This window comes from Bradyrhizobium sp. CB1717, assembly GCF_029714325.1.
Lineage (GTDB): Bacteria > Pseudomonadota > Alphaproteobacteria > Rhizobiales > Xanthobacteraceae > Bradyrhizobium.
This window is the reverse complement of sequence record NZ_CP121666.1, coordinates 115014-169897: the sequence shown is the minus strand read 5'-3', so window position 1 is coordinate 169897 and position 54884 is coordinate 115014. Positions and strand designations below refer to the sequence as shown.

Sequence of the window (54884 nt, the reverse complement as noted above, 5' to 3'; positions counted from 1 at the left end):
CGGCCTGATCTCGCTGATCGAGGGCGTCGAGCTCACCGAGCGCTCGCTGCTCAACGCGCTGGAAAAGCACGGCGTGAAGAAGCTCGATCCGCAGGGCCAGAAGTTCGACCCGAACTTCCACCAGGCGATGTACGAGGTGCCTGATCCGTCGGTGCCGTCGGGCACCGTGGTGCAGATCATGCAGGCCGGCTACACCATCGGCGACCGCGTGCTGCGTCCGGCCTTGGTCGGTGTCGCCAAGGGCGGCGCGAAGGCCGCGCCTGCGGCGAACAACAACGAGTCGAGCGGCGCGACGAACTGAGTCTCGGGCCCTCATGGTGAGGAGCCGCGCGCGAAGAAGCGCGCTCCTCTGGATAAGGGTCTTGCAGTGTTGCGCGCTGCCTTACGCGCTCACCGCGATATCCGCGGACTGAATCCGCTTCACGCCGGCCTTGGCCATGTCGGCCCAGGCCTTTGCCAGCGAGCCCTGGGTGTCGATGCCGCGGCAGGCGTCCTCCACGACGTAGACCTCGAAGCCCGCCTTGCGCGCGTCCAGCGCGGTCCAGGCGACGCAGAAGTCCGTCGCAAGGCCGGCGACGAAGACGCGCTTGATCTTGCGGCCCTTCAGGTAGCCGGCGAGCCCGGTCGAGGTCTTGCCGTCGGCTTCGAGGAACGCCGAGTAGCTGTCGACGTCCTTGTGAAAACCCTTGCGGATGATGAGCTCGGCGTGCGGGATCGACAGGTCCTTCGACAGCGAAGCGCCATCGGTGCCCTGCACGCAATGGTCCGGCCACAGCACCTGCTTGCCGTAAGGAAGATCGATGGTCTCGAACGGCTTCTTGCCGGAATGGACCGACGCAAACGACACGTGGCCGGGCGTGTGCCAGTCCTGCGTCATCACCACGTTCGAAAACGCTTTCGCCATTTTGTTGATGACCGGCACCACCTGTTCGCCTTCCTTCACGGCGAGACTGCCGCCGGGCAGGAAGCAGTTCTGCACGTCGATCACCAGCAGCGCGGACGCATCGTCCGGCTTGATCGATGCCGCTGCGAACAGCGCCGTTGGCGCGAGGGTCGCCAGCGCCGTCGTTCCAAGCGCCGCGAGGATTTGTCGTCGATCAAGCATCGTTCGCCTCCCTCCAGGATGATCCAACGGGGGAAGCCTAGTTCCGTTCGTATACGAACAGAAGCCCGAAAATGCAGCCGGTATTGGTGAGGGGTTGGGCTGCTAGCCCCAAACTCACTGTCGTCCCGGCCTAGCGCGCAATTGCGCGCGGGGGCCGGGACGACACCGAGTGTGTTGGAGCGCCTCGGGCCTACCCCTTCGGCTGAATCCCGTCGCGCACGGCACGGAAGCGGGTGAAGGCGGCTTGCCACTGGTCGCGCGGGGCGCTGGCGATGATGCGCAGCGAGGCGCCGCCGCTGGAGAAGCGGATCCACTGCACCACGGTCACCGGCGTCTTGTCCTTGCCGCTGACGCCGTCGATCCGGGTCTCAAAGCCCTGCTGGCCGTTGATGCGGATCGGCTCGGACATGGTGACGCGGGATTCGCGCACGCCGGGGATCTGCAGCGCGGCCTCCTGGGCGAAGCGGGCGCGATCGTCGGCCTGCTGCGGGGTGGCGCCGATCAGGCCGAGGATCATGAACGGCTTCGACTCATAGCCTGCACTCTCGTTGCCGTCGGCCAGGATGATGCTCGAGCCCGGCGCCAGCGTGCGGATGTCCTTGAAGTCGGCGAGATCGGTGATCTTGAACGGCATCAACGCGATCTGCTCTTCGGCCGAGACCTGCTTGCGGGTCGTGGCGCTCGCAAACATCTGCCGCACCGCCTCGTCGGTGTAGATCTTGGTCGCATTCTCCGGGATCTGCACGGCGACATAGCCGGAGAAGCCGGCGCCCGGCACGATCATCGAGTAGCGCTTCACCGGGGTCTCGCCGGCCTTGCCGCTCTCGGTGGTGAAATAGGCAAGGCCCGCTGGCGTCTCGATCTTGTCCTGCTTGACGCCGCCAGGGCCGGCCGGATTGGAATTGAAGGCGCTCACGACCTCGCCATAGGCTGCCGGCGGCAGCTCGGTGATCAGCACCTTGACGCTGCCGTCCTCGCTCTCGAAGCCCGGGAAGGTTTTTGCCGTGCTGAGGCCGACCAGCGGCACCATGCCGAGGCGCAGGCCGGGCGGGAAGACGGCGTCGGCAGCCAGGGCCGGAAGCGCGGAGGCGATGAGAAAGGCGAGCGCGGCGAGGGGGCGGATCAGCTTCATGGGCACTCTGATTGGTTCACATTGAGGCCGTTCGATGGTCTTCCACCGGGCCGCATTGTCGCGCGAAGCCGCCTTGCGCGGCTGTCGGCCGGCCCGCCTTTTAGCGGGTTTGGCCCCGCCGTAACAGGGTGTGGCGGGTTGCCGGGGCGGCGTAGCGGATCGCGGGACCTGTTAATATTTCCTCACCCGCAAGGGCGGTTGAGCCCGGATATCAGCTCCTAAAACCCAATGTTTTCACGGCCGAAACGTTGCTTCGGTCCTTGCGGCCCCCTCCCCCCCTCCTATATGAGCCTCAATCATCGCAATATCGCGGATGTTTGATCTTAGGGGGTTTCGGTTCGGGTGCCTTCTGGGCCCAGCCAACCTGCCGCAAAAAGAAGGATATCAGGACCATGGGAAAGGTCATTGGGATCGACCTCGGCACCACGAACTCGTGCGTCGCCGTGATGGATGGCAAAAACGCCAAAGTTATCGAGAATTCCGAAGGCATGCGCACGACGCCTTCGATCGTCGCCGTGACGGACGACGGTGAGCGCCTCGTCGGCCAGCCTGCCAAGCGCCAGGCCGTTACCAATCCAGAGCGTACGTTCTTCGCAGTGAAGCGCCTGATCGGCCGCCGCTACGACGACCCGATGGTCGAGAAGGACAAGAAGCTCGTTCCGTACAAGATCGTGAAGGCTTCCAACGGCGACGCCTGGGTCGAGGCCGACGGCCAGACCTACTCGCCCTCGCAGGTCTCCGCTTTCATCCTGCAGAAGATGAAGGAGACCGCGGAAGCCCATCTCGGCCAGAAGGTCGACCAGGCCGTCATCACCGTTCCCGCCTACTTCAACGACGCCCAGCGCCAGGCGACCAAGGACGCCGGCAAGATCGCGGGCCTTGAAGTGCTGCGCATCATCAACGAGCCGACCGCGGCCGCGCTCGCCTACGGTCTCGACAAGACCAAGGCCGGCACGATCGCCGTGTACGACCTCGGCGGCGGCACCTTCGATATCTCCATTCTCGAGATCGGCGACGGCGTGTTCGAGGTGAAGTCGACCAACGGCGACACCTTCCTCGGCGGTGAAGATTTCGACATGCGCCTGGTCGGCTATCTCGCCGACGAGTTCCAGAAGGAGCAGGGCATCAACCTGCGCAACGACAAGCTCGCGTTGCAGCGCCTGAAGGAAGCCGCTGAAAAGGCCAAGATCGAGCTGTCGTCGACGACGCAGACCGAGATCAACCTGCCCTTCATCACCGCGGACCAGACCGGCCCGAAGCATCTGACGATGAAGCTCACCCGCGCCAAGTTCGAGGCGCTGGTCGACGACCTCATCCAGAAGACCGTCGAGCCCTGCCGCAAGGCGCTGAAGGACGCCGGCGTCACCGCCGGTGAGATCGGCGAAGTGGTGCTGGTCGGCGGCATGTCGCGCATGCCGAAGGTCCAGGAAGTCGTGAAGCAGCTGTTCGGCAAGGAGCCGCACAAGGGCGTCAACCCGGACGAAGTCGTGGCGATCGGTGCTGCGATCCAGGCCGGCGTGCTCCAGGGCGACGTCAAGGACGTGCTGCTGCTCGACGTGACCCCGCTGTCGCTGGGCATCGAGACGCTGGGCGGCGTGTTCACCCGCATCATCGACCGCAACACCACGATCCCGACCAAGAAGAGCCAGGTGTTCTCGACGGCTGAAGACAATCAGAATGCCGTCACCATCCGCGTCTTCCAGGGCGAGCGTGAAATGGCGGCCGACAACAAGATGCTCGGCCAGTTCGACCTGATGGGTATTCCGCCGGCTCCGCGCGGCATGCCGCAGATCGAGGTGACCTTCGACATCGACGCCAACGGCATCGTCAACGTCTCGGCCAAGGACAAGGCGACCGGCAAGGAGCAGCAGATCCGCATCCAGGCCTCCGGCGGCCTGTCGGAAGCCGACATCGAGAAGATGGTCAAGGACGCCGAGGCCAATGCCGAGGCGGACAAGAAGCGCCGCGAGGCCGTCACCGCCAAGAACGAGGCGGATGGTCTGGTGCATTCGACCGAGAAGGCGCTTGCCGAGCACGGTTCGAAGGTCGCCGAGACCGAGCGCCGCGCCATCGAGGATGCCGTCAGCGACCTCAAGGAAGCGCTGAAGGGCGACGATGCCGAGGCGATCAAGGCCAAGACCCAGACGCTGGCCCAGGCTTCGATGAAGCTCGGCGAGGCCATGTACAAGCAGCAGGCCGAGGCCGACGCCAAGAAGGACGCGGCCAAGGACGACGTCGTCGACGCGGAGTTCACCGAAGTCGACGACGACAAGAACAACAAGAAGTCCGCCTGAACCCCAAGAGGGTGATGATGCGGACGACTTGGACCCCACACGCGCTACCGGCCTCCTCCCTCACGGGGGAGGCCGTCGTGTCGGGACGAACGGGCCAAGACTCTTCGAAAGTCGGCCCCGTTACGATCAAGCAATTCCCAGCCGTTATTCTCAACGCCGCCGTGCTGCCCTCTGCCGCAAGGCGGAAGGCTGCCTATATGGTCGCGTGGCGACATCGTTTCGCTCCGACTTGACTCGCGATTGGATAGACCGAGCCCGCCATGTCCACCAAGCGCTGCTATTACGAAACCCTCGAAGTCGAACGCACCGCTGACGATTCCGTCCTGAAATCGTCCTTCCGCAAGCTGGCGATGAAGTTCCACCCCGACCGCAATCCCGGGGACGACACCAGCGAGGTCAAGTTCAAGGAAATCAACGAGGCCTACGAAGTCCTGAAGGACAAGGACAAGCGCGCGGCCTATGACCGCTTCGGCCATGCGGCCTTCGAGCAGGGCGGCGGCGGCGCCGGTTTCGGCGCAGGCTTCGCCTCCTCCTTCTCCGACATTTTCGAGGATCTGTTCGGCATGGCCGGACAGCGCGGCCGCGGCGGCCGCGAGCGCGGCGCCGACCTGCGCTACAACATGGAAATCACGCTCGAGGAAGCCTTTGGTGGCAAGACCGCGCAGATCGAGATCCCGGTCTCGGTCACCTGCGAGGCCTGCTCGGGCATCGGCGCCAAGGCCGGCACCAAGCCGAAGACCTGCTCGACCTGTGGCGGCGCCGGCCGCGTGCGGCAGTCGCAGGGCTTCTTCACGCTCGAACGCACCTGCCCGGGCTGCCAGGGCCGTGGCCAGATGATCGAGGACGCCTGCCCGTCCTGCTCGGGCCAGGGCCGCGTCACCCGCGAGCGCACGCTCTCGGTCAACATTCCCCAAGGTGTCGAGGACGGCACGAGGATCAGGCTCGCCGGCGAAGGCGAGGCAGGCGTCCGTGGTGGTCCGCCGGGCGACCTCTACATCTTCCTGTCGCTGGCCCAGCACCAGTTCTTCCAGCGCGACGGCGCCGATTTGCATTGCCGGGTGCCGATCTCGATGGTGACGGCCGCGCTTGGCGGTGAATTCGAGGTGCCGACCATCGACAAGGCCAAGGCCAAGGTGAAGGTGCCGGCCGGGACCCAGTCCAACCGTCGATTCCGCATTGCATCAAAAGGCATGCCGGTGCTGCGCTCGCGCCAGACCGGCGACATGTACGTTCAAGTCGTGGTCGAGACCCCGCAGAACCTCACCAAGAAGCAGCAGGAATTGCTGGCCGAGTTCGAAAAGCTCTCCTCCGGTAACACCCAGCCGGAATCCGAGGGTTTCTTCGCCAAGGTCAAGGACTTCTTCGGTAATCGGGCGGGCTGACTCGGCTTGACCGTATCGCCTGCGGCCTATACCTGTTTATGACCATTTTCTGACACGCCGCGTCCCGCGGTCCCGTCCGGTCCTGACATGCCATTGCCATCGTCCGCGCGTGCGTTGAAGAAGCCTCGTCTCGACGACGAGGTGCGCTTTCTGAGATCGTGGATCGAAAAGCCCCTCCACATGGGCGCGGTGATGCCGTCGGGCAAGCTCTTGGCCCGGACCATGGCCCACTACGTCGATGTCGATTCCGATGCACCGGTGGTCGAGCTCGGGCCCGGCACCGGCGCGATCACCTCGGCGCTGATCGAGCGTGGTGTCGACCAGAAGCGTCTCGTCCTCGTCGAATACAATCCCGGCTTCTGCGCGCTGCTGCGCGACCGTTATCCGCAAGCCAAGGTCGTGCAGGGCGATGCCTACCGCCTGCGCGACACGCTCTGGAACGTGCTCGGCGCGCCCGCCGGCGCGGTTGTCTCGGGCCTCCCGCTGGTCACAAAACCGATGCTGACGCGCCTGCGGCTCATCCGCGACGCCTTCACGGCACTGGCGCCCGGCGCGCCCTTCGTCCAGTTCACCTATGCGGTGGTGCCGCCGATCCCGAAATCGCTGCCCGGCGTGTCCACAGAGGCCTCGGAACGGATCTGGATGAACCTTCCGCCGGCCCGCGTCTGGGTGTATCGCAAGGACTAATTCCGCCGGCGTTGCTCCTTGCGCGGCGGGCTCGTTTCGCCGAACGCATGGAAGCGGATGTCCGCACCTAAAATCCTGGTCATTCCCGGCTCGCTGCGCACCGGCTCGCACAATGCGAAGCTGGCGGCGGTCATGGCCTATGAGTTCGCGCGGGCCGGCGTCGACGTCACCCGCATCTCGCTCGCCGATTTTCCGCTGCCGATCTATGACGGCGATCTCCAGGCCAAGTCCGGCGTGCCCAAGAACGCGATCAATCTGAAGCGCATGATCGGTGCGCATCACGGTGTGCTGATCGTCTCGCCCGAATACAACGCCTCGGTGCCGCCGCTGCTCAAGAACGCGATCGACTGGGTCAGCCGTGTCCACGATCTGCACGAGGCGCGCGGGGCGGTGTTCCGCGATCGCACCTTTGCACTCGCCGGCGCTTCGCAGAGCCGGTTAGGTGCCGCCCGCGCGCTCCAGGCATTGCGCCTGATCCTGACCTCCTGCCACGCCAATGTGATTGCCAGCCAGCTGACGCTCGCCTTTGCCGACCAGGCCTATGACGATATGGACAGGCTGAAGAACGAGGGCGATATCGCCGCGTTGAAGGAGCTGGTCGCGCAGTTGATCGACGTTTCCCAACGCATGATGTGAGGTGACATGACGCCAGCCGAAATCGCCCCGAAAGACCGCCTGATCGTTGCGCTTGATCTGCCGAGCGTTGATGCCGCGGAGGCGATGATCGCGAAGCTCGGCGACAGCGTCTCGTTCTACAAGATCGGCTATCAGCTCGCTTATGCCGGTGGCCTGCCGCTGATCGGCAAGCTCGCCGACAAGGGCAAGAAGGTCTTTGCCGATCTCAAGATGCACGACATCGGCAACACGGTGACGCGCGGTGTGGAGAGCGTGGCTCGGCTGGGCGCGACCTTCGTCACCGTGCACGCCTATCCGCAGACCATGAAGGGCGCCGTCGAAGGCCGCGGCAGTGCCAGCCTGAAGATTCTCGCGGTCACGGTGCTGACGTCCTACAACGACGATGATCTGCACGCCGCGGGTTATCGGCTCAGCGTCTCCGAGCTGGTCGAGGCGCGCGCGCAGCAGGCGCAGGTGCTCGGCGTCGATGGCCTCGTGTCCTCGCCCGAAGAAGTCGGAGCCCTGCGCAAAATCGTCGGCCATCAGATGAGCCTCGTCACCCCCGGCATCCGCCCCGCGGGCGCGGCTAGCGGCGATCAAAAGCGCATCATGACGCCGGGCCGCGCCATCACCGCGGGCGCCGATTATCTCGTCGTCGGACGTCCGGTGGTGGAAGCTGCCGATCCGAACGCTGTCGCAGACGCCATCCACGCCGAGATCGCGCAAGCGCTCGGCTAAGTAACAACCAAGGGAGAAGAACAATGGCAAAAGGCTACTGGATCGGCCGCGTCGACGTGAACAATGACGAGGGCTACAAGCCCTACGTCGTCGCCAACGGCCCTATCTTCAAGAAATGGGGCGGCCGCTTCGCAGTCCGCGGCGGCAAATTCACCACCGTCGAGGGCGCCAGCCGCACCCGCAACGTCGTCATCGAATTCCCCGACTACGAAACCGCGATCGCCTGCTACAACTCGCCGGAATACCAGGCCAACATCAAGGTGCGCCAGCCGCACTCGATCGCCGACCTCATCATCATCGAGGGCTATGACGGCCCGCAGCCGTCGGACTCGTAGATTTCGACTGCGGCGCTCTCTTACCCTCCCCTGGAGGGGGAGGGTCGATCGCGCGCAGCGCGAGCGGGGTGGGGTGATCTCTCCACTCGGGCACTGTGCGCCGGGGAGAGACCGTCACCCCACCCCGCTGTGCATTCCGCTTCGCTGCATGCCCAGCGACCCTCCCCCTCCAGGGGAGGGTAAGAGGCGGCGCGTCGCTGCGATCTAGGTAAATCCCCCTCGGTTGCCGGAACTGCATCCCCCCGCTACAACGGCCTCCGAAAGGGATCACACCATGTCCGACATGCGCTTGATTGTTGCAGGAGCCGGCGGCCGGATGGGCCGCGCGCTGGTGCGGGCGATTGCCGAGAGCAAAGGGGCGGTGCTGGCGGGCGCGCTGGAGGCGCCGGGCTCCGATCTGCTCGGCAAGGATGCCGGCGTGCTCGCTGGCCTGCCGGCCAATGGCATCAAGCTTTCCGCCGATCTCTGGGCGATGTCGAAGGACGCCGACGGCATCCTCGATTTCACCGTGCCGGCCGCGACCATCGCCAATGTCGCGATCGCCGCCGAGCGCGGCCTCGTGCATGTCATCGGCACGACCGGGCTGTCCGGTTCCGACAATGCGGTGATCAAGAGCGTCACCAACCGCGCGGTCGTGGTGCAGTCGGGCAATATGAGCCTGGGCGTCAATCTGCTCGCCGCCGTGGTCAAGCGTGTCGCCAAGGCGCTCGACCAGAGCTTCGACATCGAGATCGTCGAGACCCATCACCGCATGAAGGTCGATGCGCCCTCGGGCACGGCGCTGATGCTGGGGCAGGCGGCAGCCAGCGGCCGCGGCGTCACCCTCGATGAACATTCCGAGCGCGGTCGTGACGGCATCACCGGCGCGCGCCGGCCGGGCAATATCGGCTTCGCTTCCTTGCGCGGCGGCACCGTCGCCGGCGACCACAGCGTGACCTTCCTTGGGCCGTTCGAACGTTTGACGCTGTCGCACCAGGCCGAGGATCGCATGCTGTTCGCGCACGGCGCGCTCAAGGCGGCGCTGTGGGCGCATGGCAAGGCGCCGGGGCACTATTCCATGGCCGACGTGCTCGGCCTCGCCGATTTCTGATCGAACCCAACGGAAAGCAGTCAATGAGCGAACGTCTCCTCGTGCTCGTGCGCCACGGCCAGAGCGAATGGAATCTGAAGAACCTGTTCACGGGCTGGAAGGACCCCGACCTCACCGAGCTCGGCGTGAAGGAAGCGAAGGAAGCCGGCCGCAAGCTGAAGGCGCAGGGCCTCGTGTTCGACGTCGCCTTCACTTCGGTGCTGACGCGCGCGCAGCACACGCTCGACCTCATCCTCGGCGAGCTCGGCCAGGAGGGCCTGCCGACCTCGAAGGACCTCGCGCTGAACGAGCGCGACTATGGCGATCTCTCCGGCCTCAACAAGGACGATGCGCGCAAGAAGTGGGGCGAGGAGCAGGTGCATGTCTGGCGCCGCTCCTACGATGTGCCGCCGCCCGGCGGCGAAAGCCTGAAGGACACGCTCGCCCGCGCATTGCCGTACTATGTGCAGGAGATCCTGCCCGCCGTGCTCAACGGCAAGTGCACCCTGGTCGCTGCCCACGGCAACTCGCTGCGCGCGCTGATCATGGTGCTGGAGAAGCTGTCGCCGGAAGGCATTTTGAAGCGCGAGCTCGCCACCGGCGTGCCGATCATCTACCGGCTGAACGCGGATTCGACCGTGGCCTCGAAGCTGGATCTGGCGGGCTAACGAAGGTCTCGTAGGGTGGGCAAAGGCGCGCAGCGCCGTGCCCACCACCTTTCCGTGATCATTTACACAAGGTGGGCACGCTTCGCTTTGCCCGCCCTACGGCAGTGTGCTCGTTGCGCTTACTGCATCCCGACCCGCCCGGCTTCCCAGCCCAGCATCGCCTGCTTGCGGGTGATGCCCCAGTGATAGCCGGTGAGCGTGCCGCTCTTGCTGAGTGCGCGGTGGCAGGGCACGACGAACGAGACCGGGTTCTTGCCGACCGCAGCGCCGACGGCGCGCGAGGCCTTCGGGCTGTCGATGTTGCAGGCGATGTCGGAATAGGACACCGCGCGGCCCATCGGAATCTTCAGCAGCGTCTCCCACACCCGCACTTCGAAATCGGTGCCGATCAGAACCACGCGCAGCGGCTGGTCGGGCCGCCAGAGTTTCGGGTCGAAGATGCGCGCGGCGAGCGGCGCGGTGCCTTCGTGATCTTCGACATAGGTCGCCTTCGGCCAGCGCCGCGTCATGTCGGCGAGCGCGATCTTCTCTTCGCCATGATCGGCGAAGGCGAGGCCCGAGAGGCCGCGGTCGGTCGCGATCACGATGGCGGTGCCGAACGGCGAGGGATGGAAGCCGTAGCGCAAGGTGAGCCCCGCGCCGCCGTTCTTCCATTCGCCCGGCGACATCGCTTCATGGGTGACGAAGAGATCGTGCAGCCGGCCAGGACCTGACAGCCCGGAGTCGAGCGCGGCGTCGAGGATGCTCGCGGAGTCCCGCAGCAGGCCCTTCGCATGGTCCAGGGTAAGCGCCTGCATGAAAGCCTTCGGCGTGATCGAAGCCCAGCGGCGGAACAGATGGTGCAGCTCATCCGGCGTGACGCCGGCCGCATCCGCCATCGCCTCGATGGTCGGCTGCGCGCGCCAGTTCTCCGAGATGAACGCGATCGCCCGGCGCACGGAATCGTAATCCCGCAGCGCGGCGTTCTGGGGGCCCGGCTTGGCCAGGCGCTGGTCATGGATTGCGAGTGTCATCATGACCTGAAATGTAGGAGAGGGGCGGGTCTGAAACCACCCGATTTCCGACTGGGATCAGTTGATCGGGTTGTAGGTCGGCCCACGCTTGGCGGCGTTCAGCGCCTCGACCAAGCCTTTGTAAAAGCTTGCCTTTTCCTCAGGTCCCAGGAACCTCGCAAGCTGGATCTGGTGGCCGCGCGAGATCAGGTAGAGGTGCTCGATGCCGAAATCCTCGTCGACTTCCATGTCGAGGCGGACCCAGAGCGGATTGAAGGTCCATTCGGCGACCTGACCGCGATGGCTGATGCGCCGCACCCGCAGTTCGGAGGTCGTGACGGTGATCTCCTCGCGTGCCCGCCCCGTGCCGAAATTGACCCTGAAGGCCCACCAGACCACGAGCACGTCGAGACCAAAGAAGCCGAGCACGGGCCAGGCGCCCTTCAACAGGAAGGCGAGGCCGGTGGCAAAGCTGACGACGCTCAGGAACAGCATCACGGCGAGAAACCCGGTGCGGTTCAGCGAGCGGTGCGGCGTCAGCAGCGCGGAGAAGATCTGCACTTCGCGCTGATCTTCAAAATCCTTGCGCTCAATTTCGTTGCCTGTGCTCATCGTCCCTCAGTATATCCCGATCATGGCGAAAATCACCCGCAAGCCGGTCCCGCGCAAAGCCGCCGTGCCGAAGAAAAAGGCAAAGGCGGCGGTCGCGAAACCGAAGGCTCCCGCCAAGAAATCGCTCAAGGCCATAAAACCGTGGACGCCGGCGGAGATCCACGAGGTCTTCAGCCGCTTCCGCAAGGCCAATCCGGAGCCGAAGGGCGAGCTCGAGCACGTCAACCCGTTCACGCTGCTGGTCGCCGTGGTGCTGTCGGCGCAGGCGACTGATGCCGGCGTCAACAAGGCGACGCGCGCGTTGTTCGAGGTCGCCGATACGCCGCAGAAGATGCTCGATCTCGGCGAGGAGCGCTTGCGCGACTACATCAAGACCATCGGCCTCTATCGCACCAAGGCCAAGAACGTCATCGCGCTCTCGGCAAAAGTGCTCAGCGATTTCGGCGGCGAGGTGCCGCGCACGCGCGCCGAGATCGAGTCATTGCCCGGTGCGGGGCGCAAGACCGCCAATGTCGTACTCAACATGGCCTTCGGCGAGCACACGATGGCGGTGGACACCCATGTCTTCCGTGTCGGCAATCGCACGGGGCTTGCGCCCGGCAAGACGCCGCTCGACGTCGAGCTCGGCCTCGAAAAGGTGATCCCGGCCGAGTTCATGCTGCATGCGCATCACTGGCTGATCCTCCACGGCCGCTATACCTGCCTCGCACGCAAGCCGCGCTGCGAGGTGTGCCTGATCAACGATCTCTGCCGCTGGCCGGAGAAGACGGTCTGAGCAGGCCGCGCCCGCCGTCGTCAGCGCATCTGACGCGCCGGCTCGATCAGCTCGGGGCGCGGGCCTGACAGGCGCTTGTGCATGTGGACCATGAAGGCCATGCCGAAGATCGGCGTCGCCAGATTGACGATCGGGATCGAGACGAAGGCCGCGATGAACAGGCCCGCGGTGAAGATGGTCGCGGCATTGTCGCGCCGCATCGCCTTGGCTTCCTCCGGGGAGCGGAAGCGCATCGCGGCGAGCTCGAAATATTCGCGGCCCAGGAGCCAGGCGGCGGCAATGAAGAAGATCAGGAAGCCCGCGCCGGCGAACAACACCAGCGGCAGCGCAGCCAGGTAAACCAGGATGGCCAGCAGCGCGGTCTTGATACCCTCGAAGATCGCCTGGCTGAACGGCAGCGCGACGCCCGGCCGCTCGGCGGGATAATGCTCGCGCTCGACGATGTCGGCGACGTCGTCGACGAACAGGCTCGCCACCAGCGAGGTGATCGCCGGCATCAGGAAGATGCCGCCGAACACGACGCCGAGGCCGGCCGCGATCGAGACGATCCAGGAGAGAACCTCGAGCGAGGAGTGCCAGCCCGGTCCGAGCAGGCCCTCCAGCCAGACCTCGCCAGAGGTCGCAAACCAGCTGAGGAGCCGCTGCAGGCCGATCGCCAGCACGGTGATCAGCACGAGCGCGACCCCGATCGAACGCCACAGGATCGTGCGCATCGGCGGCGAGATCATTGCGACAGCGCCTTCACGGCGGCATCCAGCATGGGGGACCCTCTGAGGTAGACACTTCGCGAGAGGTAGACACCGAATGCGGCTTCGGCAAGGGCGGGTGCTGTCTTCCCTTCTCCCCTTGTTGTGGGAGAAGGTGGCGCGAAGCGCCGGATGAGGGGTATGTCTCCGCAAGACAAGCTTGGAGTGAGACTCGCGGAGACATACCCCTCACCCGTCTCACCGCTCCGCGGTGAGCCACCCTCTCCCACACAAGGGGAGAGGGGTCGGCACCGACTGTGCGGCCGGTTCACGCTACTCGTGCCGGTGCCCGTGCTTGCGCGCTTTTACTTGCTTGCCCTCTCCCGTCGGGATCATCACCACGCGGCCGTAGCGCACGCCGCGTTCGGCGATGATGTGGTCGGCGAAATGCCTGACCTCATCGGCCGCGCCGCGCAGCGCCGTCATCTCCATGCAATTGTTGTCGTCGAGGTGGACGTGCAGCGTCGCCAGCGCGAGGTCGTGATGGCCGTGGAATTCCTGCACCAGGCGTTTCGACAGATCGCGCGCGGCGTGGTCGTAGACATAGACGAGACCGGCGACGCATTGGCCGGTCTGCGCGGTGTCCTCCGTGCTCTGCTGCAGCCCGGCGCGCGCGAGGTCGCGGATGATCTCGGAGCGGTTCTGATAGCCGCGCGCCTCGGCTGCCGCATCGATCTCCGCCAGGAGATCGTCCTCGATCGTGATCGTGATCCGCTGCATCAGGTCCTCTCCGCGCGACTTGCCCAATCCGTTACTGCGTAGCCCGGATGGAGCGTAGCGCAATCCGGAACAGTGCCCGTATGCTAGCAGAACCCGGATTTCGCTGCGCTCCCTCCGGGCTACGATTCTAACTCGCTTGCTTACAGCCGCGTCGCACGCAGCCGCAAGGCATTCCCGACCACGCTCACCGAGGACAGCGCCATCGCCGCCGCTGCGATGATCGGGGAGAGCAGCACGCCGAAGGTCGGATAGAGGATACCGGCCGCGATCGGGATGCCGGCGGCGTTGTAGATGAAGGCGAAGAACAGGTTCTGGCGGATGTTGCTCATCGTCGCCTGCGACAGTTTTCGCGCCCGCACGATGCCGACCAGATCGCCCTTGAGCAGGGTGACGCCGGCGCTTTCCATGGCGACGTCAGTGCCGGTGCCCATGGCGATGCCGACCTCGGCGGCCGCCAGCGCCGGGGCGTCGTTGACGCCGTCGCCGGCCATCGCAACGCTGCGGCCGGCCTTCTGCAGCTTGGTCACCACCGCGCTCTTCTGGTCCGGCAGCACCTCGGCCTCGACCTCGGCGATGCCGAGCCGGCGCGCCACGGCCTCGGCCGTCGTGCGGTTGTCGCCGGTCAGCATGATGACCTTGATGCCTTCGCCGGCCAGCGCCTTCAGCGCCTCCGGCGTCGAGGCCTTGACCGGATCGGCGATCGCGAACAGTCCGGCCAGCCGGCCGTCGATGGCCATGTTGATCACGGTCGCGCCGTCGCCGCGCAGCCGTTCGGCCTCCGCGTCGAGCGTCCCGGTGTCGATGCCGATCGACGACAGATATCTGGCATTGCCGAGCACGACGGTCTTGCCGTCGACCTTGCCGGTCGCGCCCTTGCCGGTCGGCGAATCGAACTGCTCGACCTGGCCGAGCGCGAGCTGCCTCTCCTTCGCCGCGCGCACGATGGCGTCGGCCAGGGGATGCTCGCTGGCGCGCTCGACGGTGGCCGCAATGCGCAGGATGTCGTCTTCCGCAAAGCCGGCCGCCGGCACGATTCCGACCACCTTGGGCTTGCCCTCGGTCAGCGTGCCTGTTTTGTCGACCACCAGCGTGTCGATCTTCTCCATCCGCTCCAGCGCCTCGGCGTTCTTGATCAGCACGCCGGCCTGCGCGCCGCGGCCGACGCCGACCATGATCGACATCGGGGTCGCAAGTCCCAGCGCACAGGGGCAGGCGATGATCAGCACGCTGACGGCGGCGACGAGGCCGAAGGCGAGCCGCGGCTCCGGGCCGAACCAGGCCCATGCGGCAAAGGCGGCGACGGCGACGGCGATCACGGCCGGCACGAACCAGCCGGCGACCTGATCGGCCAGCCGCTGGATCGGCGCGCGCGAGCGCTGCGCATCCGCGACCATCTGCACGATCTGCGACAGCAGCGTCTCGCGCCCGACCTTGTCGGCACGCATGATGAAGCTGCCCGACTGGTTCAGCGTGCCGGCGATGACCTTGGCGCCGGTTTCCTTGGTGACCGGCATGGATTCGCCTGTCACGAGGGACTCATCGAGCGAGGAGCGCCCTTCCAGGATGATGCCGTCGACCGGCACCTTCTCGCCGGGACGCACGCGCAAGCGGTCGCCGGCATGGAGCGTATCGATCTCGACCTCATGCTCGCTGCCATCGGCGTCGACGCGACGCGCCGTCTTGGGCGCAAGCTGCAACAGCGCCTTGATTGCGCCCGAGGTCGCATCGCGGGCGCGCAGCTCCAGCACCTGGCCGAGCAGCACCAGCACGGTGATGACGGCCGCGGCCTCGAAATAGATCGCGACCGCGCCGCCATGACCGCGGAAGGTCGCAGGGAAGATCTGCGGCGTGACGGTTCCGAGGACGCTGTAGACATAGGCAACCCCGGTGCCCATCGCGATCAGCGTGAACATGTTGAGGTTGCGCGTCACGAGCGACTGCCAGCCGCGGACGAAGAACGGCCAGCCGGCCCACAGCACCACCGGTGTGGCGAAGACGAGCTGGATCCAGTTCGAGAGGGTCTGGTCGATCCAGTTGTGCGGGCCTGCGAGATGGCCGCCCATCTCCAGCACCACCGCCGGCAGCGCCAGCACGCCGCCGATCCAGAACCGCCGCGTCATGTCGGCGAGCTCCGGATTGGGGCCGGTCTCCAGGCTTGCGACCTCCGGCTCCAGCGCCATGCCGCAGATCGGGCAGGTGCCGGGGCCGACCTGGCGGATCTCGGGATGCATCGGGCAGGTGTAGATCGTGCCTGCGGGCATCTCGGGCTCGGGCGCCTTCCCCTTCGCAAGATACTTGGCGGGATCGGCGGCGAACTTGGTGCGGCAGCCGGCCGAGCAGAAATGGAAGGTCTCGCCGTGATGCTCGAAGCGATGCTTCGACGTCGCAGGATCGACTGTCATGCCGCAGACGGGGTCTTTGACCTTGCCCGCGGCGTCAGCGTGGTCATGGGCGTGATGATGGGCATGGCCGGAATGATCGCCGTGTCCGCCGCAGCACGAGGCCGCGGGCTTCGCGGCCGGCGGTGCAGCTTTTGCGGAACAGCCGCATCCGGAAGGCGTTTCCGCGTCGTGATGATGCTCGTGTTCGTTCTTGTTCATTCCCATGCTCCGGCCTTTCAGCGGGTCTTGCAACCCATACCCGGTAGGGGTATATAGACCCCATGCGCAAGGACATCAAGGCATCCGTTGGAAAACGTCTCGGCCGGATCGAGGGCCAGGTTCGTGGTCTCTCGAAAATGGTCGAGGAAGACCGCTACTGCATCGACATCGTGACGCAGATCTCGGCGGTGCGCGCCGCGCTGCGCCGGGTCGAGGAGGAGGTTTTGAAGGACCACGTCGCCCATTGCGTCGAGCACGCGATTGCGAGTGGCGACAAGGCCGACCAGCGCGAGAAGATCGCGGAGTTGATGGCAGTGATCGGACGGGCGGAGCGGTAGGGGCGCTCTCTCCGACGTCATTGCGAGCGCAGCGAAGCAATCTAGACTGTTACCGCGGAGGCAGTCTGGTTTGCTTCGTCGCAAGAGCTCCTCGCAATGACGGTGGAGAGAGAGCGCCGTTTTCCTCTAGCGTCGTCCTGGCGAAAGCCAGGACCCATACCGCGGAATTCATCGATTGCGCTCGGTAGGCGTACCGAGCGACGAGTCTTCGCCAAACTGCTCTCTGGGGTAATGGGTCCTGGCTTTCGCCAGGACGACGTTTGGGGCGTAACTTACGCCGCGATCTCCCGCGCCCGCGCGCGGTACGTCGCGAGCTCGCTCAGCAGCACGAAATGCTCGGAGAACGCGACGCCCATCTCCGCCGGCTGCGCGTTCACTTCCTCAGCCGGAACTTCAGCCGGCGTCTCTTCGTCAATCGCTTCAGGAACGAGCGGCGGCGCACGGAGCGTTTCTGGAAACACACTGAAAGTGCCCGCCACCTCCTCGAGCGGCTTTTGCTTGTCGGCCCAGTGCAGGGCGGTGTAGTCGAATCCATTGACGATCGTGGGCTTGACCACCTCGAAATAGGGCGAGATGTCGAAGTCGCGCGGCATGTACAGCGAGGAATCGCGGATGTGCAGGATCTCGCGGCGAGCGGCGCGGCTGCCGGCCTTGGTGATCTTCGGCAGGATCGGATAGCGCACCGCGTCGAAGGCCTGTGCGATCAGTGCCGAGCAGATGATCTTGGTCGGATCGCCCGAGCCGAGCGCGATCATGCGCCGCCGCCAGCGCTGCGGCACCGGCAGCGGGAACAGGAAGCGCATCAGGTCGAGGATGTTCTTGGTGTCGTAGCCGAAGCCGATGCGGTTGATGGCATAGCGGCAGACCGTGGTGCGGTCCTCATAGGACAGCCCGACCGGGCGGCAGACCCGGGTGTGATACGGAAAGTATTTCGACAGCGGCGCCGAGGTGACGCCCTCGCCGATATTGGCCTCGATCAGCACATGCGGTTCGCCGTCGGGCTCCACGGCGCCCTCGACCGGACCGACATAGAGCGCGGCATGCGACCAGGTCGACTGCGTCAGATATTTGATGATGCCGGAGATGCGGTTGTTGCCCTCGACCAGCAGCACGTCGCCGGGCTCGATGATGCCGCGCAGATGCTCGGGGTCGCTGGGCGTGAACGGCTCATAGCCCGGCACCTCCTTCGAGAGGTACGCGGCAATCAGCTTGCCGACTGAATCAAGGACCGTCCCCATGTCGAACTCCCCCACAGCCTTATCCGGCCGTCTTTTTTTCCCTTCTCTATCATGGTCGAAACGTGTTGCCATTCGGTTCATCACTCCGTGAGATCAAGCACGATTGATTCACCATGATGGTTGCCGTGCAACATCAGATGCGGCAAGGTTCGCGGGCTGTTCCCGTTCGCCGCAAGTCTCCGGAAACCATGACATGACAATCACGCGCCGCGGTTTCCTTTCGGCGTCGGCGGCCCTTGCCGCGATGCCGGTCCTGCGCGCAAACGCCGCGCCCGTGCCGCGCGAGGCCGACATCGTCGTGATCGGCGCAGGTGCCGCTGGAATTGCCGCAGCGCGGCGTGTCATGGCGGCCAATCGCAAGGTCGTGGTGGTGGAGGCGGCTTCGCAGGTCGGCGGCCGCTGCATCACGGATACCACGACCTTCGATGTGCCGTTCGACCGCGGCGCGCGCTGGATGCACAATCCCGAGACCAATCCGATGATCCGGCTGGCCCGCAGCGCCGGGCTCGACGTGCTGCCGGCGCCGGCCGGCCAGAAGATGCGCATCGGTCGCCGCAACGCACGCGCGGGCGAGACCGAGGAATTTCTGGCGGCGTTGGTCCGCGCCAACCGTGCCATCGACGAGGCCGCGCGCGGCAAGCTCGACAGCTCCTGCGCCTCGGTGCTGCCGAAGGATCTCGGCGACTGGGCCGGCGCAGCCGAGTTCATGCTGGGTGCGAGCTTTGCCGGCAAGGACCTGAAGGAGCTGTCCGCGATCGACAAGGCGCGCGCGCAGGACCGCAATGCTGCGATCGCCTGCCGCCAGGGTTTGGGCACACTGATCACCAAGCTCGGCGAGCAGGCGCCGGTCGCGCTGTCGACGCCGGCGAGCCGGATCGTCTGGAGCAACCGCGACGTCAGCGTCGAGACGCAGAGCGGCAAGATCGCCGCGCGCGCCGCCATCATCACGGTCTCGACCAACGTGCTGACATCGGGCGCGATCAAATTCGCGCCCGATGTCCCCAAGCGGACGCTCGATGCAGCCTCGAAGCTCACCCTCGGCAGCTACGACCACATCGCGCTGCAGCTCCCCGGCAATCCGCTCGGCCTGTCGCGCGACGACATCCTGATCGAGCAGAGCAATTCGACCCGCACGGCGCTGATGTACGCCAATATCGGCGGCTCCTCGCTGTGCTCGATCGATGTCGGCGGCTCGTTCGGGCGCGATCTCTCCGAGCAGGGCGAGAAGGCGATGGCCGCCTTCGCGAAGGAATGGATCACGAAACTGTTCGGCAGCGAAGCTGCAGCCGTCGTGCAGAAGACCAGCGCGACGCGCTGGAACGCTTCGCCTTACGTGATGGGTGCGATGTCGGCCTCCGCGCCCGGCGGTCAGCTCTCGCGAAAAATCCTGACCGAGCCGATCGGCAATGTGTTCCTCGCCGGCGAAGCCACCCACGAGACATTGTGGGGCACGGTCGACGGCGCCTGGGAAAGCGGCGAGCGCGCCGCAGACGCCGCCTTGCGCAAGATCGGCGCGATCAAGGACGAGCCGGCCGATGTGCCGACGCAGTCGACGAAGAAGCGGCGGGCGCCGCGGCAGTAGGGCAACTCAGCCCGCCTCAAACTCCGTCGTCGTCCCGGACAAGCGCAGCGCAGATCCGGGACCCATACGCCGCCGCAGTAATTTGGCGAAGACGGGCAATGACTATCTCGCCCAACAACGACTGCTGCGGCGTATGGGTCCCGGCCTTCGCCGGGACCACACTACCGCAAAATCCCATCCAGCGCCGGCAGCCCAAAAATCACTGCCATCGCAATCAGCGCATAGCAGATCCCGCGAAACACCTTTTCGCTGGCGCGGCCGAACAATGAAGCACCGAAGGCGACGCCCAGAGCGTAGACCGGGCCGACGATCAGCGACAGCACCAGCGATTCGCGGCTGATCAGGCCGGTGGCGGCGTAGCTGACCATCGAGAACAAATCCGAGGCGCCGAAGAACAGCAGGATGTTGGCGCGCGCGACGATCGGCGCGATCGGGCGGCCGAGCCAGTATCCGACGATCGGCGGCCCGCCGGTCTGCGCCAGGCCGCTGCAGAAGCCGGAGAGGCCGCCGATGCCGACCGAGAGCCAGGCGTGGTCCTTGCCGCGATAGCGCCAACCCGACAGCAGGAGGAGCAGCAGCGCCGCGACGAAGCAGGAGATGATCCAGCGCGTGGTGACGGGCTCGAGCACGCTGAGGAAATAGGTGCCGACGGGCACGCCGATCAGCGCACCGAGCACGATCACCGCGGTGGCCTTGCGATCCGCCTTCTGCCACGCATCCGGCAGCAGCGGCAGGGCCGCGACGAAATCGATCACGAGCAACAAGGCGGCAACGAGCCGCGGCGCGGCGATGCTGCTCGCCAGCGGCATGAAGATCAGCGCCGAGCCAAATCCGGAGAAGCCGCGCGCGGTGCCCGAAACGAAAGCGACGGCGCAGAGCGCCGTCGCAATGGTGAGGCTGACGTCCTTCGGGAGTAAATCCGCGAAGGTCATGCTCCATGACTCTTGAGCATGACGTTGTCCGAAAACCGCTTCACACTTTTCGGCGTCATGCTCGCAACGTGCCGCCGGTCTTCCTCGTCACCTCCGCCACGATCTTCGCGGCGACGGCCTCGATTTCCTGATCGGTCAGGGTCTTCTCGCGCGGCTGAAGCGTGACCGCGACCGCGATCGACTTCTTGTCGTCCTCGATGCCCTTGCCCTCGTAGACGTCGAAGACGTTGACGCCGGTGATCAGCTTCTTGTCGACGCCCTGCGCGGCGCGGACGATGTCGCCGGCCTTCACGCTGCGATCGACGATGAAAGCGAAGTCACGCGACACCGGCTGGAATGCCGAGAGCTCGATCACCGGCTTGGCGCGGGTCGGCTTCTTCTTGGCCTCGGGGATGCGGTCGAGGATCACCTCGAACACCATCAGCGGCCCGTCGGCGCCGAGCGCCTCGAGCGCGCGCGGATGCACCTCGCCGAAAGTGCCGAGCACGTTCTGCGGCCCGATCTGGATCGTGCCGGAGCGGCCCGGATGCAGCCAGCCGGGACCGCCGGAGACGATCTGCAGCGCCTGCATCGGCGCGCCGGCCGCGGCCAGCACCGCCAGCGCATCGGCTTTCGCGTCGAACACGTCGGCCTGCGCGGAGCCGGTCCAGTGCCGTCCGAGACCTTCAGACGAAGCAATGCCGCGGCGAACGCCGCTCGCCGCCATGAACTGGTCCTGCGGGCGATCGCCCTTGAAGATTTGTCCGACCTCGAACAGCGCGACATCGCCGAAGCCGCGGTCGGCGTTGGCCTGCGCCGCCGCGATCAGGCCGGCGAGCAGGGTCGGGCGCATGTCGGAGAGATCGGATGCGATCGGGTTCGCCACTTCGAGTGCGCGCTGGCCGCCGCCGAACAATTCGGCCGCAGGCTTGGCGATGAACGACCAGGTGACGGCCTCGACCATGCCGCGGCTCGCCAGCGCGCGCCGGGCGCGACGGGTGCGCAGCTGCAGCGGCGTCAGCACGGGTTTGCGCGCGTCCTCGCCGCGTTCGAACGGCGTCATCGGCACCTTGTCGACGCCGAAGATGCGGACGATCTCCTCGACGATGTCGGCCTTGCCGTGCACGTCGGAACGCCACGACGGCACCGCGACCTTCACGACGGGGCCGGGGCCCGCCATCATGAAGCCGAGATGGGTCAGGATGCGCTTCATCTCGACCTGCGGCACCTCGATGCCGGACAGGCGTTTGACCTCGGTGACAGGGAAATCGATCACGCGGTCGTCGCCAAAGGCCTTGCCGACCACGACGTTCTCGGACGGCGCGCCGCCGCACATCTCCATCACGAGCTTCGTCGCAAGCTCGAGGCCGGGCACCATGAAAGCCGGATCGACGCCGCGCTCGAAGCGGTAGCGCGCATCGGAATTGATGCCGAGCTTGCGGCCGGTCTGGGCGATGTTGATCTCGTTCCACAGCGCCGATTCGATCAGCACGTCGGTGGTGTTCTCGTCGCAGCCCGAGGCTTCGCCGCCCATGATGCCGGCGAGCGATTCGACGCCGTGCTCGTCCGCGATCACGCAAATCGCGGGATCGAGATTGTAGGTGCGGCCGTCGAGCGCGAGCAGCGTCTCGCCCTCGCGCGCGCGGCGCACGAGGAGATTGCCCTTCACCTTCTTGGCGTCGAACACGTGCAGCGGACGCGCGCGGTCGTAGGTCATGAAATTGGTGATGTCGACTAGCGCGTTGATCGGACGCAGACCGATCGCGGTCAGTCGCTTCTGCAGCCATTCCGGCGACGGCCCGTTCTTCACGCCGCGCACGAGGCGCAGTGCGAAGCCAGGACAGAGCGTGGCGTCCTCGACCGTGACCTTCACGGGACACGGGAATTCACCCTTGATCGGCTTGATCGTGGGGTCCTTGAACTTGCCCATGTCGGCGGCGGCGAGATCGCGCGCGATGCCGTGCACGCCGGTGCAATCCTGCCGGTTCGGCGTCAAATTGATCTCGATCACGGGATCGCCGAGCGCAGCCCATTCGGCGTAGCCAGCGCCAACAGGCGCGTCCGCCGGCAACTCCATGATGCCGTCATGGTCGTTGGAGATCTGCAATTCGGCGGCCGAGCACAGCATGCCGCGGCTCTCGACACCGCGGATGGTGCCGACGCCGAGCGTGATGTCCTTGCCGGGAATGTAGGTGCCGGGGGCTGAGAACACGCTGACGAGCCCCGCGCGCGCATTTGGCGCGCCGCACACGACCTGCACGGGCGCGCCACCGTCGCCGGTGTCGACCATGCAGACCCGCAAGCGATCCGCATTCGGATGCTGCTCGGCCGAGATCACCTTCGCGATGGTGAACGGCTTCAGCGCCTTCGCCTTGTCCTCGATGTTCTCGACCTCGAGCCCGATCATGGTGAGCTTGTCGGCGAGTTTTTCCAGCGGCTCGTCGGTCTCGAGATGGTCCTTCAGCCAGGAGAGGGTGAATTTCATGGCTGTGTGCCTCGGCTCTTGTCGGTTGAATTGCTTTGGTCGGTGCTAGTGTTCCCTCCCCCCTTGTGGGGGAGGGTCAGGGAGGGGGGTGAGCCGCGGGCTCCGGCTGAAGCTGCCTGGCGAATTGCCTCAACGACTCCCTCAAGGTCCTTCATCACCTGATCGTTGGTGAAGCGCAGATCCTGAAAGCCCTCGGCTGCGAAGAAGGCGTCGCGACGCTCATCCTTCTTCTGACGCTGCTCGAAATCGTGGGATTCTCCATCGAGCTCGATGATGAGCTTTGAGGAGAAGCACACGAAGTCGGCGATGTAGTTTCCGATTGGCGTTTGGCGACGGATGCCAACACCATTCATGCGGTTAGCCTTCAGGTCGCGCCACAGCAGTGTTTCGGCACGCGTCATCGCTCGGCGAAGCTGCTTCGCCCGGCTGCGCTGACGCTCGCTCACAACTGCGTGCGGCATCCGCGGCTACCCCCCTCCCTGACCCTCCCCCACAAGGGGGGAGGGAACGGAGAGAGTCATCGTATGGCCGATAGCAAGCATCACGTGCTCAATCCCCCCGCGAGCGTCGGCACCTCCAGCGGCTTGAAGCCGTAGTGGGATAGCCAGCGGACGTCGCTGTCGAACAGCTGGCGCAGGTCGGCGATGCCGTATTTCAGCATGGCGATACGGTCGATGCCCATGCCCCAGGCAAAACCCTGGTACTCGTCGGGATCGATGCCGCAGGCGCGCAGCACGTTCGGATGCACCATGCCGCAGCCGAGAATCTCCAGCCAGTCCTCGCCCTCGCCGAAGCGGATCTCGCCCTTGTCGCGGCGGCACTGGATGTCGACTTCCAGCGACGGCTCGGTGAACGGGAAGAACGAGGGCCGGAAGCGCATGTTGATGTGATCGACCTCGAAGAACGCCTTGCAGAACTCGTGCAGGATCCATTTGAGGTGGCCGAGATGCGAGCTCTTGTCGATGACGAGGCCTTCGACCTGGTGGAATTGCGGCGTGTGGGTCGCGTCCGAATCGATGCGATAGGTACGGCCCGGGCAGATCACGCGGATCGGCGGCTTCTGGCTCAGCATGGTGCGCACCTGCACCGGCGAGGTGTGGGTCCGCAGCAGCATGCGCGAGCCGTCCTCCTTCGGATGGAAGAAGAACGTGTCGTGCATCTCGCGCGCGGGATGGCCTTCCGGGAAGTTCAGTTTGGTGAAGTTGTAGTCGTCGGTCTCGATGTCAGGGCCTTCGGCCACCGAGAATCCCATGTCGGCGAAGATCGTGGTCAGCTCGTCCCAGACCTGGCTCAGCGGATGGATGCGGCCGGCCTCGGCCGCCGCATCGCGCAGCGGCAGCGTCACGTCGATGGTCTCCGACGCGAGCCGCGCATCGAGCGCCGCCGACTTCAGCACGTCGCGCCGCGCTGTGAGCGCCTGCGTGACCTTGTCCTTGGCGAGGTTGATCGCCGCGCCCTGCGTCTTGCGCTCGTCCGGCGACATCTTGCCGAGCGTGGCAAGCAGCGCCGAGATCGAGCCCTTCTTGCCGAGGGCCGCGACGCGCACCGCTTCCAGGGCGGCTTCATCGGCCGCAGTGGCGATCTGGTCGAGGATGGATGTTTCGAGCGTTGCGAGGTCGGACACAGTCAAATCCTTGGCTCTAAATTCGGCTGGGTTGTCGCCGCCCGAAGGCCGTAACGTCAAGCAAAAAGCCGGTCATTTCGGGCGCATGGCCGGCTGGGTTGAACTCTGCGCGGGGACCCGGCACCAAGGGGGATACGAGGAGACCTTTGCGATGCTTGCGAGACCCTGCCTTGCCGTTGTTCTTGCCGTTCTGGCCGTCGTTCTGTCGGTCGCAGGCACCCCTGCGCGCGCCATGGTCTGCATGGAGACATCCATGACGCTGGATGAGGTCGTCGACACCATCAACAAGCAAAAGAGCTGCGAAAGCGCGATGAAGGTGTTTCAGGATTGCCAATTGACCGCGAGCGGCGACGTCCAACTCGGCGCCGCCGTCGAGAAGAAGTGCGAGGCGGACTTCATGCCCGGCCTCAACACGGCGCAGCAGCAGGCTTACAAACGCGAGATGCGCGTCTGCGACCAGAAGTACCGGAACAAGTCCGGCACCATGTATCTCTCGTTCGCAGCTTTTTGCCGGGCGGAGGTCGCCCGGCGCTACTCGCAACGCGCGTTGAAGGCTGCGGGCCAGAAGGCCCGCTAGCGCGAGCCTCGGCAGCCAGAGCGGCCTTTGCCGTATTACGCCGCCAGGGCGGCTTTGGCCTTCTCGGCGATCGCCTGGAACGCCGCGGGCTCGCTGATCGCGAGATCCGACAGCACCTTGCGGTCCACGGTGATCCCGGACTTGGCCATGCCGTCGATAAATCGGCTGTAGGTCAGGCCGAACGGACGGACGGCAGCGTTGATGCGCTGGATCCAGAGCGCGCGGAACGTCCGCTTCTTACGCTTGCGGTCGCGGAAGGCGTATTGCTGGGCCTTCTCCACGGCCGGCTTGGCGGCGCGGATGGTGTTCTTGCGGCGGCCGTAGAAACCCTTGGCGGCCTTGTAGACTTTCTTGTGCTTGGCGTGGGCGGTCACACCGCGTTTGACGCGAGACATGACGAAATCCTTCAGAGATGACTTTGGTTATCGGATTGCCGCACGGAATGCGGCAGGGATGGCAGTGATCGTGGACGCGATCAGGCGTTCGGCAAGAAGTACTTCTTGACGTTGTCGCCGTCGGTCTTGAACAGCACGCGGGTGCCGCGGAGCTGACGGATCTGCTTCTTCGTCCGCTTGATCATGCCGTGACGCTTGCCGCGCTGGGCGTGCATCACTTTGCCGGTGGCAGTCACCTTGAAGCGCTTTTTAGCGCCCGATTTGGTCTTCAGCTTGGGCATTTGGCTCTCCTAATGGCCATAGCGATCCGCCCGCGAAGGCGGCTGGCCGTCAAAAATGCTCGTTAGAGCGTTGATTGTGCTCAGGTTTTACGAACTAGCGCGAAACCCGCACGAAACACCGCCACGGCAGCCCTTAATCAGCCGGGCGATGAAGGCTGGGCTTATGACAGAGGACAAGCCAATTGGCAACGATGAACCGCCGAAACAGGCCCGCCGACTATTGGATGTTGCTATCCTCATGTCCAAGTCTTGTCGCCTGAAGCAGGTCCAAAATGGCCCATTTCCCGCAATTTCTGACTTCGCTGGGCGGTTTCGCCCGTCCGCGCCATCTGGCGCTGTTCGCCGTGCTCGCCACGGCCGCGCTGCCGTCAACTGCCGACGCTCGCGCCGGCGGCTATGACGGCATCTGGAACGTCACCTTCGCCACCACCCGCGGCAATTGCAGCTCGGGCTACAGCGTTCCCTTCACCGTATCAGGCAGCCGCGTCTCGTCGGCCGGCGGCGGCCGGGTCTCGGGCCGGGTCAAGCGCTCCGGCGCTGTCGCCGTCCAGGTCTCGGTCGGCGCCTCCCATGCCAGTGGCGGCGGCCGGCTCGCCGGCGTGTACGGCGCCGGGTCGTGGAGGGGCATCATTTCCGGCGACTACTGCAGCGGCACCTGGCAGGCGACAAGGACCTGACACACAAACGGCCCGCCGGAAATCCGGACGGGCCGTTGAACTCTTGAAGTCCTAACGAGCTGCTGTCAGCGCGGCGCCAGCACCATGACGACCTGGCGACCTTCGAACCGTGCGTCCTGCTCGACCTTGGCGAGCTCGGCGACGTCGGTCTTGATCTTGTCCAGCAGCTTGGTGCCGATCTCCTGGTGCGCCATTTCGCGGCCGCGATAGCGCAGCGTGATCTTGACCTTGTCGCCCTCTTCGAAGAACCGCTGCATCGCGCGCATCTTCACGTCGTAATCGTGGTCGTCGATCATCGGGCGGAGCTTGATCTCCTTGATCTCGACGGTCTTCTGCCGCTTGCGGGCTTCCGCGGCTTTCTTCTGAGCGGAATACTTGTACTTCCCGTAGTCCATGATCTTGCAGACGGGAGGGCTGGTATTCGGCGAAATCTCGACCAGATCCATGCCAGCTTCCTGAGCCATCCGGATGGCGACGACGGTCTCGACCGTGCCTTTATTATCACCGGTCTGATCGATCAGCTGGATCTGCGCATTGCGGATATCATCATTGATGCGCGGCCCGTCTTTGCTGGCAGCGGGCGGAGCTTTATTAGGACGGCGAATGGGTGGTTCTCCAAAGTTGTGAAAGAAGCGGCTATTTTGAAGGAAGATGCGTTTGCCGGCAAGCAAGTCGCTCGTGCCGCGGTCGAAATACCCTCAAATGCGAGGCATTTTGGCCACGCCCTCCGGCACGTTGACGGACATAGACACCTTGCTTCTGTTCCGCAAGCGTCCCAAAGGGACAATGCCGATATCAGGCTGCGCTACGGAACACGTCCCGACAACTCAAACCGCACAGCCAGAGTAAACGTTCCATGACCAATGCCAGTCCCGATGCCGTGCTCGACTTCATCGAATTGGGCGAGGGCGCGTCCGCGCGCCGGATCGCGGTGCGCCACCGCGCCGGAAAGGGACCCGGCCTCGTCTGGCTCGGTGGTTTCAAGTCGGACATGCAGGGCGGCAAGGCCGTGGCGCTGGACGCCTGGGCAGCGGATCACGGCCGCGCGGTGGTCCGGTTCGATTATTCCGGCCACGGCGAATCCAGCGGCGATTTCGCCGACGGAACCATCGGAAGCTGGCTCGAGGATAGCGTCGCCGTGTTCGAGCGGTTCTGCGACGGCCCGCAGATCCTGATCGGCTCCTCCATGGGCGGCTGGATGGCGCTGCTGCTCGCGCGCGAGATCAGGAAGCGCGCCGGCAAGGGGGCGCTGGCCGGGCTCGTGCTGATCGCGCCGGCGCCCGACTTCACCGAGGAACTGATGTGGAACAAATTCTCGCCCGCGGTGAAGAAGGAGATCGAGACCAAAGGCTTCTGGCTGCGGCCGTCGGACTATGGCGACGGCTCGCCCTATCCGATCACGCGCAAGCTGATCGAGGAAGGCCGCAACCATCTCGTGCTCGGCAGCGCCATCGATCTCGGCTGCCCCGTCCGCATCCTGCAAGGCGCGCAGGATCCCGACGTGCCCTGGCAGCACGCGTTCGCGCTGACGCACCGCCTGCCGGCCGACGATGTCGTGCTGACCATCATCCAGGACGGCGACCACCGCTTGTCACGCCCGCAGGACATCGCGCGCATTCTTGCTGCGGTTGCGGAGATCGGGTGATCTTGCTTCCTTCCCCCCTTGTGGGGGAAGGTGGCGCGAAGCGCCGGATGAGGGGTTCTCTCCGCGCATTCCAGCGAGGCTTGGTCTCGCGGAGACAGACCCCTCACCCAAGCGAATGCGTGTCGAAGAGCGGAGCTGCCCTCTCCCACAAGGGGCGAGGGCACAATAAGAAACACCGGGAGGCACTATGACCACCACCGCCGCCATGCTGCGCGCCTTCTGCGACGCCGTCGAACAGCGCAACGGCCGTGCCTTCGCCGAGTTGTTCACCGAGGACGGCGTCTATCACGACGTCTTCTACGGCGCGTTCGCAGGCCGCGAGAAGATCGCCGCGATGATCGACGACTGGTTCTATCGCACGGCGACCGACTTCCGCTGGGACATGCATGATCCCGTCACCGACGGCACCACGCTCTATGTGCGCTACACTTTCAGCTATCGTTCGACCTTGCCCGAAGCGAACGGCGCGCGGGCGATGTTCGAGGGCGTGGCGATCATGAGGCTGCGTGACGGCAGGATCGCCTGTTATCACGAGGTCGCCAACACCGCGCCGGCGTTCGTCGATCTGAAGTTCGCGCCGGAGCGAATTGCCAAGATCGTCGCCAAGCAGGGCGCTGAGCTGAAGGCGCGGCCCGAGATGCAGCGGCATCTGGCGTAATGCACCGCTCTCTCATTCCCTCCCCCCTTGCGGGGGAGGGGCAGGAAGGGGTGGCCACGAACTCAGATCTCGCTTGTGGCTACCCCTCTCCCACACCCTCCCCCGCAAGGGGGGAGGGAGCGCAGCGGTGCAAGCGGCTGATGTCTGCGATTCCAACTACGGCGGCGACACCTTCGGCATCGGCTTGCGCTGTGCCAGCGCTGCGACCGTCGCGGTGCCGATCGGGCCCTGTTCGTCGTAGAGCCAGCACTCGCCGATTGCGACACCATCCGTCGCCTGGTGATTGACCACGTCGAAGCCGATCCAGTTCGTCACCGGCAGGCGATGCAGATAGATCGTGACGTCGCTGTTGATGTAGCCGAGCCCCTTGTCGCCGGCGTTCGCAAACGGACTGGCGAAATCGGCACCAACGGCGACATGCACGAACGGCGTCATCGCAACGCCCGCGACGAGCTCGCGCACCTCGCTCATCCAGAGCCGGCGCTGCCCGAGCGAGCCCATGTGCCCGACGATCGGGCGCGTCGTCCATTTGCCGTGCATGCCGAGCCTGGGATCGGTCGGCTTTGGAATGTCCGATGGCTTCGGCACGTCCCAGTTCGGCGGCGACCAGACATTGCCGTCAGGATTCTGCGTTTTGCGCAGCAGCTGGCACGAAGCGCGCGCCATGCTGACGCCGCCGGAAACGAACTCCGCTTCGACCACGCGGATGCGCAGTCCGTCGCGGACGAGCCGCGTCGTCACTTCGATCGGCTTGTCGATGGTCGGCAGCCGGAACATGTCGACCGTGAGCCGCGCCGGCACGAATTCGGGGCCGGAATGACGCTCCTCGATGGCGAAGCCGAGCAGGCCGACGATGACGCGCCCGTGCAGCGATTTCGGGTCCCACGGACCGTTCGCGACTTCCGTCGGGTGGAATGTATCGCCGTCGCGGGTGAAGAAGGGCATGTTTGTTGTCATGCGCGCGACTTTTCAGGGAACGGGTGGGGAAATCAAGTCTGGGAAGCGGCCCGCCACTCCTCACGAACGGTCTCGTCGCGCTCGTGCGTGATGGCGCTCGTCCTGGATGCAACGAATTCTTCCTCCGGCAACAGCTGCCCCAGCGCCCACACCGCAGCCCCTCGCACCAGCGTGCTCTCATCATCCAGCAATCGCCGCGCCTCCCCCGCCAGCGCCACATCGCCCGAGTTGCCGATCGCGATCAGCACGTTGCGCAGGAAGCGGTCGCGGCCGATGCGCTTGACCGGCGACTTCGTGAACAGCGCGCGAAACGCGGCATCATCCAGCCGTGCAAGTTCGGCAAGCGATGGTGCGCGCAATTCGTCACGCGCCGCGAGCTTGGCCTCGCGTCCCTCCTGCGCAAACTTGTTCCAGGGGCATGCCGCGAGGCAATCGTCGCAGCCGTAGATGCGATTGCCGATGGCTTTGCGAAACTCGTGCGGGATCGGCCCCTTGTTCTCGATGGTCAGATACGAGATGCAGCGCCGCGCATCGAGCTTGTAGGGCGCGGGGAATGCTGCGGTCGGGCAGATGTCGAGACACGCCCGGCACGAGCCGCAATGATCGATCTCGGCATCGTCACGCGGCAGATCCAGCGTGGTGTAGATCGCGCCGAGGAACAGCCAGGAGCCGAACTCGCGCGAGACCAGATTGGTGTGCTTGCCCTGCCAGCCCAGATGCGCGGCTTGCGCAAGCGGCTTCTCCATCACGGCCGCGGTGTCGACGAACACTTTCACGTCCGACGGCGCGGTCGCGACCAGCCACCGTGCCAGCGCTTTCAGCCGCTTCTTGATGAGGTCGTGATAGTCGTCGCCCTGCGCATAGACCGATATCGCCGCCCGCGTGCGCTCTTTCAGGATCGCCAGTGGATCGGAGTCGGGACCGTAATTGACGCCGAGCATGATGACGCTGCGCACATCGGCCCAAAGTCCGCGCGGATCGACCCGCCGCTCCGGCTGCGCGGCGAGCCAGTCCATGTCGCCGTGTCCGCCCGACGCGATGAATTCGAGAAAATACTGTCCGGCGATCTCGATCGTGCCGGGTGCCGTGACGCCGACGCAGTCGAAGCCGAGCGCGCGCGCCTCGCGTTCGAGCGCTGCCTTCAGTTCAGTCGGATCGGAGCTCAGAAATCCAGGTCCACGTAGGTCCGCGACGCCGGCACGCCGGCCAGCCACTCGCTCAAGAGCGGACGGAACGACGGGCGGGATTTCACCCGCGCGTACCACGCCTTTGCTGCGTCGTCCTCGCTCCATGGCACGTCGCCCAGATAGTCGATCGCCGAGAGATGCGCCGCGGCGGCGAGATCCGCGTAGGTCAGCCGGTCGCCGGCGAGGAAGTTACGCGTCTGCGCCAGCCAGCCGATATAGGCCAGATGATAGCGCACGTTTGCCTTGGCCGCGCGCATCACGTCGGCCGATGGCGGACCGCCGCCATTCTCCTCGCTCATGAAGCGCTTGTAGATGCGCTCGGTGACGAGAGGATGCGAAACCTCCTCGAAGAACTTTTCGTTGAACCAGGCCATCAGCCGGCGCACCTCGACGCGCTCGGTGACCGTCTCCGGCATCAGGCGCTTCGGTCCCATCCCGGCGCCATAGGCCTCGTCGACATATTCGGCGATGATCGCCGCGCCCGGGATCGGCGGCTGCTCGTCGTCCACCAGCACCGGCGTGGTGCCTGCCGCGTTGAGCAGCAAAAATGCCTCGCGCCGTTCCCAGCTGCGTTCTTCGACCAGCTTGAGGTCGAGCCCGTATTCGCCCGCGATCAGGCGGATGAAGCGCGAATGCGGACAGAACGGATGATGAAACAGCGTAAACATGAAGCCTTTGACTATTTGATGGTGCTTAAGAATCCATCAATGTTTGTGCGGCGCCACACTAGTCCTTCAAAACCGCGAAGCAAGAGCGTGATGCCGCATTTAGCGATTGCAGCATTGGGGGGAATAGGCGAGAAGAGCCCCGCTTTTCCAGCCGAAATGGACCGTAAATATGTCAGATGCAATACGGGCAGTGATCCTCGGCATCATCGAGGGTGTGACCGAGTTCCTTCCCGTGTCCTCGACCGGCCACCTGCTGCTTGCCGAGCGTTTCTTCCATCTTGGTGAAGGCGCCTTCTGGGATTCGTTTACCGTTCTGATCCAGCTGGGTGCGATCCTCGCGATCGTCGGGCTGTATTTCAGGAAGCTCTGGGACGTCGTGATCGGCTTCTTCACGGGCGATGCCTATGCGCGCCGTTTCGTGATCGGCGTGCTGGTGGCGTTCCTGCCCGCCGTCGTCGTCGGCCTCGTTGCCGGCAAATACATCAAGAGCGTGCTGTTCAACCCCTGGGTCGTCTGCTTCACGCTGATCGTCGGCGGCGCCATCCTGCTCTGGGTCGACAAGCTCGACCTCAAGCCGCGCGAGCACGACGCCACCAGGTTCCCGCTGCTGATGTATCTCTATATCGGCATCGCGCAGTGCGTCGCGATGATCCCGGGCGTGTCGCGCTCCGGCGCCAGCATCGTCGCCGCGATGCTGCTCGGCGCCGACAAGCGCGCGGCGGCGGAGTTTTCGTTCTTCCTCGCCATTCCCACCATGATCGGCGCGTTCGCCTACGACTTCTACAAGAACCGCTCCGAGATGACGATGGACCACATGGGCATCGTCGCGATCGGCTTCGTCGTGTCGTTCATCACCGCGATCATCGTGGTGAAGACGTTCCTGACCTACGTCACCCGCCACGGTTTCGTGGTGTTCGCCTGGTGGCGCGTCATCGTCGGCACGCTCGGTCTGATTGCGCTGGCGCTGGGGCGTTAAGTTCGAGGCCCCCTAGCCCGGATGGAGCGTAAGCGTAATCCGGGACCGCTATGCCCAGGGCACGATTCCCGGATTTCGCGGAGCCTGTCATCGGGCGCGCGTTTGCGCGACCCGTTGGCTCCATCCGGGCTACGGGGCATCTCGCTCACGCCTTCAACGTAAAATAAGCTTTTGACCGGTAGGCAGTTTCCAACGCAGGGCGGCCCCCGCCCGGCACAGGAGCTGAACCATGACCCTCGTCTCCGGCTGGGGACGCTTCCCGGTCGTCGATACCGATCTGCTGCGTCCGCGCTCGTTCGAGGCCGTGGGCGACGCCGTCGCTGATGTGACCGGCTCGGTGGCGCGGGGCAACGGCCGCGCCTATGGCGATGCCGCGATCGGCGCTGCCAGGACCGTTGGGATGACCGGGTTCGACCGGATCAGGTCGTTCGACCCGGCCACGGGCCGCATTCGCCTCGAGGCCGGCGTGCTGCTGGCGGACCTGATCGACACTTTCGGCCCGCGCGGCTTCCTGCCCTTCGTCGTGCCCGGCACGCGCTTCGTCTCGGTCGGCGGCGCCATCGCGTCCGACGTGCACGGCAAGAACCATCATTGTGAGGGCGGCTTCGGCCGCTACCTCGACAGCATCCTGCTGCGCACCGGCGAGGGCGAGACCATCGAGGTCTCGCGCGAACAGAACTCCGATGCCTTCTTCGCGACCGTCGGCGGCATGGGCCTCACCGGTGTCATTCTCGAAGCGACGATACGGCTGCGGCCGGTCGAAACGGGCTGGATCCGCGAGCGGGTGATCTCCGCATCCGATCTCGACGCCGCGATGCGTGCGCTCGATGCGGGCGATACCGCGACCTATTCGGTGGCGTGGATCGATTGCGCCGCGCGCGGGCGAAGTCTTGGCCGATCGCTGATCTATCTCGGCGAGCACGCCAATAAGGATGAGCTTGCGGACGGTGCCGACGCATTTCCGGTCGGCAAAGATCCCGGCCTCAGCGTACCCATCGACATGCCGTCGATGACGCTGAACCGCTACAGCATCCGCGCCTTCAACGAGCTCTACTACCGCATGGGCGCGCGGCGCGCCGGCGGCAGCCATGTGGTCTCGCTCTATCCCTATTTCTTCCCGCTCGACAGCCTCAGCGACTGGAATCGCATCTATGGCAAGCGCGGTTTCCTGCAGCACCAATGCGTGATCCCGGAAGCTGGCGCGCGCGCCGTGCTCGGCGACATCCTCGAACGCGTCGCGCGTCGCGGCGATGCCTCCTTCCTCGCCGTGCTGAAGAAGCTCGGCCAGGGCGACGGCCTCATGTCGTTTCCGCTGCCCGGCTACACGCTGGCGCTGGATTTCCCCGTGAACGGCGACATCCTGGACTTCCTCGACGAGATCGACCGTCTGGTCGTCGCTGCCGGCGGCCGGCTTTATCTCGCCAAGGACGCGCGCCAGTCGCGCACCACGTTCGAGGCCGGCTATCCGGCCTTGCGCCGCTTCAACGCGATCCGCAAATCGCTCGATCCCAACGGCAACATCCGCTCGAAACTTTCACAACGCCTGTTTGATGAGGTCTAGGCCGTGACGTCACGCAAGTCCGTTCTGGTGCTGGGTGGCTCCTCCGATATCGGCCGCGCCGCCGCGCGCGCCTTTGCCAAGGCGGGGTACGATGTCGGCCTCGCCGGCCGCGATGTCGCCGCGCTGGACCCTGACGCCGCCGATCTGCGCACGCGCTACAGCGTCGAGGTCGGTGTCTACAGGTTCGACGTGCTCGACACCGCCGCGTTCGAGGGCTTTGTCGGCAGTCTCCCGACGCTGCCCGATGTCGTCATCTCGATCGTCGGACTGCTCGGCACGCAGGAGAGTGCGCAGAGCGATCTCGCCCACGCCACCACGATCATGCGCTCCAATTACGAGGGACCGTCGCTGATCCTCGGCCTGTTCGCGGAAAAGTTTTTAGGCCGCGGCAGCGGCACGCTCGTCGGCGTCTCGTCGGTCGCCGGCGATCGCGGCCGCGCCTCCAACTATGTCTACGGCTCCGCCAAGGCCGGCTTCTCCGGCTTCCTCTCGGGCCTGCGCGCCCGCGCCAGCCGCGGCGGCGTGCACGTCGTCACGGTGAAGCCCGGCTTCGTCCGCACCAAAATGACCGAGGGCATGAAGTTGATCGGCCCGCTCACCGTCGAGGCGCCGGTCGTCGGCGATGCGATCCTGCGCGCCGTCGAGAACAAGACCGACGTCGTCTATGTCAGCGGCAAATGGCGCCTCGTGATGCTGATCATCAAGACGCTGCCGGAAGCGGTGTTCAAGAAGCTGAAGTTTTGAAGTGTCGAAGGATTTGCGCGGCGGCCGCAACGGCAGTGCGCCCCCTCGCCCCGTTCTTACGGGGAGAGGGTTGGGGTGAGGGGCCTCTCCGCGGGCGAGAACCCCCAAGAGGAGAAAGCCCTCACCCGATCCCGCAAGCGGGAGAGGTGAAACTCACACGCTCATGCGCTGGAACTGACCGGCCGCGCGGAAGCGCCAGAGGTATTGCGGGGCGATTGCCTCCAGCGAATCGGCCGTGATGCCGAGCCCCTCCAGCGTCAGCCCGGCCGCCTTCGCCGCATCGGACACGATATTGTCGCGCTCGAGCAACGTGACTTGGTCCGGCGTCAGCTTGAACGCGCCCGGCGCGAATTGCAGGAAGTTGGCCTGGAAGCGGGCGAGGCCGAACGACAGCGGCACCAGCATCCGCTTGCGGGCGGTGATCTCGAGGATCGCCTCGATGATCTCGCGCATGGTCAGCACTTCCGGCCCGCCGAGCTCGTAGGTGGCGCCGGCCTTGGCCTTGCCGTCGACGGCATCCGCGATCGCGGTGGCGACGTCGCCGACATAGACCGGCTGCATCTTCGTCTCGCCGCCGATCAGCGGCAACACCGGCGACATCCGGGCCAGCGCCGCAAAGCGGTTGGTGAACTGGTCCTCGGGGCCGAACACCACGGAGGGGCGGAAGATCGTGGCCGAGGGCACCGCGGCCAGCACCGCCGCCTCGCCGGCCGCCTTGGTCCTGGCATAGAGCGAGGGCGATTCGGCGTCGGCGCCGATCGCGGAGACATGCACCAGGCGCGCGCCGGCAGCCGCGGCCGCCTTGGCGACGGTCTCGGCGCCCTTGGCCTGGACGGCGTCGAAGGTCTGCGCGCCGCTCTCGGCCAGCACGCCCACGAGGTTGATCACGACATCCGAATCACGCAGCGCCGCCTCGACCGAGGCCGGGTAGCGCAGGTTGGCCTGCACGATGTGGACCTGCCCGACCCGGCCGGAGGGCTGCAGGTATCCGGCCAGTTCCGGCCGCCGCACCGCAACACGGACCCGGTAATCCCGCCGGCACAGTGCGCGGACGACATTCCGGCCCAAAAACCCCGATCCGCCGAAAACCGTGACGAGAGTTTCCAGATTCGATGCCATGGGAGCCAATCCTGCGGGAAGAGTGCGTGTTATCAGGCTTCTACCGGTCCGGTTTGCGATGCGCAATCCGCATCGCCAAAACCGGCCAAGCATGAATTGACAACGGCGTCACCGAACCGTAGTAACCGCCTCCGTGCCCCAAACGGCATGCCCAGGTGGTGGAATTGGTAGACGCGCTGGCTTCAGGTGCCAGTGGCTTAACGGCCGTGAAGGTTCGAGTCCTTTCCTGGGCACCATTTGCGGGATTTGAACGCAAAATAAGAGCTACTTCCGATCGATGGAGATAGCAGGGGTGGCGATACCCGTACCGCCGCCGCGACGGCCCCCCTGGTACGCCAGATCGGTCCTGTCCCTCACACCACCCGCTTCCCCGCCCGCTCCGCTACCGCCTTCTGTACAAAGTACATCGCGACCAGCGTGATGATCGTCGTCATGACGACGACGTAGCCGATCCGGTCGAAATGGAGCAGCGCGCCGTCAGGCGCCTGCGCGATGATGGCGCCGGCGAGGACAGAGCCGAGGCCGCCGGAGAGCTGCTGCAGCGAGGCGCTGACCGCGCTGAACGAGCCGCGCTGGCTCGCGTCGGGGATCGCCGACATCAGCGCCTGCGACGGGATCATGCGCGAGAAGATGCCGACGAACATCAGGACGTTCACGGTGATCGCGGTCGTCAGCGAGACGTGGCCGAGATGGGTGTAGATCAGCACCATGACGACGGTCATCGCACAGCCGAACACGAAGGTCGGATATTTGCCGAAGGCGTCGCTGGCGCGGCCGACCAGCGGCCCCGTGACGATGCTGAACAGGCCGGAGACGAGATAGATCGTCGGCAGATGCAGCATGTCGATGCCGAGATTGTGCACGGTGTAGGCGCTGGAGAACGGCATCAGCATGTAGCCGCCGGTCGCGAGCAGCGTCGTGACGGCGAAGGCCAGCGTATAGCGCGGCTCGAAGACCGTCGCGATCAGATGGTGGAACGGGTTTCTGTCCTGCTTGAGCCGGAGATGCGCGTCGACCGGCTCCATGACGAAGGCGATGATGGCGATCGTGACGATCGAGAGGCCGACGATCGCGACGAAGCAGACCTGCCAGCTCCAGTGATTGGCGAGAAACAGCCCGGCGGGAATGCCGAGCACCTGGCTCGCGGCGAATGCGGTCTGCACGAAGCCCATCACGCGGCCGCGTAAATGCAGCGCGAACAGGTCGGTGACGATGGCGAGCACCACCGAGCCGATCACGCCGCCGAACAATCCGGTCACGATCCGGCCGATCAGCAGCACATGGTAGTTCTGCGCCATTGCGCAGAGCAGGGTGCCGAGCGTGAAGCCGACATAGAAGAACAGCAGCAGGCGCTTGCGGTCGAAGCGGTCGGCAAAGCCGGCGGCGAGGATCCCCGAAAGTCCCGCGCTGAAGGCGTAGGCCGACACCGCGATACCGAACTGCGCAGCGGTGATGTTGAGTGCGGGCATCAGGATGGCGCCGAGCGGCGACATGATGATGAAGTCGAGGATGATCGTGAACTGCGTGAACGCCAGCAGCGCGATGAGGAGCGCCTGGTAGCGCGAGAAGCCGCGCTGGCGGTCCTGTTGATCGTCGATCGGCGCGGCGAGCGTTTGTTCGGTCATCACATTCCATTGGCAGTGAGCGGGGCAGTCGGTGCGGGAAGCTCGCAACAGATAAGCATGCCCGGACGATTTTCACGGGGCGCTTGCCGAGCGCTCCGACGGAGGTGCGTTCCCTCCCCCCTTGCGGGGGAGGGCTAGGGAGGGGGGTAGCCCAGGAAAAGGTGCAGAGATTGTTAAGGATGTATCAAGGGCAGGTGCGCGACGGAAAGAGTCCCCGTGTGGCACCCCTCTCCCTGACCCTCCCCCGCAAGGGGAACGGAAAGACCGCTGCCGTAGGCCGAAATCCGGCCGATTAAGCCGCCTTTAGCGAATGTTCGCATAGGGTTCCGGCCATCCCTTTCCCCTGCTCCCCGGCCCCCTCGGGCCGGTCATGTCGCGGCGAATAAGAGCGTTTTCGGATGGAGCAGCCTGCCTGGCAGTACGATCCTGGCGTCCCCGAGCCGTCGGCAAATCCGGCCGCGGCGCGGACGCTCGTGATCGATCTCGAAGGCGCCATGCTGCGATCCGAGCTGCTGATGGAGGCGCTGTTCTCCAGCCCCGGCCGGATGCTGGCCCGCTTCGGCGCCGGCGGACGGGCGGGCATGGCGGCGCTCACGGCGATCCTGGCGCGGGCCAGGATCGACTACGCCCACCTGCCCTATGATCCCGACGTGCTGAACCGGGCGCTGGCGGCGCGGGCGCGGGGCGAGAAGATCTATCTCGTCGCGGGACGCTTCGCCGATCATGCCGCCGGCATCGCCGCGCATCTCGGCTTCGATGGCGTCGTCACGCCGGCCGATCTCGCCGCGGGCAGCCTGCCGTTCGATCGTGCCGCGATCGAGCGCGTCAGTGCACGCAACAGCAGCCCTGTGAGCCTGAAGACCTGGGCGAAGGCGCTGCGCGTCTATCAATACGCCAAGAACACGCTTGTGTTCGTGCCTGTCATCACCGCGCACCAGATGAATTTCACGACGCTCGGCTACGCGCTGCTCGCGTTCCTGGCGTTCTCGGCCTGCGCTTCCGGCGCCTATCTGATGAACGATCTGCTCGACCTCGCCGCGGACCGGCAGCATCCGACCAAGCGCCACCGCGCGCTCGCGTCCGGCGATTTGCCGATCTCGTCGGCGTTGCTCGCGGTCCCCGTGCTGTGGTCGTTTGCGGTCGCAGCTTCCCTCTTCATCTCGCCGCTGTTCCTCGGCGTGCTCGGCGCCTATCTCGCCACCACGATCGCCTATTCGCTCGTGCTCAAGCGCAAGATGCTGGTCGACGTCGTCACGCTCGCCGGGCTCTACAGCTTGCGCATCGTCGCCGGCGCCGTCGGTGTCGGCGTCGTGCTGTCGGAATGGCTGCTGATCTTCTCGCTGTTCGTGTTCACCTCGCTGGCGCTGATCAAGCGCTTCAGCGAGCTCAGCATGCGCGAGGGCGCCGGTCTCGCCGATCCCTCCAACCGCGACTACCGGATCACCGATCTGCATGTCATCGCCGCGATGGCGGCGGCGAGTGCCATGAACGCGGTGACCGTGTTCTCGCTCTATGTGTCATCAACCGCGGTGACGCCGCTCTACAGCCGCCCCTGGATGCTGTGGCTCATGACCCCGCTGCTGCTGTACTGGTTCGGCCGGGCCCTGATGATGGCGCATCGCCGCGAGATGCCGGATGATCCGATTCTCTACGCCTTCCGCGACGGGCCCAGCCGCACGGCGGTCGCGGCAATGATCTGCGTCATGCTGGCCGCGATCTGAGCCAGCGGGCGCTTGCGCGACCTGCCCCGAGTGGATACATCGCGGGCAATCCGAAATGAGCCTATTGTTCCAAAAGACCGATCCGACCCGAGGTTTTGAAACGCCATGACCGTACGCCTGCACCGCGGTGACCTGCCCGACCTGTCCCGTTACACCGGAGCGGTGGCGATCGACACCGAGACCATGGGGCTCAATCCGCACCGTGACCGGCTCTGCGTGGTGCAGCTCTCGCCCGGCGACGGCAGCGCCGACGTGGTGCAGATCCCGAAGGGCCACACCGACGCGCCGAACCTGAAGGCTCTGCTCGCCAATCCCGCCATCACGAAAATCTTCCATTTCGCGCGGTTCGACGTCGCGGTGCTGTACCAGACCTTCGGCGTCATGACCGGGCCGATTTATTGCACCAAGATTGCCTCCCGCCTGACCCGCACCTATACCGACCGCCACGGCCTGAAAGACCTCGTGCGCGAGGTGCTCAACGTCGACCTCTCCAAGCAGCAGCAGTCCAGCGACTGGGGTTCCGACAGCCTGACCGAGCCGCAGCTCGCCTACGCCGCCTCCGACGTGCTGCATCTGCATGCCTTGCGCGAGCGGCTCGACGCCATGCTGGTCCGCGAGGGCCGCACCGCGCTCGCAAAGGCCTGTTTCGACTTCCTGCCGACCCGCGCTCTGCTCGACCTCCAGGGCTGGGAGGAAGAGGACATCTTTGCGCATTCCTGAGGCCTGAGCGGGCCTCCAAAGCATGATCCGGAAAAGTGCGAAGCGGTTTTCCGAAGAGATCATGCGTAAATAGGCTGGGCCGGCGCCCCGTTTCGGACACTTTCCTGCGGCCTCTCGCGGGCTGCACATTCGGTCGCCGCCGGGTACAATGGCGCGGCCTTCAACCGGACAAGGCGAGCGACCCTCTGGAGCAGCGGTGAATTCGGCCCAGAATCCCACCTACGACGCCGCGCTTGCGGCGAAGTTTGCCACCGCGGCGCGCCACAGCCGCCTGGTGCGGATTCTGCGCGTCGCGGTGCCGGTGACGGTGATCGCGTCCATCGCCGCGATCGTCTCCGTCTCGACCTTCCTCAATCCCTTCACGATCCCTCTCAAGCTCGACTCCGGAAACCTCGTGGTGACAGGCACCAGGATCACGATGGAATCGCCGCATATGTCCGGCTTCACGCCGGACCGCCGGCCCTACGAGCTCTGGGCCAAGACGGCGACGCAGGACATCACCGATCCCGATCATGTCGACCTCGCCGATCTGCGCGCGAAGGTGCTGATGGAGGATCAGTCGACCCTGTTCCTCGATGCGCGCACCGGCCGCTTCGACAACAAGCAGCAGCAGCTCGACCTGCACAAGGACATCTTCCTGCGTACCTCGACCGGCTACGAGGCGCGGCTGAACTCGGCTTTCGTCGACATGGGCAAGGGCACGGTCTCCTCGGACGAGCGTGTCGACGTCAAGCTGACCAACGGCACGCTGACCGCGGATCGCCTGCGAATCACGGAGGGCGGCGACGTCATCCGCTTCGAAGGCAATGTGGTGATGCATCTGGACAAGCTCGACGACGGTGCCGCCGCGCAGCCTGCGCCGGCCGAGCCCGCGCCGCCGCCGGCCAAGTCAAAGAACAAGTCTGCCAATTCAAAGTGATTTTCATGATCAGGATTTTTCCGCGCAACGAGGACAAGCGTCGCGCCATCATCGGTGCGGCCGCGCTGGCCTTCGGCGCCGCGCTGGTCGCTGGCGGTGCGGCCATCGCGCAGAGCACGATGCAGGGCGTGCCGAACGCCATGCAGGGCTTCTCGCAGAACCGCGATCAGCCGATCCAGATCGAGGCCGCCTCGCTCGAGATGCGGGACAAGAAGAAGGAGGCGACCTTCGCCGGCAATGTGAAGGTCGTGCAGGGCGACACCACCATGACCTCGAAGACGCTGGTGGTGTTCTACGAGTCGGGTGGTGACAAGCCCGCGACGGCGCAGCCGCCGGCGAAGGGAGCCAAGAACAGCAGCACCGGCGCGCCGATGCAGTCGGCGACACCGGGGCCCGGCGGCGCCTCGTCGATCAAGCGGCTCGAGGCGCGCGGCAATGTGGTGGTCACCCAGAAGGATCAGGTGGTGACCGGCGAGACCGCCGTGTTCGACACCAAGACCAACCTCATCACCATGCTCGGTGGCAGCGGCGGCCAGGTGGTCCTGACGCAGTGCAAGAACGTGCTGCGCGGCGACCGTCTGATGGTCGACATGACGACGGGCGTCTCGCGGGTGGAATCGGATAGCGGCAGGGTGCAGGCCCTGCTGCCGCAGGGCGGCAGCAATGATTGCGGCCCGGGTGCCCAGGGCGGGCAAGGCGGCAAGCCCGCCGCGGGGTCGCCCTTGCAACTGCCCGGCGCAAGTAAACCAAAGTAAATTCAACGGCTTGTTTCGGATGCCCCCGATCCGAGGTTGAAGCTTGCCCGGCGAGACTGTATCTAGCGCGAAGGGCTTTCGAAGCGGGGTCCGCCGCTTACCGGGCGTGTTTCATTGGGCATGGGACATCCCTTCACTCATGCTGCGTCGGCGAATCGATTAAGCCGGGGCGGCAGATCGCGCGAATGCCGCGAAAAGCTAGAAGGCGGGGATGGTCGATCTCTTCAGCATGTTCCGTCGGCGCCCCGCCAAGCGCGGCCGGCCTGGATTTGCACGTCAGGACATCACCGCCCTCGGTGACAGCGTCGGCGGGCTGGTGCCAAGCCCGGTGCGGGACGCGCCGCCGATCGCCCGCGACCAGCCGATGCATGCGCCCGACCAGTTCCAAGGGGACTATCAAGCGGACTATCAGGTCGATTACCAGGCCGACTATCAGGCCGAGACGCCGCGTGCGCAGGTGGTCCATCCGGTCAGGGCGGCCGCCAAGCCGAACGGCGGCGGGCCGCAGCTCCTGAAGCGGCCGGGCTTCCTGGCTGTGCATAGCGTGGAAAAGAGTTTCGGCAGCCGCCAGGTGGTGCGCGGCGTCAGCATCTATGTGCGCCGCGGCGAGGCGGTCGGCCTGCTCGGCCCCAACGGCGCCGGCAAGACCACCGTGTTCTACATGATCACGGGCCTGATCAAGGCCGATCGCGGCGCGATCGAGCTCGACGGCCACGACGTCACGAAGCTGCCGATGTATCAGCGCGCGCGGCTCGGCATCGGCTATCTGCCGCAGGAGGCCTCGATCTTCCGCGGCCTCACCGTCGAGCAGAACATCCGCGCCGTGCTCGAAGTGGTCGAGCCCTCGCGCAAGAAGCGCGAGCAGCAGCTCGACTCCCTGCTCGACGAATTCAACATCACGCGCCTGCGGAAATCACCGTCGATCGCGCTGTCGGGCGGTGAGCGTCGCCGCGTCGAGATCGCGCGCGCGCTGGCGACGCGTCCGAACTACATGCTGCTCGACGAGCCCTTCGCCGGCATCGATCCAATCGCGGTCGGCGACATCCAGGATCTCGTTCGCCATCTCACCAATCGCGGCATCGGCGTGCTCATCACCGACCACAATGTGCGCGAGACGCTCGGCCTCACCGATCGTGCCTACATCGTCTATGCCGGTGAAATCCTGACCGAGGGTAGCCCGGATGAGATCGTCGCCGATCCGGACGTGCGCCGCCTTTACCTTGGCGAGGAATTCCGCCTCTAGCCCTTTTTTCCAATTCGTCAAGACGTGTACATCGGGCTGAGACTAGGATAAGCAAAAATCGGACCAACTTTTTGGGATCGGTTCTTGCTTCATGGCGCTTACGCAGAGATTAGAGTTCCGGCAATCGCAGTCGCTGGTCATGACGCCGCAGCTGATGCAGGCGATCAAGCTGCTGCAATTGTCCAATCTCGATCTCACGACCTTCGTGGAAGAGGAACTCGAGCGTAACCCCCTGCTGGAACGGGCCAGTGACGAGGCGCCCACCGAGGCCCCGGCCGAGGCCGGCCAGTTCAGCGACGGCGATGATTTCGGCGGCAGCAACGGCGACGAGCCGGGCGGTGGCTCGGGCGAGGCCTTCGAGCCGGGCCAGGAAGAATGGATGAGCAAGGATCTCGGCACCCGCGCCGAGATCGAGCAGACCCTGGACACGGGCCTGGACAACGTCTTCTCCGAGGAGCCGGCGGAGGCCGCGGCGCGCAACGCCCAGGACGCGGCACCGACCACCTATACCGAATGGGGCGGCGGCGCCTCGGGTGACGAAGACTACAATCTCGAAGCTTTTGTCGCGGCCGAGACGACGCTGTCGGACCATCTCGCCGAGCAGCTCTCGGTCGCCTTCACCGCACCCGCGCAGCGCATGATCGGCCAGTACCTGATCGACCTCGTCGACGAGGCCGGCTACCTGCCGCCCGATCTCGGCCAGGCCGCCGAACGTCTTGGCGCGTCGCTGCAGGAGGTCGAGGACGTCCTCGCCGTGCTGCAAAAATTCGACCCGCCCGGCGTCTGCGCGCGCTCCTTGAGCGAATGCCTGGCGATCCAGCTCCGCGAGCTCGACCGCTACGACCCGGCGATGCAGGCCCTCGTCGAGCATCTCGACCTGCTTGCCAAGCGCGACATCGCCGCCCTGCGCAAGCTCTGCGGCGTCGATGACGAGGACATCGCCGACATGATCGGCGAGATCCGCCGCCTCAATCCCAAGCCCGGCATGAAGTTCGGCTCGGCCCGGCTCCAGACCATGGTGCCCGACGTCTATGTCCGCCCGGGTCCGGACGGCGGCTGGCATGTCGAGCTCAACAGCGACACCTTGCCGCGCGTGCTGGTCAACCAGACCTACTATTCCGAGCTGTCGAAGAAGATCGGCAAGGACGGCGACAAGTCCTACTTCACCGATGCGCTGCAGAACGCCACCTGGCTCGTGCGCGCGCTCGACCAGCGCGCCCGCACCATCCTGAAAGTTGCAACCGAGATCGTGCGCCAGCAGGACGGCTTCTTCACCCACGGCGTCGCGCATTTGCGGCCGCTGAATCTGAAGGCCGTCGCCGACGCCATCCAGATGCATGAATCCACGGTGTCGCGCGTCACCGCCAACAAGTACATGGCGACAAATCGCGGCACATTCGAATTGAAATATTTCTTCACGGCCTCGATCGCCTCGGCCGACGGCGGCGAGGCGCATTCGGCCGAAGCCGTGCGCCACCACATCAAGCAGCTGATCGATTCGGAGGCGCCCTCCGCGATCCTGTCGGACGACACCATCGTGGAACGGTTACGCGCCTCGGGCATTGATATTGCCCGCCGCACGGTCGCGAAGTACCGCGAAGCCATGCGCATCCCCTCCTCGGTGCAACGCCGCCGCGACAAGCAGAGCGCTCTTGGTAACGTCCTCTCCACCGCACTGTCCGATCGCTCCCGCAACACCGAGCCGGCCTGATTGCGCTCGCGCCAAATCGCGCTACTCTCAATCCCCCATCGAGACCGGTCCAAGCATGCGCATGATCCGGACAAGGACCCAGCGGCTTTCCGAGCGGACCATGCGCAGGGAACAACCCCAGCTGCGATGACGCGTCATCGCAGCTCGGCGTAACCAAGCGAGGCATCACATGACCCTTCGAATTTCCGGAAAGAGTGTCAGCGTCGGCGAGGCCCTGCGCGGCCGCGTTACCGACCGGACCGAAGAGGTTCTGCGCAAATATTTCGACGGCAATTATTCCGGCCACATCACGCTCTCCAAGGATGGCTTCGGCTTCCGCACCGACTGCGCGTTGCATCTGGATTCGGGTATCACGCTGGAGGCCGACTCGAACGCGCCCGACGCCTATGCCAGCGCCGACCAGGCGCTCCTGATGATCGAGAAGCGCCTCAAGCGCTACAAGAGCCGGCTCAAGGATCGTTCGGCCCGCAAGACCCATGTCGCCAATGCGGCGCTGGCCGCGCTCGACGCCACGGCTTACGTGCTGGAGGCGCCTGGCGAAGGGGAGGACGAGGAGGAGATCACCGGCTACAGCCCTGTGATCATCGCCGAGGCCACCACCTCGCTGAAGCAGCTCTCGGTCAGCGAAGCCGTCATGGAACTGGACCTCAGCGGGGCACCCTGCCTGGTATTCCAGCATGGCTCCAGCGGCCGCGTGAACATCATTTACCGCCGCGCCGACGGCAATGTGGGCTGGGTCGACCCGCCCGGGGCCAAAGGTGACGGGAAGGCGGGCGGTTAGGGCCCAAAATCGGGCCCCGTATCATCCGCAGCCCTTAACAATGACCGGGCAAAGCCGCACGCAGCAGTTGGCACCGGGATTGCGTTGGAGTAGAAGCGCCCCACATCAGGATCGGGGCTAAGTCCCCCTCCTGCTTCACCTTCTTGACGCCGGCCCGGCGTGGTTCTTTCCAAGCTGGCCAATTCGGAACCTGTCGGTTTAATTCACCTCGGAAACCTTCCATGCCGATTACCGATCTGGTCGCACCCGAGGCGATTCTCCCGGCATTGAAGGTCAACAGCAAGAAGCAGGCCCTGCAGGAGCTTGCGGCGAAGGCCGCTGAGCTCACCGGGCAGAACGAACGCTCGGTGTTCGAGGTGCTGCTGCAGCGTGAGAAGCTCGGCACCACCGCGGTCGGCTACGGCGTCGCCATCCCCCACGGCAAGCTGCCCAAGCTGGAAAAGATTTTCGGCCTGTTCGCGCGCCTCGATCGTCCGATCGATTTCGAGGCGATGGACGGCCAGCCGGTCGACCTCGTCTTCCTGCTGCTCGCCCCCGAAGGCGCCGGTGCCGACCACCTCAAGGCACTCGCCCGCATCGCCCGCCTCCTCCGCGACCAGGACATCGCCAAGAAGCTCCGCGCCTCGCGCGATGCCCAGGCGATCTATTCGGTGCTGGCCCTGCCGCCGGCGACCGCGGCTTAAACCCCGCCCGTTCGAACCCGCACCGCGCCGCCTGCGACATATTGGCAGCTGGGCGCTGTCGATCAGATTCCGCACGCGTCCGACCGGCACGGTTTCGGCGCAGGATTCTTGAGACATGATTTGCGGTTCCATCGGCCGGGTTTTCGGTCTGCTTTGTTCCGTCATCATTGCCGCCACGGCCGTGGCCCGCGCAGACGAAGCGTCGAACGACCGCGTCATCGCGGAAAAGACCGAGATCATCGCAGCCGATCCGGCAAATGCCGTCGCTTACGAGCTGCGCGGGGAAGCTAACTACCTCAAGCATGACTGGACTCGCGCCTTCGAGGATTGCAGCGCTGCGATACGCATCGATCCGAATTTCGGGCGGGCCTATCATTGCCGCGGGCGCGCCTATTCCGCCAAAGGCGATCGCGATCACGCCATGGCCGACTACAACGAGGCCATTCGCCTCGATCCTGCTTACGGACCGTCCTACACCTCGCGCGCAGAGGAATATTTCAACAAGCGTAATTTCGATCTCGCGATCGCGGGCTTCACCGAGGCCATCGAGCGCAGCCCCAAGCAGGCTTACCGTGCGCTCGTCAGGCGCGGAGAGGTGTATGCGGCGAAGGGCGATACCGATCGCGCCGTCGCCGATTACACCGAGGCGATGCAGCGCAATCCGGCGGCCGCGTGGCCCTACGAGCTGCGCAGTAACATCCATCTCAACAAGGGCGAGATCGATGCAGCTCTTGAGGACTGCGACAGTGCCGTCCGTCTGGAGCCGGGAAGTGCCGGTGGCCACTATTGCCGGGCCATGGTGTTCCTGAAAAAGGACGATGCCGACGGCACCATCCGGGAGCTGGATGACGTCACCAGGATCATGCCGTCGTTCGAGAAAGCCTATCGCGTTCGAGGCGTCGTCCTGCACATGAAGGGCGACGACAAACGCGCCGTTGCCGATCTCGACGAAGCGATTCGGCTGCAGCCGGGATATTTGGACGGCTACAAGGATCGCGCCGGGGTGTTTCGGGACATGGGACAGCACGAGCGCGCGCTCGCCGATTACAACGAGGCGCTTCGACTCGATCCCAACAACCAGGATACGCTGGTCAACCGAGGTCTCCTCTACATGATGATGTCCGACCGCAAACATGCACGCGCCGATTTCAACAGCGTGCTCGCGCTGCCGCCAAACGACAAATGGGCCGTGGACACCGCGCGTGAAGGGCTCGGCTTTGTGAAGTGACGAGAGAGGCCCTCGCTGCTGCCTCACACTCCGTCATTGCGAGCGCAGCGAAGCAATCCAGAGTCCCTCCGCGGAAAGATTCTGGATTGCTTCGCTGCGCTCGCAATGACAATGCGGAGCCTTCAGCAGCCTGGCTCAGGCCGAAGGCTCCTCCTGATCGGAGATTTCAGCCTGAAGCGCCGTCTTCAAGCCTAGGGCGTCGTGCCGCGGCGTCTTGTGTTCACTTTAGAACAATACCCAATTACCAAATATATCGGAGTGTTGCTGACCGAATACAGCGCGTGAAGGCCGGCCGATGTACCTTGCCGGTAATTTCTATCGCTGATTGTTCGGGGGGTGACGAATGAAACGACTGCTGCTGGCGACGTCTGCTCTGATTGTCGCAGGCTCTGCTCAAGGTGCCGATTTGGGAGCTCGTCCCTACACGAAAGCACCGGTCGCGGCGGCCGTCCCCTTCAGCTGGACTGGCTGCTATGTCGGCGGCCATGTTGGTGGGGGCGCGAGCCGGACGGGCTTCACGGATCCGGGCATTTCGACGCTGGCTCCCGGTGTGGTGATGACGACCGGCTTGGTGCCGGGTGACCGAATCGGCGTGAATGGAGACGTTGGCGCCGTCGGCGGCGCACAAGTGGGCTGCGACTACCAGTTCTCGAACAATTGGGTCATCGGCATCGCGGGCGATTTCACCGCAACCGATATTCATGGCGTTGCGAACGATCCGTTCTTCGGCGGCAAAGCCGGAAATCCGGCAACGCTCTCGAGCCGAACTGATTGGGTCGCCAGTATCACGGGACGTGTCGGCTACACCTGGGATCGGTTCCTGGTCTATGGCAAGGGCGGCGTCGGCTTTGCGCATGATCGCTACAGCTTGAACAATTTTGCCTTCATCGCTGGAGCCAGCTGCGGACCGTTTGCCTTCTTCGTAGCTTGTAACTCCAGCGCCAGCACCGACCGAGTCGGCTGGACTGCCGGCGTTGGCCTCGAGTGGGCGTTCGCGCCGAACTGGTCGGCCCTGGTCGAGTACGATCACTACGGTTTCGACAGCAAGCGCGTCGGCTTTGCGCATCCTGAGCGCGCGATCACCGCGTCGCTCGATATCCGCCAGGACATCGACATCGTGAAGGTCGGCATCAACTACCGCTTCGGTGGATCGTCCGTCGCGAGATACTGACGATATCTGCGTGATGTCAGGAGCGGCCGGGCTTAGCCCCGCGCCGCTTCCATGCGATTGACGATCCGCAGCCCGATCGGGCTCTTCAGCCAGGTCTGGAAACCCGGCCGGTCCCAGGTCATCCGACGCAGCACCAGCGACGATCCGTCGGTGTGCGATCGCACCGGCTTTTCGGGTTCGGGCTCGAGCGTCCATCCGAGCTTCGACAGATATTGAATCGTCGTCTGATTGCGCTCCAGCACGAACGCTCGGATGCGGCTCAGTCTGAGATCATCGAACACGAACTTGAGCAGCGGAATGAAGGTGTTCACCGTTGCTCCGGCATTGCGGTGCTCCTTTTCTCCGATCACGGCGCTGACAAGCGCCTCGCTCGCCGCCGCGTTGATGTCGAGGCGGATGAAGCCGACATGCGTGCGGCTGCCGCGCTCGAAGATCCCGAGCAGGAGTCGTTCGCGCTGGTCGAAGGTCTTGATGTAGTCGGCGATCTCCGCCTTGGTCATCGCGCGCGGTGACGTGTTGAGGACGTGCACGGTCCAGGGATCGGACAACCAGTCCGCCCAGCGCTGCGAGGCATCATCGCGCTTGACGGTCCGCAGGAAATAGCGCCCGGCCGGAAACCACAATTGGGCAGACGTTCAGCTTTGAGCGACATGCCGCATCTAAGCAGCTTCGAATTCGACGATCAATTTGGACGGCGCAACGTGGAGGTCTCGGATGGCTGGCTCCACCCGTCAAAGCAAAACGGGCACGCCTTCGTCCGAAGGCATGCCCGCTAAAAATTCTAGTCGTGCGACGCGCGCGCGCTCAGTGCACGCTGACGGCTTGCAGCTCGTTGCTCCAGGCGTTGGCGACCGCGGCTTCGCGGCTGTCGGTCAGCATGATCGGCGTGCCGTCGGCGGCGTGGAGTGCGAAGAGCTTGAGGCCCGGCGCAATCTTGGGCGCCTCGGGGAACAGGTCCGGCACGTCCTCGGAACGGATCTGTTTCACATAGGCGATATGGCCTTCGCCCAGGGTTGCCAGCGTCTCCGGAGAGACGTTCTTGGCTTCGTATTCGAACGCAACGTGACCTTCACTCATGGTCTCGACTCCTCTGGAACACTAAGCGGTCGAGTCCGCTACTCGTTCCATTATTCGTGCTCATTGATAGCGATTGTCTTAACGATCCTCTCCGGTTCAGGCCGGGCCAGGTCGATCGACAACAACCCGTTCTTCAGATCCGCACCCAGCACCAGCATCCCCTCCGCCAGCACGAAGGTGCGCTGGAAGTGGCGCGCGGCGATGCCGCGATGGATGTATTGCCGGGTCTTGTCGTCCTGCTGCCGCCCGCGGATCACGAGCTGGTTTTCCTCAATGGTTACATCGAGTTGGTCGCGGGTGAATCCGGCGACCGCCAGCGTGATGCGCAACCGCTCGGGCTGGCCGTCCGACCGGTCACACCTCTCGATATTGTAGGGAGGGTAGCCGTCGGCGCCTTTGACGACGCGGTCGAGCACGCGCTCGATCTCGTCGAAGCCCAGCAGGAACGGACTGGATAACGTGGGAACACGAGACATAGTTTACAAAGTCCTCTCGAAGCGACTTTGGTGTTTCGGGGCCCGATCAAGGCGCCCCTTGGTCAGCAATATGGGCATATCCGCTTGTGGGTTCAAGGACGTAGCCGGGGGCTGTGGATGGGCCGCTTTGCCGCCCACCCGCTTCTCACATCGCACAAAATGCTTACAATTCGTCATGGCCCCGAGACGCTCGGGCAGGGCGAATCCGCGGGGCGATTTATCCCAATGAAAACAGACCCCCTTCTACTGTGCATGGGGTTGTTTTCGCGCTTTTTTGATAGAGCAGGCGCGGGAAGCCGTCAGGCCTCGATCCGCTTCCGTCCGTCACCACTGAACAAATGCAGCTTTTGGCGCACCGACGCGACGCGGATCTTCTGGCCGATGGCAGGCGCGTCGGTTCCGGGGATGCGGACGATGACCTCGCCGGGCGGCAGCTCGCCCGGGGTGGCGGCGACGCGCTGGTCTTCCTGCTCGCGGGAGCCGTAGACGAAGGTCTCGGCACCGACGCGCTCGATGGCTTCCACGGTCAGCGGCAAGGCCACGCCGCCGGCCGGGGCCTGGTCGGTGATGACAAAGTCTTCGGGGCGGATGCCGACGATGCCGGCTTCGCCAGCGGCGCCGTCCAGCTGCGACTTGATTTCGCCGGGGCGCGTCGACATCAAATTCATCGGCGGCGCGCCGATGAAGGAGGCGACGAAAGTGGTCGCCGGCTTTTCGTAGATCGCGAGGGGATTGCCGACCTGCTCGACCTGGCCGCCGTTCATCACCACCAGAACGTCGGCGAGCGTCATCGCTTCGAGCTGGTCGTGGGTGACGTAGATCGACGTCGTGTTCAGCCGGCGCTGCAATTTGCGGATCTCGACGCGCATGGCGATGCGCAGCTTTGCGTCGAGGTTGGAGAGCGGCTCGTCGAACAGAAACACCTTCGGCTGGCGCACGATGGCGCGGCCCATGGCGACGCGCTGGCGCTGGCCGCCGGAGAGCTGGCGCGGCTTGCGCTCCAGCATGGGCGTGAGTTCGAGTACGCGCGCGGCTTCCGCGACGCGGGTCTTGACCTCGGCCTCCGCCATGCCGCGGTTGCGCAGGCCGTAGGCCATGTTGTTGAAGACGCTCATATGCGGATAGAGCGCGTAGTTCTGGAACACCATCGCGATGTCGCGATCGGCGGGCTCGATCTGGTTGACGACGCGGCCGCCGATGTCGATCTCGCCGCCGGTGACGGTCTCGAGACCTGCGACCATGCGCAGCAGCGTGGACTTGCCGCAGCCGGAGGGGCCGACCAGCACGCAGAACTGCCCGTCGGCGACATCGACGTTGACGCCTTTGATGGCCTCGAAGCCGCCGGTGTAGGTCTTGCGGACGTTGCGAAGGGTGACGTTAGCCATGGAAACTCGCTTGTTACTTTTCCGTCTCGACCAGGCCGCGCACGAACAGTTTCTGCATGGCGACGACGACGAACACCGGCGGCAGCATGGCCAGCACGGCGGTCGCCATCACGATCGGCCATTCGGTCAGCGCGTCGGTGGTGGTGATCATCTTGCGGATGCCGACCTGGATGGTCTGCATGTCGTCGCGGGTGGTGATGAGCAGCGGCCAGAGATATTGATTCCAGCCGAGGATGAACAGGATCACGAACAGCGCCGCCATGTTGGTGCGCGACAGCGGCAACAGCGTGTCCCAGAAGAAGCGCAGCGGGCCGGCGCCGTCGATGCGCGAGGCCTCGAGCAGCTCATCCGGCACGGTCATGAAGAACTGGCGGAATAGCAGCGTCGCCGTCGCGGAGGCGATCAGAGGCAGCGCAAGGCCCGCATAGCTGTCGAGCATGTGCAGGTCGGCGACGATCTTGTAGGTGGGATAGATGCGGACCTCGACCGGCAGCATCAGGGTGATGAAGATGATCCAGAAGATCGACATCCGGAACGGAAAGCGGAAATACACGATCGCGTAGGCCGAGATGATCGAGATCGCGATCTTGCCGATCGCGATCGCCAGCGCCATCACCAGCGAATTGAGCATCATGTTGCCGACGGGCTCGCGGGTCGAGCCGCTCGTTCCGACGAAGATGGTCTGGTAGTAGACCTCGAAGAAATGCCCGCCCGGCAGCAGCGACATCTGCCCGTTCGCGATCAGCGCGTTGTCCTGGGTCGAGGCGATGATCGCGATGTAGACCGGGAATGCGACGATCGCGATTCCGATCCAGAGGATGAAATGGGCGACGTAGCGCCTGATGCCCTCGTCCTCGACCATCAGTACGTCACCTTGCGCTCGACGAAGCGGAACTGGATGCCGGTGAGCACGATGACCATGATCATCAGCACCACCGATTGCGCCGCCGAGCTGCCGAGATTGCCGCCGAGCAGGCCGTCCGAATAGACCTTGTAGACCAGCGTCACCGTCGACGTTCCGGGACCGCCGCGGGTCATGGTGTCGATGATGCCGAAGGTGTCGAAGAAGGCGTAGACGATGTTGACGACCAAGAGGAAGAAGATGGTCGGCGACAGCAGCGGGAAGGTCACGGTCCAGAACCTGCGCATCGGCCGCGCGCCGTCGATCGCAGCGGCTTCGAACACGCTTTTCGGGATCGCCTGCAGGCCGGCGAGGAAGAACAGGAAATTGTAGGAGATCTGCTTCCACGCGGCGGCGAGGATGATGAGGCCTGCGGCCTGGTTGCCGTCGAGCAGCGGATTCCAGTCGATGCCGGCGGCGCGCAGGTAGCGCGAGATCACGCCGAGCGAGGGATGCAGCATGAAGATCCAGAGCACGCCGACCACGGGCGGCGCCACCGCATAGGGCCAGATCAGCAGCGTGCGATAAAGCATCGAGCCGCGCAGCGGCTTGTCGGCCATCACGGCGAGCAGCAGCGCAAAGGACAGCGACGAGATCGCGATCGCGAACGAGAAGAAGAAGGTGCGGACGACCGCTTCGAAATAGGCGGGATCCCTGAACAGCTCGATGTAATTGTCGAACCAGACGAAGCTCGTCGAGAGGCCGAAGGCATCCTGGAGCAGGAAGGACTGGATGACCGCCTGCAGCGCCGGCCAATAGAAGAAAATCAGCACGATCGCGAGCTGCGGCGCAACCAGCGCGTAGGGCAACAGCTTTGACTGGAAAATGGCTTGCTTTTGCATGATGCCCCGGAAGCGGCAGGCCGGGTGACCGGCCTGCCGCCAGTCGCCCTACTTCACGGCGGTCTTTTCGAACTGCCGCAGCATGGTGTTGCCGCGTTCGACGGCGGCGTCGAGCGCCTGCTTGGCGGTCTTCTTGCCGGCCAGCGCCTGCTCGATCTCCTCCGACCAGACGTCACGCAGCTGAACCATGTTGCCGAGGCGCAGGCCGCGCGAATTCTCGGTCGGCTCCTTGTTGGTCAGCTCGAGCAGCGGGGTCTCGAGATAGGGCTGATCCTTGTAGAAGCCTTCTTCCTTCGCCTTGGCGTAGGCCGCCTTGGTGATCGGCAGATAGCCCGAGGCCTTGTGGATGTAGACCTGACGATCGGTGTCGGAGAGGAAGGTCAGGAATTTTGCGACGCCCTTGTAGTCGTCGGCCGGCTTGCCGCCCATGACCCAGAGCGAAGCGCCGCCGATGATCGAGTTCTGCGGCGCGCCCTTGACGTCCGGATAATACGGCATCGGCACCGCGGTGAAGTTGAACTTGGCCTGCGCCTTGACGTTGCCGAAGAACGCCGAGGAGGTCAGGTAGATCGGGCATTCGCCCGAGGTGAAGCGGCCTTCGCCGGTGTTGGTGCGGCCGGCATAGTCGTAGACCTTGGTCTTCTGCAACTCGACCAGGTTCTCGAGATGCTTGACCTGGAGCGGGCCGTTGAATTCGAGCACGGTGTCGAAGCCGTCGAGGCCGTTGGCCTTGCTGGAGAGCGGCGTGTTGTGCCATGCCGAGAGCTGCTCGAGATTGACCCAGGTGACCCAGGAGCCGGAGAAGCCGCAGGTGTCGTGACCGGCAGCCTTCAGCTTCTTGCCGGCCTCGAACACTTCGGGCCAGGTCTTGGGGATCTCGACATTGGCCTTCTTCAGCTCGTCGAGGTTGACCCACATGACGGTCGACGACGAGTTGAAGGGGAACGACAGCATCTCGCCCTTCGAGGTCGAGTAGTAGCCGGTGATCGCGGGCAGGTAGTTCTTCGGATCGAACTTCTCGCCGGTCTCGGCCATCAGCTTGTAGACCGGCTTCACGGCGCCGGTCGCGGCCATCATGGTCGCGGTGCCGACTTCGAACACCTGCATGATGTGCGGGGCGTTGCCGGCGCGGAACGCGGCGATGCCGGCGTTCATCGTGTCGGGGTAATTGCCCTTGTAGGTCGGGATCACCTTGTAGTCGGTCTGCGACGCGTTGAAGTCGTTGGCGAGCTTGACGATGACGTCGTTGTTGGCGCCGGTCATCGCGTGCCACCACTGGATTTCGGTCACGGCCAGGGCCGGCGAGGCGCCGAGACCAACCGTAAGTGCAACAGCAGCAGCCGCGCCAAAATGTCGAAGAGCCATCAAGAAAACCTCCCTTGCCCGTCACTAAAGAAGCGCTTGCGCTAGCAGCGCCATATGACGTTCACATGACTGTGTAAGCGGCCGAAACGAAAGCGGCAAGCGCTGGAAAAGGGAAGCCGTCAAATAGGCGAATGCGACGCGACCAGCCGCAGCCGTTCGCGCTGCACGCGCACGGGTGCGCCGCAGTG

Annotated in this window: 55 protein-coding genes, 1 tRNA gene and 1 pseudogene (1 of these 57 only partly in view); 30 read left to right on the top strand and 27 right to left on the bottom strand. The window is 64.9% G+C overall.

The annotated features are described in order from the left end of the window. On the top strand, positions 1-301 hold the final stretch of the coding sequence (grpE, locus tag QA649_RS00780) for a nucleotide exchange factor GrpE (protein ID WP_283022545.1). It extends 317 nt beyond the left edge of the window; the window shows 301 of its 618 coding nt (coding positions 318-618); the start codon falls outside the window, past its left edge; its stop codon occupies positions 299-301. An 81-nt stretch (positions 302-382) separates the two neighbouring features. Here the strand turns inward: grpE and pncA are convergent, their stop codons facing one another. After that, complete coding sequence (gene pncA / locus QA649_RS00775) at positions 383-1105, bottom strand: bifunctional nicotinamidase/pyrazinamidase (protein WP_283022544.1); 723 nt, start codon at positions 1103-1105, stop codon at positions 383-385. A gap of 190 nt (positions 1106-1295) precedes the next feature. Beyond that, positions 1296-2237, bottom strand: coding sequence for a hypothetical protein (locus QA649_RS00770; RefSeq protein ID WP_283022543.1), 942 nt, complete (start codon positions 2235-2237; stop codon positions 1296-1298). A 392-nt stretch (positions 2238-2629) separates the two neighbouring features. On the opposite strand from QA649_RS00770, the gene dnaK reads away from it, so the two are divergent. The 8 genes from dnaK to QA649_RS00730 all read left to right on the top strand — a co-directional run bounded on the left by dnaK (position 2630) and on the right by QA649_RS00730 (position 10025). Further along, the gene (gene dnaK, locus QA649_RS00765) at positions 2630-4531 is read left to right on the top strand and encodes a molecular chaperone DnaK (RefSeq protein WP_018645013.1); all 1902 of its coding nucleotides are present in this window, start codon (positions 2630-2632) and stop codon (positions 4529-4531) included. A 260-nt stretch (positions 4532-4791) separates the two neighbouring features. Continuing rightward, positions 4792-5913: a molecular chaperone DnaJ gene (gene dnaJ, locus QA649_RS00760; protein ID WP_283022542.1), complete on the top strand. Its 1122-nt coding sequence runs from the start codon at positions 4792-4794 to the stop codon at positions 5911-5913. 87 nt (positions 5914-6000) lie between these two features. Beyond that, positions 6001-6600 (top strand): rRNA adenine N-6-methyltransferase family protein, encoded by a 600-nt coding sequence (locus QA649_RS00755; RefSeq protein WP_018645015.1) that lies wholly within the window; start codon positions 6001-6003, stop codon positions 6598-6600. A 57-nt stretch (positions 6601-6657) separates the two neighbouring features. After that, a complete protein-coding gene (locus tag QA649_RS00750) occupies positions 6658-7236 on the top strand; it encodes an NAD(P)H-dependent oxidoreductase (RefSeq protein ID WP_283022541.1) in 579 nt (192 codons plus the stop codon). Between the two features lie 6 nt (positions 7237-7242). Then, entirely contained in the window at positions 7243-7953 is a 711-nt protein-coding gene (gene pyrF / locus QA649_RS00745; RefSeq protein WP_283022540.1) for an orotidine-5'-phosphate decarboxylase, read from the top strand. 23 nt (positions 7954-7976) lie between these two features. Then, positions 7977-8288: a DUF1330 domain-containing protein gene (locus QA649_RS00740; RefSeq protein WP_283022539.1), complete on the top strand. Its 312-nt coding sequence runs from the start codon at positions 7977-7979 to the stop codon at positions 8286-8288. 274 nt (positions 8289-8562) lie between these two features. Beyond that, positions 8563-9378 (top strand): 4-hydroxy-tetrahydrodipicolinate reductase, encoded by an 816-nt coding sequence (gene dapB, locus QA649_RS00735; protein ID WP_283022538.1) that lies wholly within the window; start codon positions 8563-8565, stop codon positions 9376-9378. A gap of 23 nt (positions 9379-9401) precedes the next feature. Then, a complete protein-coding gene (locus tag QA649_RS00730; RefSeq protein WP_283022537.1) occupies positions 9402-10025 on the top strand; it encodes a 2,3-bisphosphoglycerate-dependent phosphoglycerate mutase in 624 nt (207 codons plus the stop codon). A 119-nt stretch (positions 10026-10144) separates the two neighbouring features. Here QA649_RS00730 and QA649_RS00725 read toward each other — a convergent pair whose 3' ends face one another. Both QA649_RS00725 and QA649_RS00720 read right to left on the bottom strand, forming a co-directional pair. Beyond that, positions 10145-11041, bottom strand: coding sequence for a bifunctional helix-turn-helix domain-containing protein/methylated-DNA--[protein]-cysteine S-methyltransferase (locus QA649_RS00725; protein WP_283022536.1), 897 nt, complete (start codon positions 11039-11041; stop codon positions 10145-10147). A 54-nt stretch (positions 11042-11095) separates the two neighbouring features. Beyond that, positions 11096-11629 carry a DUF2244 domain-containing protein gene (locus tag QA649_RS00720; protein ID WP_283022535.1) on the bottom strand — a complete coding sequence of 178 codons (534 nt, stop codon included), beginning with the start codon at positions 11627-11629 and terminating at the stop codon, positions 11096-11098. Positions 11630-11651: 22 nt separating this feature from the next. Between QA649_RS00720 and nth the strand changes: the two genes are divergently transcribed. Continuing rightward, on the top strand, positions 11652-12404 hold the full coding sequence (gene nth / locus QA649_RS00715; protein WP_283022534.1) for an endonuclease III: 753 nt from the start codon (positions 11652-11654) through the stop codon (positions 12402-12404). Positions 12405-12424: 20 nt separating this feature from the next. Here the strand turns inward: nth and QA649_RS00710 are convergent. The 3 genes and pseudogenes from QA649_RS00710 to QA649_RS00700 all read right to left on the bottom strand — a co-directional run bounded on the left by QA649_RS00710 (position 12425) and on the right by QA649_RS00700 (position 16470). Further along, a pseudogene (locus QA649_RS00710) lies at positions 12425-13164 on the bottom strand (sulfate transporter family protein). Between the two features lie 259 nt (positions 13165-13423). Next, a complete protein-coding gene (gene nikR / locus QA649_RS00705) occupies positions 13424-13870 on the bottom strand; it encodes a nickel-responsive transcriptional regulator NikR (RefSeq protein WP_211403355.1) in 447 nt (148 codons plus the stop codon). A gap of 140 nt (positions 13871-14010) precedes the next feature. Next, positions 14011-16470, bottom strand: a complete 2460-nt coding sequence (locus QA649_RS00700; protein WP_283022533.1) for a heavy metal translocating P-type ATPase — start codon at positions 16468-16470, stop codon at positions 14011-14013. A gap of 62 nt (positions 16471-16532) precedes the next feature. Here QA649_RS00700 and QA649_RS00695 point away from each other — a divergent pair, with 62 nt between their 5' ends. Beyond that, positions 16533-16808, top strand: a complete 276-nt coding sequence (locus QA649_RS00695) for a metal-sensitive transcriptional regulator (RefSeq protein WP_007598521.1) — start codon at positions 16533-16535, stop codon at positions 16806-16808. A 272-nt stretch (positions 16809-17080) separates the two neighbouring features. Here the strand turns inward: QA649_RS00695 and QA649_RS00690 are convergent, their stop codons facing one another. Further along, positions 17081-18046, bottom strand: a complete 966-nt coding sequence (locus QA649_RS00690) for a YiiX/YebB-like N1pC/P60 family cysteine hydrolase (protein ID WP_283022532.1) — start codon at positions 18044-18046, stop codon at positions 17081-17083. A gap of 193 nt (positions 18047-18239) precedes the next feature. On the opposite strand from QA649_RS00690, the gene QA649_RS00685 reads away from it, so the two are divergent. Beyond that, on the top strand, positions 18240-19628 hold the full coding sequence (locus QA649_RS00685; RefSeq protein ID WP_283022531.1) for an NAD(P)/FAD-dependent oxidoreductase: 1389 nt from the start codon (positions 18240-18242) through the stop codon (positions 19626-19628). A 161-nt stretch (positions 19629-19789) separates the two neighbouring features. On the opposite strand, the gene QA649_RS00680 is transcribed toward QA649_RS00685, so the two are convergent. The 4 genes from QA649_RS00680 to pheS form a co-directional block, all read right to left on the bottom strand. Beyond that, positions 19790-20560 carry a sulfite exporter TauE/SafE family protein gene (locus tag QA649_RS00680; RefSeq protein WP_283022530.1) on the bottom strand — a complete coding sequence of 257 codons (771 nt, stop codon included), beginning with the start codon at positions 20558-20560 and terminating at the stop codon, positions 19790-19792. Positions 20561-20615: 55 nt separating this feature from the next. Continuing rightward, positions 20616-23024, bottom strand: coding sequence for a phenylalanine--tRNA ligase subunit beta (gene pheT / locus QA649_RS00675; RefSeq protein ID WP_283022529.1), 2409 nt, complete (start codon positions 23022-23024; stop codon positions 20616-20618). Further along, positions 23021-23485, bottom strand: coding sequence for an endonuclease domain-containing protein (locus tag QA649_RS00670; RefSeq protein ID WP_283022528.1), 465 nt, complete (start codon positions 23483-23485; stop codon positions 23021-23023). Before QA649_RS00670 ends, pheT begins: the two co-directional genes overlap by 4 nt. An 80-nt stretch (positions 23486-23565) precedes the next feature. Beyond that, positions 23566-24648 carry a phenylalanine--tRNA ligase subunit alpha gene (pheS, locus tag QA649_RS00665; RefSeq protein WP_283022527.1) on the bottom strand — a complete coding sequence of 361 codons (1083 nt, stop codon included), beginning with the start codon at positions 24646-24648 and terminating at the stop codon, positions 23566-23568. A gap of 151 nt (positions 24649-24799) precedes the next feature. On the opposite strand from pheS, the gene QA649_RS00660 reads away from it, so the two are divergent. Then, a complete protein-coding gene (locus tag QA649_RS00660; protein WP_283022526.1) occupies positions 24800-25225 on the top strand; it encodes a hypothetical protein in 426 nt (141 codons plus the stop codon). 35 nt (positions 25226-25260) lie between these two features. Here the strand turns inward: QA649_RS00660 and rplT are convergent, their stop codons facing one another. Then, positions 25261-25620: a 50S ribosomal protein L20 gene (gene rplT / locus QA649_RS00655; RefSeq protein ID WP_027561620.1), complete on the bottom strand. Its 360-nt coding sequence runs from the start codon at positions 25618-25620 to the stop codon at positions 25261-25263. An 80-nt stretch (positions 25621-25700) separates the two neighbouring features. After that, the gene (gene rpmI, locus QA649_RS00650; RefSeq protein ID WP_008539890.1) at positions 25701-25901 is read right to left on the bottom strand and encodes a 50S ribosomal protein L35; all 201 of its coding nucleotides are present in this window, start codon (positions 25899-25901) and stop codon (positions 25701-25703) included. 272 nt (positions 25902-26173) lie between these two features. On the opposite strand from rpmI, the gene QA649_RS00645 reads away from it, so the two are divergent. After that, complete coding sequence (locus tag QA649_RS00645; protein ID WP_283022525.1) at positions 26174-26578, top strand: hypothetical protein; 405 nt, start codon at positions 26174-26176, stop codon at positions 26576-26578. A 65-nt stretch (positions 26579-26643) separates the two neighbouring features. On the opposite strand, the gene infC is transcribed toward QA649_RS00645, so the two are convergent. Then, the gene (infC, locus tag QA649_RS00640) at positions 26644-27183 is read right to left on the bottom strand and encodes a translation initiation factor IF-3 (protein ID WP_080134054.1); all 540 of its coding nucleotides are present in this window, start codon (positions 27181-27183) and stop codon (positions 26644-26646) included. A 251-nt stretch (positions 27184-27434) separates the two neighbouring features. Between infC and QA649_RS00635 the strand changes: the two genes are divergently transcribed. Together QA649_RS00635 and QA649_RS00630 are read left to right on the top strand one after the other, a co-directional pair. Next, the gene (locus QA649_RS00635) at positions 27435-28223 is read left to right on the top strand and encodes an alpha/beta hydrolase (protein ID WP_283022524.1); all 789 of its coding nucleotides are present in this window, start codon (positions 27435-27437) and stop codon (positions 28221-28223) included. Between the two features lie 187 nt (positions 28224-28410). Then, on the top strand, positions 28411-28881 hold the full coding sequence (locus tag QA649_RS00630) for a nuclear transport factor 2 family protein (protein WP_283022523.1): 471 nt from the start codon (positions 28411-28413) through the stop codon (positions 28879-28881). Positions 28882-29037: 156 nt separating this feature from the next. On the opposite strand, the gene QA649_RS00625 is transcribed toward QA649_RS00630, so the two are convergent. Genes QA649_RS00625 through QA649_RS00615 form a run of 3 tightly spaced genes read right to left on the bottom strand, consistent with a single transcriptional unit; the run spans position 29038 to position 31693 of the window. Then, complete coding sequence (locus tag QA649_RS00625) at positions 29038-29838, bottom strand: acyl-CoA thioesterase domain-containing protein (protein WP_283022522.1); 801 nt, start codon at positions 29836-29838, stop codon at positions 29038-29040. A gap of 32 nt (positions 29839-29870) precedes the next feature. Next, positions 29871-31052: a tRNA epoxyqueuosine(34) reductase QueG gene (queG, locus tag QA649_RS00620; protein ID WP_283022521.1), complete on the bottom strand. Its 1182-nt coding sequence runs from the start codon at positions 31050-31052 to the stop codon at positions 29871-29873. After that, positions 31001-31693 (bottom strand): glutathione S-transferase family protein, encoded by a 693-nt coding sequence (locus QA649_RS00615; RefSeq protein ID WP_018645042.1) that lies wholly within the window; start codon positions 31691-31693, stop codon positions 31001-31003. Before QA649_RS00615 ends, queG begins: the two co-directional genes overlap by 52 nt. Positions 31694-31862: 169 nt before the next feature. On the opposite strand from QA649_RS00615, the gene QA649_RS00610 reads away from it, so the two are divergent. From QA649_RS00610 to QA649_RS00600, 3 genes are all read left to right on the top strand, one after another. Further along, a complete protein-coding gene (locus tag QA649_RS00610; RefSeq protein WP_283022520.1) occupies positions 31863-32669 on the top strand; it encodes an undecaprenyl-diphosphate phosphatase in 807 nt (268 codons plus the stop codon). Between the two features lie 229 nt (positions 32670-32898). Then, positions 32899-34230 (top strand): FAD-binding oxidoreductase, encoded by a 1332-nt coding sequence (locus tag QA649_RS00605; protein WP_283022519.1) that lies wholly within the window; start codon positions 32899-32901, stop codon positions 34228-34230. A 3-nt stretch (positions 34231-34233) separates the two neighbouring features. Further along, positions 34234-34974, top strand: a complete 741-nt coding sequence (locus QA649_RS00600; RefSeq protein ID WP_283022518.1) for an SDR family oxidoreductase — start codon at positions 34234-34236, stop codon at positions 34972-34974. Between the two features lie 153 nt (positions 34975-35127). On the opposite strand, the gene QA649_RS00595 is transcribed toward QA649_RS00600, so the two are convergent. Then, the gene (locus QA649_RS00595; protein ID WP_283022517.1) at positions 35128-36093 is read right to left on the bottom strand and encodes a complex I NDUFA9 subunit family protein; all 966 of its coding nucleotides are present in this window, start codon (positions 36091-36093) and stop codon (positions 35128-35130) included. 149 nt (positions 36094-36242) lie between these two features. On the opposite strand from QA649_RS00595, the gene QA649_RS00590 reads away from it, so the two are divergent. Further along, positions 36243-36329 (top strand) — tRNA-Leu (locus tag QA649_RS00590). Positions 36330-36446: 117 nt separating this feature from the next. Here the strand turns inward: QA649_RS00590 and QA649_RS00585 are convergent. Continuing rightward, positions 36447-37718 (bottom strand): MFS transporter, encoded by a 1272-nt coding sequence (locus QA649_RS00585; protein ID WP_283022516.1) that lies wholly within the window; start codon positions 37716-37718, stop codon positions 36447-36449. 398 nt (positions 37719-38116) lie between these two features. Here QA649_RS00585 and QA649_RS00580 point away from each other — a divergent pair, with 398 nt between their 5' ends. From QA649_RS00580 to QA649_RS00535, 10 genes are all read left to right on the top strand, one after another. Continuing rightward, entirely contained in the window at positions 38117-39439 is a 1323-nt protein-coding gene (locus QA649_RS00580; protein ID WP_283022515.1) for a UbiA family prenyltransferase, read from the top strand. Positions 39440-39544: 105 nt separating this feature from the next. Beyond that, positions 39545-40159 (top strand): ribonuclease D, encoded by a 615-nt coding sequence (locus QA649_RS00575; RefSeq protein WP_097663313.1) that lies wholly within the window; start codon positions 39545-39547, stop codon positions 40157-40159. Positions 40160-40355: 196 nt separating this feature from the next. After that, positions 40356-41078, top strand: a complete 723-nt coding sequence (gene lptC / locus QA649_RS00570; RefSeq protein WP_283022514.1) for an LPS export ABC transporter periplasmic protein LptC — start codon at positions 40356-40358, stop codon at positions 41076-41078. Between the two features lie 5 nt (positions 41079-41083). Continuing rightward, positions 41084-41833, top strand: a complete 750-nt coding sequence (locus QA649_RS00565; protein ID WP_283022513.1) for an LptA/OstA family protein — start codon at positions 41084-41086, stop codon at positions 41831-41833. 211 nt (positions 41834-42044) lie between these two features. Further along, positions 42045-43076 carry an LPS export ABC transporter ATP-binding protein gene (lptB, locus tag QA649_RS00560; protein ID WP_283022512.1) on the top strand — a complete coding sequence of 344 codons (1032 nt, stop codon included), beginning with the start codon at positions 42045-42047 and terminating at the stop codon, positions 43074-43076. Positions 43077-43167: 91 nt separating this feature from the next. After that, on the top strand, positions 43168-44787 hold the full coding sequence (gene rpoN / locus QA649_RS00555) for an RNA polymerase factor sigma-54 (protein WP_283022511.1): 1620 nt from the start codon (positions 43168-43170) through the stop codon (positions 44785-44787). A 169-nt stretch (positions 44788-44956) separates the two neighbouring features. Further along, a complete protein-coding gene (gene raiA, locus QA649_RS00550) occupies positions 44957-45568 on the top strand; it encodes a ribosome-associated translation inhibitor RaiA (RefSeq protein ID WP_260387304.1) in 612 nt (203 codons plus the stop codon). Between the two features lie 221 nt (positions 45569-45789). Next, positions 45790-46251, top strand: a complete 462-nt coding sequence (ptsN, locus tag QA649_RS00545) for a PTS IIA-like nitrogen regulatory protein PtsN (RefSeq protein ID WP_008141251.1) — start codon at positions 45790-45792, stop codon at positions 46249-46251. Positions 46252-46366: 115 nt separating this feature from the next. Further along, positions 46367-47479: a tetratricopeptide repeat protein gene (locus tag QA649_RS00540; protein ID WP_283022510.1), complete on the top strand. Its 1113-nt coding sequence runs from the start codon at positions 46367-46369 to the stop codon at positions 47477-47479. A 343-nt stretch (positions 47480-47822) separates the two neighbouring features. Beyond that, positions 47823-48650 (top strand): outer membrane beta-barrel protein, encoded by an 828-nt coding sequence (locus tag QA649_RS00535; protein ID WP_283022509.1) that lies wholly within the window; start codon positions 47823-47825, stop codon positions 48648-48650. 32 nt (positions 48651-48682) lie between these two features. Here the strand turns inward: QA649_RS00535 and QA649_RS00530 are convergent, their stop codons facing one another. The 7 genes from QA649_RS00530 to ugpB all read right to left on the bottom strand — a co-directional run bounded on the left by QA649_RS00530 (position 48683) and on the right by ugpB (position 54696). Beyond that, positions 48683-49273, bottom strand: a complete 591-nt coding sequence (locus QA649_RS00530) for a GNAT family protein (RefSeq protein ID WP_283022508.1) — start codon at positions 49271-49273, stop codon at positions 48683-48685. A 181-nt stretch (positions 49274-49454) separates the two neighbouring features. Further along, the gene (locus tag QA649_RS00525) at positions 49455-49727 is read right to left on the bottom strand and encodes a DUF1150 domain-containing protein (protein ID WP_018645064.1); all 273 of its coding nucleotides are present in this window, start codon (positions 49725-49727) and stop codon (positions 49455-49457) included. Between the two features lie 50 nt (positions 49728-49777). Beyond that, positions 49778-50203, bottom strand: coding sequence for an Hsp20 family protein (locus QA649_RS00520; protein ID WP_011083554.1), 426 nt, complete (start codon positions 50201-50203; stop codon positions 49778-49780). Between the two features lie 299 nt (positions 50204-50502). After that, a complete protein-coding gene (locus tag QA649_RS00515) occupies positions 50503-51588 on the bottom strand; it encodes a sn-glycerol-3-phosphate import ATP-binding protein UgpC (protein WP_283022507.1) in 1086 nt (361 codons plus the stop codon). Between the two features lie 13 nt (positions 51589-51601). After that, positions 51602-52450 carry a sn-glycerol-3-phosphate ABC transporter permease UgpE gene (gene ugpE / locus QA649_RS00510; RefSeq protein ID WP_018645067.1) on the bottom strand — a complete coding sequence of 283 codons (849 nt, stop codon included), beginning with the start codon at positions 52448-52450 and terminating at the stop codon, positions 51602-51604. Beyond that, complete coding sequence (gene ugpA, locus QA649_RS00505; protein ID WP_283022506.1) at positions 52450-53331, bottom strand: sn-glycerol-3-phosphate ABC transporter permease UgpA; 882 nt, start codon at positions 53329-53331, stop codon at positions 52450-52452. The genes ugpE and ugpA overlap by 1 nt, the downstream gene beginning before the upstream one ends. A 48-nt stretch (positions 53332-53379) precedes the next feature. Next, positions 53380-54696: a sn-glycerol-3-phosphate ABC transporter substrate-binding protein UgpB gene (gene ugpB / locus QA649_RS00500; protein ID WP_260387294.1), complete on the bottom strand. Its 1317-nt coding sequence runs from the start codon at positions 54694-54696 to the stop codon at positions 53380-53382. Positions 54697-54884 lie beyond the last annotated feature (188 nt).

What these genes read in the sequence shown, in the direction of transcription:
- pncA (WP_283022544.1), bottom strand. Translation starts at nt 1,105, where the DNA reads ATGCTTGATCGACGACAAATCCTCGCGGCGCTTGGAACGACGGCGCTG.
- QA649_RS00770 (WP_283022543.1), bottom strand. Translation starts at nt 2,237, where the DNA reads ATGAAGCTGATCCGCCCCCTCGCCGCGCTCGCCTTTCTCATCGCCTCC.
- dnaK (WP_018645013.1), top strand. Translation starts at nt 2,630, where the DNA reads ATGGGAAAGGTCATTGGGATCGACCTCGGCACCACGAACTCGTGCGTC.
- dnaJ (WP_283022542.1), top strand. Translation starts at nt 4,792, where the DNA reads ATGTCCACCAAGCGCTGCTATTACGAAACCCTCGAAGTCGAACGCACC.
- QA649_RS00755 (WP_018645015.1), top strand. Translation starts at nt 6,001, where the DNA reads ATGCCATTGCCATCGTCCGCGCGTGCGTTGAAGAAGCCTCGTCTCGAC.
- QA649_RS00750 (WP_283022541.1), top strand. Translation starts at nt 6,658, where the DNA reads ATGTCCGCACCTAAAATCCTGGTCATTCCCGGCTCGCTGCGCACCGGC.
- pyrF (WP_283022540.1), top strand. Translation starts at nt 7,243, where the DNA reads ATGACGCCAGCCGAAATCGCCCCGAAAGACCGCCTGATCGTTGCGCTT.
- QA649_RS00740 (WP_283022539.1), top strand. Translation starts at nt 7,977, where the DNA reads ATGGCAAAAGGCTACTGGATCGGCCGCGTCGACGTGAACAATGACGAG.
- dapB (WP_283022538.1), top strand. Translation starts at nt 8,563, where the DNA reads ATGTCCGACATGCGCTTGATTGTTGCAGGAGCCGGCGGCCGGATGGGC.
- QA649_RS00730 (WP_283022537.1), top strand. Translation starts at nt 9,402, where the DNA reads ATGAGCGAACGTCTCCTCGTGCTCGTGCGCCACGGCCAGAGCGAATGG.
- QA649_RS00725 (WP_283022536.1), bottom strand. Translation starts at nt 11,041, where the DNA reads ATGATGACACTCGCAATCCATGACCAGCGCCTGGCCAAGCCGGGCCCC.
- QA649_RS00720 (WP_283022535.1), bottom strand. Translation starts at nt 11,629, where the DNA reads ATGAGCACAGGCAACGAAATTGAGCGCAAGGATTTTGAAGATCAGCGC.
- nth (WP_283022534.1), top strand. Translation starts at nt 11,652, where the DNA reads ATGGCGAAAATCACCCGCAAGCCGGTCCCGCGCAAAGCCGCCGTGCCG.
- nikR (WP_211403355.1), bottom strand. Translation starts at nt 13,870, where the DNA reads ATGCAGCGGATCACGATCACGATCGAGGACGATCTCCTGGCGGAGATC.
- QA649_RS00700 (WP_283022533.1), bottom strand. Translation starts at nt 16,470, where the DNA reads ATGAACAAGAACGAACACGAGCATCATCACGACGCGGAAACGCCTTCC.
- QA649_RS00695 (WP_007598521.1), top strand. Translation starts at nt 16,533, where the DNA reads ATGCGCAAGGACATCAAGGCATCCGTTGGAAAACGTCTCGGCCGGATC.
- QA649_RS00690 (WP_283022532.1), bottom strand. Translation starts at nt 18,046, where the DNA reads ATGGGGACGGTCCTTGATTCAGTCGGCAAGCTGATTGCCGCGTACCTC.
- QA649_RS00685 (WP_283022531.1), top strand. Translation starts at nt 18,240, where the DNA reads ATGACAATCACGCGCCGCGGTTTCCTTTCGGCGTCGGCGGCCCTTGCC.
- QA649_RS00680 (WP_283022530.1), bottom strand. Translation starts at nt 20,560, where the DNA reads ATGACCTTCGCGGATTTACTCCCGAAGGACGTCAGCCTCACCATTGCG.
- pheT (WP_283022529.1), bottom strand. Translation starts at nt 23,024, where the DNA reads ATGAAATTCACCCTCTCCTGGCTGAAGGACCATCTCGAGACCGACGAG.
- QA649_RS00670 (WP_283022528.1), bottom strand. Translation starts at nt 23,485, where the DNA reads ATGCCGCACGCAGTTGTGAGCGAGCGTCAGCGCAGCCGGGCGAAGCAG.
- QA649_RS00660 (WP_283022526.1), top strand. Translation starts at nt 24,800, where the DNA reads ATGCTTGCGAGACCCTGCCTTGCCGTTGTTCTTGCCGTTCTGGCCGTC.
- rplT (WP_027561620.1), bottom strand. Translation starts at nt 25,620, where the DNA reads ATGTCTCGCGTCAAACGCGGTGTGACCGCCCACGCCAAGCACAAGAAA.
- rpmI (WP_008539890.1), bottom strand. Translation starts at nt 25,901, where the DNA reads ATGCCCAAGCTGAAGACCAAATCGGGCGCTAAAAAGCGCTTCAAGGTG.
- QA649_RS00645 (WP_283022525.1), top strand. Translation starts at nt 26,174, where the DNA reads ATGGCCCATTTCCCGCAATTTCTGACTTCGCTGGGCGGTTTCGCCCGT.
- QA649_RS00635 (WP_283022524.1), top strand. Translation starts at nt 27,435, where the DNA reads ATGACCAATGCCAGTCCCGATGCCGTGCTCGACTTCATCGAATTGGGC.
- QA649_RS00630 (WP_283022523.1), top strand. Translation starts at nt 28,411, where the DNA reads ATGACCACCACCGCCGCCATGCTGCGCGCCTTCTGCGACGCCGTCGAA.
- QA649_RS00625 (WP_283022522.1), bottom strand. Translation starts at nt 29,838, where the DNA reads ATGACAACAAACATGCCCTTCTTCACCCGCGACGGCGATACATTCCAC.
- QA649_RS00615 (WP_018645042.1), bottom strand. Translation starts at nt 31,693, where the DNA reads ATGTTTACGCTGTTTCATCATCCGTTCTGTCCGCATTCGCGCTTCATC.
- QA649_RS00610 (WP_283022520.1), top strand. Translation starts at nt 31,863, where the DNA reads ATGTCAGATGCAATACGGGCAGTGATCCTCGGCATCATCGAGGGTGTG.
- QA649_RS00605 (WP_283022519.1), top strand. Translation starts at nt 32,899, where the DNA reads ATGACCCTCGTCTCCGGCTGGGGACGCTTCCCGGTCGTCGATACCGAT.
- QA649_RS00595 (WP_283022517.1), bottom strand. Translation starts at nt 36,093, where the DNA reads ATGGCATCGAATCTGGAAACTCTCGTCACGGTTTTCGGCGGATCGGGG.
- QA649_RS00585 (WP_283022516.1), bottom strand. Translation starts at nt 37,718, where the DNA reads ATGACCGAACAAACGCTCGCCGCGCCGATCGACGATCAACAGGACCGC.
- QA649_RS00580 (WP_283022515.1), top strand. Translation starts at nt 38,117, where the DNA reads ATGGAGCAGCCTGCCTGGCAGTACGATCCTGGCGTCCCCGAGCCGTCG.
- QA649_RS00575 (WP_097663313.1), top strand. Translation starts at nt 39,545, where the DNA reads ATGACCGTACGCCTGCACCGCGGTGACCTGCCCGACCTGTCCCGTTAC.
- QA649_RS00565 (WP_283022513.1), top strand. Translation starts at nt 41,084, where the DNA reads ATGATCAGGATTTTTCCGCGCAACGAGGACAAGCGTCGCGCCATCATC.
- lptB (WP_283022512.1), top strand. Translation starts at nt 42,045, where the DNA reads ATGGTCGATCTCTTCAGCATGTTCCGTCGGCGCCCCGCCAAGCGCGGC.
- rpoN (WP_283022511.1), top strand. Translation starts at nt 43,168, where the DNA reads ATGGCGCTTACGCAGAGATTAGAGTTCCGGCAATCGCAGTCGCTGGTC.
- raiA (WP_260387304.1), top strand. Translation starts at nt 44,957, where the DNA reads ATGACCCTTCGAATTTCCGGAAAGAGTGTCAGCGTCGGCGAGGCCCTG.
- ptsN (WP_008141251.1), top strand. Translation starts at nt 45,790, where the DNA reads ATGCCGATTACCGATCTGGTCGCACCCGAGGCGATTCTCCCGGCATTG.
- QA649_RS00540 (WP_283022510.1), top strand. Translation starts at nt 46,367, where the DNA reads ATGATTTGCGGTTCCATCGGCCGGGTTTTCGGTCTGCTTTGTTCCGTC.
- QA649_RS00535 (WP_283022509.1), top strand. Translation starts at nt 47,823, where the DNA reads ATGAAACGACTGCTGCTGGCGACGTCTGCTCTGATTGTCGCAGGCTCT.
- QA649_RS00525 (WP_018645064.1), bottom strand. Translation starts at nt 49,727, where the DNA reads ATGAGTGAAGGTCACGTTGCGTTCGAATACGAAGCCAAGAACGTCTCT.
- QA649_RS00520 (WP_011083554.1), bottom strand. Translation starts at nt 50,203, where the DNA reads ATGTCTCGTGTTCCCACGTTATCCAGTCCGTTCCTGCTGGGCTTCGAC.
- QA649_RS00515 (WP_283022507.1), bottom strand. Translation starts at nt 51,588, where the DNA reads ATGGCTAACGTCACCCTTCGCAACGTCCGCAAGACCTACACCGGCGGC.
- ugpE (WP_018645067.1), bottom strand. Translation starts at nt 52,450, where the DNA reads ATGGTCGAGGACGAGGGCATCAGGCGCTACGTCGCCCATTTCATCCTC.
- ugpA (WP_283022506.1), bottom strand. Translation starts at nt 53,331, where the DNA reads ATGCAAAAGCAAGCCATTTTCCAGTCAAAGCTGTTGCCCTACGCGCTG.
- ugpB (WP_260387294.1), bottom strand. Translation starts at nt 54,696, where the DNA reads ATGGCTCTTCGACATTTTGGCGCGGCTGCTGCTGTTGCACTTACGGTT.